This is a genomic window from Kribbella sp., assembly GCF_035655035.1.
In the GTDB taxonomy this organism is placed as follows: Bacteria; Actinomycetota; Actinomycetes; order Propionibacteriales; family Kribbellaceae; genus Kribbella.
Map to the genome: position 1 here is coordinate 1 of NZ_DASRVN010000670.1, position 42,247 is coordinate 42,247.

The 42,247-nt window shown below is 66.2% G+C and carries 37 protein-coding genes; 24 read left to right on the plus strand and 13 right to left on the minus strand.

Going from position 1 to position 42,247, the window contains the following annotated elements:
- Nucleotides 1–198, plus strand: a 198-nt coding sequence (locus tag VFF46_RS35000) for an acyl-CoA dehydrogenase family protein (RefSeq protein WP_349256367.1), incomplete at its 5' end; no start/stop codon positions are given.
- 13 nt (nt 199–211) lie between these two features.
- On the opposite strand, the gene VFF46_RS35005 is transcribed toward VFF46_RS35000, so the two are convergent.
- Nucleotides 212–1,549, minus strand: a complete 1,338-nt coding sequence (locus VFF46_RS35005) for a tyrosine-type recombinase/integrase (protein ID WP_325041541.1) — start codon at nt 1,547–1,549, stop codon at nt 212–214.
- Nucleotides 1,550–1,745: 196 nt separating this feature from the next.
- On the opposite strand from VFF46_RS35005, the gene VFF46_RS35010 reads away from it, so the two are divergent.
- Entirely contained in the window at nt 1,746–2,858 is a 1,113-nt protein-coding gene (locus VFF46_RS35010) for a DUF4062 domain-containing protein (RefSeq protein WP_325041542.1), read from the plus strand.
- A gap of 137 nt (nt 2,859–2,995) precedes the next feature.
- Here the strand turns inward: VFF46_RS35010 and VFF46_RS35015 are convergent, their stop codons facing one another.
- Both VFF46_RS35015 and VFF46_RS35020 read right to left on the minus strand, forming a co-directional pair.
- The gene (locus VFF46_RS35015; RefSeq protein ID WP_325041543.1) at nt 2,996–3,325 is read right to left on the minus strand and encodes a hypothetical protein; all 330 of its coding nucleotides are present in this window, start codon (nt 3,323–3,325) and stop codon (nt 2,996–2,998) included.
- A gap of 25 nt (nt 3,326–3,350) precedes the next feature.
- Entirely contained in the window at nt 3,351–3,695 is a 345-nt protein-coding gene (locus VFF46_RS35020; protein WP_325041544.1) for a hypothetical protein, read from the minus strand.
- Between the two features lie 282 nt (nt 3,696–3,977).
- Here VFF46_RS35020 and VFF46_RS35025 point away from each other — a divergent pair, with 282 nt between their 5' ends.
- A complete protein-coding gene (locus VFF46_RS35025; protein ID WP_325041545.1) occupies nt 3,978–5,363 on the plus strand; it encodes a helix-turn-helix transcriptional regulator in 1,386 nt (461 codons plus the stop codon).
- Nucleotides 5,360–6,250 carry an aminoglycoside phosphotransferase family protein gene (locus VFF46_RS35030; protein ID WP_325041546.1) on the plus strand — a complete coding sequence of 297 codons (891 nt, stop codon included), beginning with the start codon at nt 5,360–5,362 and terminating at the stop codon, nt 6,248–6,250. Before VFF46_RS35025 ends, VFF46_RS35030 begins: the two co-directional genes overlap by 4 nt.
- A gap of 13 nt (nt 6,251–6,263) precedes the next feature.
- On the opposite strand, the gene VFF46_RS35035 is transcribed toward VFF46_RS35030, so the two are convergent.
- Nucleotides 6,264–6,887 (minus strand): 3'-5' exonuclease, encoded by a 624-nt coding sequence (locus VFF46_RS35035; RefSeq protein ID WP_325041547.1) that lies wholly within the window; start codon nt 6,885–6,887, stop codon nt 6,264–6,266.
- A 499-nt stretch (nt 6,888–7,386) separates the two neighbouring features.
- The gene (locus VFF46_RS35040) at nt 7,387–9,486 is read right to left on the minus strand and encodes a zinc-ribbon domain-containing protein (protein WP_325041548.1); all 2,100 of its coding nucleotides are present in this window, start codon (nt 9,484–9,486) and stop codon (nt 7,387–7,389) included.
- A 571-nt stretch (nt 9,487–10,057) separates the two neighbouring features.
- Between VFF46_RS35040 and VFF46_RS35045 the strand changes: the two genes are divergently transcribed.
- The 4 genes from VFF46_RS35045 to VFF46_RS35060 all read left to right on the plus strand — a co-directional run bounded on the left by VFF46_RS35045 (nt 10,058) and on the right by VFF46_RS35060 (nt 15,230).
- Entirely contained in the window at nt 10,058–12,511 is a 2,454-nt protein-coding gene (locus VFF46_RS35045) for an AAA family ATPase (protein ID WP_325041549.1), read from the plus strand.
- Nucleotides 12,512–13,183: 672 nt separating this feature from the next.
- On the plus strand, nt 13,184–13,912 hold the full coding sequence (locus tag VFF46_RS35050; RefSeq protein ID WP_325041550.1) for a hypothetical protein: 729 nt from the start codon (nt 13,184–13,186) through the stop codon (nt 13,910–13,912).
- 669 nt (nt 13,913–14,581) lie between these two features.
- Nucleotides 14,582–14,737: an acyl-CoA dehydrogenase family protein gene (locus VFF46_RS35055; RefSeq protein WP_325041551.1), complete on the plus strand. Its 156-nt coding sequence runs from the start codon at nt 14,582–14,584 to the stop codon at nt 14,735–14,737.
- Nucleotides 14,738–15,107: 370 nt separating this feature from the next.
- The gene (locus tag VFF46_RS35060) at nt 15,108–15,230 is read left to right on the plus strand and encodes a hypothetical protein (protein ID WP_325041552.1); all 123 of its coding nucleotides are present in this window, start codon (nt 15,108–15,110) and stop codon (nt 15,228–15,230) included.
- A 317-nt stretch (nt 15,231–15,547) separates the two neighbouring features.
- On the opposite strand, the gene VFF46_RS35065 is transcribed toward VFF46_RS35060, so the two are convergent.
- Nucleotides 15,548–16,333, minus strand: a complete 786-nt coding sequence (locus VFF46_RS35065; RefSeq protein WP_325041553.1) for an IclR family transcriptional regulator — start codon at nt 16,331–16,333, stop codon at nt 15,548–15,550.
- A gap of 491 nt (nt 16,334–16,824) precedes the next feature.
- Between VFF46_RS35065 and VFF46_RS35070 the strand changes: the two genes are divergently transcribed.
- The 8 genes from VFF46_RS35070 (at nt 16,825) to VFF46_RS35105 (ending at nt 24,940) form a co-directional block, all read left to right on the plus strand.
- Nucleotides 16,825–17,676: a phytanoyl-CoA dioxygenase family protein gene (locus VFF46_RS35070; protein WP_325041554.1), complete on the plus strand. Its 852-nt coding sequence runs from the start codon at nt 16,825–16,827 to the stop codon at nt 17,674–17,676.
- Nucleotides 17,677–17,800: 124 nt separating this feature from the next.
- A complete protein-coding gene (locus VFF46_RS35075; protein WP_325041555.1) occupies nt 17,801–18,745 on the plus strand; it encodes a sugar ABC transporter permease in 945 nt (314 codons plus the stop codon).
- Between the two features lie 8 nt (nt 18,746–18,753).
- Nucleotides 18,754–19,692, plus strand: coding sequence for a carbohydrate ABC transporter permease (locus VFF46_RS35080; protein WP_325041556.1), 939 nt, complete (start codon nt 18,754–18,756; stop codon nt 19,690–19,692).
- Between the two features lie 106 nt (nt 19,693–19,798).
- A complete protein-coding gene (locus VFF46_RS35085) occupies nt 19,799–21,145 on the plus strand; it encodes a sugar ABC transporter substrate-binding protein (RefSeq protein WP_325041557.1) in 1,347 nt (448 codons plus the stop codon).
- Nucleotides 21,146–21,358: 213 nt separating this feature from the next.
- Nucleotides 21,359–22,042: an SDR family NAD(P)-dependent oxidoreductase gene (locus VFF46_RS35090; RefSeq protein ID WP_325041558.1), complete on the plus strand. Its 684-nt coding sequence runs from the start codon at nt 21,359–21,361 to the stop codon at nt 22,040–22,042.
- A gap of 81 nt (nt 22,043–22,123) precedes the next feature.
- Complete coding sequence (locus VFF46_RS35095; RefSeq protein WP_325041559.1) at nt 22,124–22,261, plus strand: hypothetical protein; 138 nt, start codon at nt 22,124–22,126, stop codon at nt 22,259–22,261.
- Between the two features lie 370 nt (nt 22,262–22,631).
- Nucleotides 22,632–23,249 (plus strand): MEDS domain-containing protein, encoded by a 618-nt coding sequence (locus tag VFF46_RS35100; RefSeq protein ID WP_325041560.1) that lies wholly within the window; start codon nt 22,632–22,634, stop codon nt 23,247–23,249.
- On the plus strand, nt 23,246–24,940 hold the full coding sequence (locus VFF46_RS35105; RefSeq protein WP_325041561.1) for a PucR family transcriptional regulator: 1,695 nt from the start codon (nt 23,246–23,248) through the stop codon (nt 24,938–24,940). The genes VFF46_RS35100 and VFF46_RS35105 overlap by 4 nt, the downstream gene beginning before the upstream one ends.
- Before the next feature lie 48 nt (nt 24,941–24,988).
- Here VFF46_RS35105 and VFF46_RS35110 read toward each other — a convergent pair whose 3' ends face one another.
- A complete protein-coding gene (locus tag VFF46_RS35110; protein ID WP_325041562.1) occupies nt 24,989–26,404 on the minus strand; it encodes an aldehyde dehydrogenase family protein in 1,416 nt (471 codons plus the stop codon).
- 201 nt (nt 26,405–26,605) lie between these two features.
- Between VFF46_RS35110 and VFF46_RS35115 the strand changes: the two genes are divergently transcribed.
- Nucleotides 26,606–28,165 carry an NAD(P)/FAD-dependent oxidoreductase gene (locus tag VFF46_RS35115; protein WP_325041563.1) on the plus strand — a complete coding sequence of 520 codons (1,560 nt, stop codon included), beginning with the start codon at nt 26,606–26,608 and terminating at the stop codon, nt 28,163–28,165.
- Nucleotides 28,166–28,175: 10 nt separating this feature from the next.
- On the opposite strand, the gene VFF46_RS35120 is transcribed toward VFF46_RS35115, so the two are convergent.
- Genes VFF46_RS35120 through VFF46_RS35140 form a run of 5 tightly spaced genes read right to left on the minus strand, consistent with a single transcriptional unit; the run spans nt 28,176 to nt 33,689 of the window.
- On the minus strand, nt 28,176–29,690 hold the full coding sequence (locus tag VFF46_RS35120) for an argininosuccinate lyase (RefSeq protein WP_325041564.1): 1,515 nt from the start codon (nt 29,688–29,690) through the stop codon (nt 28,176–28,178).
- Nucleotides 29,687–30,655 (minus strand): 1-aminocyclopropane-1-carboxylate deaminase/D-cysteine desulfhydrase, encoded by a 969-nt coding sequence (locus VFF46_RS35125; protein WP_325041565.1) that lies wholly within the window; start codon nt 30,653–30,655, stop codon nt 29,687–29,689. The genes VFF46_RS35120 and VFF46_RS35125 overlap by 4 nt, the downstream gene beginning before the upstream one ends.
- Nucleotides 30,655–32,013 (minus strand): adenylosuccinate lyase family protein, encoded by a 1,359-nt coding sequence (locus tag VFF46_RS35130; protein WP_325041566.1) that lies wholly within the window; start codon nt 32,011–32,013, stop codon nt 30,655–30,657. Before VFF46_RS35130 ends, VFF46_RS35125 begins: the two co-directional genes overlap by 1 nt.
- Nucleotides 32,014–32,913 carry a DUF7714 family protein gene (locus tag VFF46_RS35135; RefSeq protein ID WP_422653755.1) on the minus strand — a complete coding sequence of 300 codons (900 nt, stop codon included), beginning with the start codon at nt 32,911–32,913 and terminating at the stop codon, nt 32,014–32,016. It abuts the gene before it with no gap.
- Nucleotides 32,910–33,689: a phosphosulfolactate synthase gene (locus VFF46_RS35140; RefSeq protein WP_325041568.1), complete on the minus strand. Its 780-nt coding sequence runs from the start codon at nt 33,687–33,689 to the stop codon at nt 32,910–32,912. The genes VFF46_RS35135 and VFF46_RS35140 overlap by 4 nt, the downstream gene beginning before the upstream one ends.
- 174 nt (nt 33,690–33,863) lie before the next feature.
- On the opposite strand from VFF46_RS35140, the gene VFF46_RS35145 reads away from it, so the two are divergent.
- Genes VFF46_RS35145 through VFF46_RS35175 form a run of 7 tightly spaced genes read left to right on the plus strand, consistent with a single transcriptional unit; the run spans nt 33,864 to nt 41,802 of the window.
- Nucleotides 33,864–35,222: an FAD-dependent oxidoreductase gene (locus tag VFF46_RS35145; RefSeq protein WP_325041569.1), complete on the plus strand. Its 1,359-nt coding sequence runs from the start codon at nt 33,864–33,866 to the stop codon at nt 35,220–35,222.
- 3 nt (nt 35,223–35,225) lie between these two features.
- Entirely contained in the window at nt 35,226–35,966 is a 741-nt protein-coding gene (locus VFF46_RS35150; RefSeq protein WP_325041570.1) for an SDR family NAD(P)-dependent oxidoreductase, read from the plus strand.
- A gap of 24 nt (nt 35,967–35,990) precedes the next feature.
- Nucleotides 35,991–36,764 (plus strand): glucose 1-dehydrogenase, encoded by a 774-nt coding sequence (locus tag VFF46_RS35155; RefSeq protein WP_325041571.1) that lies wholly within the window; start codon nt 35,991–35,993, stop codon nt 36,762–36,764.
- A gap of 9 nt (nt 36,765–36,773) precedes the next feature.
- Entirely contained in the window at nt 36,774–37,694 is a 921-nt protein-coding gene (locus VFF46_RS35160; RefSeq protein WP_325041572.1) for a CoA transferase subunit A, read from the plus strand.
- Nucleotides 37,691–38,521 carry a CoA-transferase subunit beta gene (locus VFF46_RS35165; protein ID WP_325041573.1) on the plus strand — a complete coding sequence of 277 codons (831 nt, stop codon included), beginning with the start codon at nt 37,691–37,693 and terminating at the stop codon, nt 38,519–38,521. Before VFF46_RS35160 ends, VFF46_RS35165 begins: the two co-directional genes overlap by 4 nt.
- Nucleotides 38,509–40,632: an acetate--CoA ligase family protein gene (locus tag VFF46_RS35170; protein WP_325041574.1), complete on the plus strand. Its 2,124-nt coding sequence runs from the start codon at nt 38,509–38,511 to the stop codon at nt 40,630–40,632. Before VFF46_RS35165 ends, VFF46_RS35170 begins: the two co-directional genes overlap by 13 nt.
- 57 nt (nt 40,633–40,689) lie before the next feature.
- Nucleotides 40,690–41,802, plus strand: a complete 1,113-nt coding sequence (locus VFF46_RS35175) for a cobalamin-independent methionine synthase II family protein (RefSeq protein WP_325041575.1) — start codon at nt 40,690–40,692, stop codon at nt 41,800–41,802.
- Between the two features lie 122 nt (nt 41,803–41,924).
- On the opposite strand, the gene VFF46_RS35180 is transcribed toward VFF46_RS35175, so the two are convergent.
- On the minus strand, nt 41,925–42,110 hold the full coding sequence (locus tag VFF46_RS35180) for a UTRA domain-containing protein (protein ID WP_325041577.1): 186 nt from the start codon (nt 42,108–42,110) through the stop codon (nt 41,925–41,927).
- Between the last annotated feature and the right edge of the window lie 137 nt (nt 42,111–42,247).

Here is a 42,247-nt window from a genome sequence, read left to right on the forward strand (position 1 = left end):
GCCAAACTCAAAGCCGGCGAAGTAGCCGTCAAGGTCACCGAAGAAGCCATCCAAATCCTCGGCGGCAACGGCTACACCCGCGAATACCCAGTAGAACGCATGCACCGAGACGCCAAGATCTACACCATCTTCGAAGGCACCAGCGAAATCCAGCGCCTGGTAATAGCCCGAGCCATCTCCGGCATGCGCATCAGGTAGCTGTTTCCGCAGGTCAGAGAGTGATTCCAGGGTCATCGAGAGACTGGCCGCCGTCGGGTTCCCAGCGGGTCGTGGGGGACCGGCCGGCGGCCAGCTCCGTCACAGCTCCGTGAGACTCCATCGCGAACAACTGGGCCAGCCGCGAGTCGACCGCTTTCCGCGCCCGCTCGTGCGATGAAGGCAGCATGTGGGTGTACAGCCGCAGCGCGAACCCGGGATCGCCGTGCCCCAGGTACTCCGCCAACTCCTTGATGTTGACGCCGTCCGCCAGCGTGATGCTCGCGTAGTAATGCCGTAGCGCATGCATCCCATTCTCGCGGCTGGAGAAGTACTGCCGCCTGCCGCGAGCGTCCTTCGTCGGCTCTGGGATGACACCCGCGTGGAAGAGCGCGGGCTTCCACACGAGCTCGTCGTACGTCCGCGCTCGGATGTGCTTGCCGTCAGTCCACCGGAACAGCAGATTGGCCGTGTGCGGCCTCCCGTCGACCTTCTCCCACGGCAACGTGTAGGCCCGCGGCCTCGTGGTCTCGATGTGCTCCGTGAGCATCAGGGCTACGCCTTCTGACATCGGCACAGTCCGCTCGGTATCGTTCTTGGGCAGCGCGAACACGAACTCCCTGCCGAGCTTCTTCACCTGTCTCCGTACCCGGATCACCATCTCCTCGAAGTCGACGTCCTCCTCAGCGAGCCCGAACAATTCACCTTGCCGCAGCCCGCACGCAGCCCCGATCGAGGCGATCGGCCTGTACTGCGGCGGATGCCCCTCCACGAGCCGCAGCACAACCTCATCGCTCCAGGCAGTGGTCTTGCCACCCTTCTCAGGCGGCACCTTGACCACCCGCGCCTTCGCCGGATTCCGCTTGAGCGCCTCATCATCAACGGCAACCTCCAACGTCCCGTGCAACACGAGGTACGCCGTACGCGCCGTAGACGCCCCGAACCGGGCATCGAGTCCCGCCACCCAAGCCGCGATCTCAGAAGGCTTGATCGTCCGCAACTGCCGCCGCCCAAACACCGGTACGACGTGCAGCCGCAGGGATGACTCGTACTTCAAAGCGGTAGCCGGATCCACCACCCTCGAAGCAAGCCACCGCGCGGCAACCTCCTCAAACCGAACCTTCCCAGCCTCCGGATCGATGTACTCCCCACGCTCCCGATCCGTCTCCATCGCAGCCCCATGCCGCTCCGCCGCAGTCTTCGTCCCAAACGCCTTAGACCGCTCCCGCCCCTCCGGATCCACCCACCCCGCCAACCACCGCTTCCCCCGCCCCCACTTAGCCGTACGAACCCGCTTGATCGTCCCGTCGGCCTGCTTCACTGCCCGAGTCCACTGGTCCTTCACGTAAGCCATCGCGCCGCACCTCCGTCGTATTGATGTGCGGCAGCTCAACGGTTGGACTGCGATGAGATCGTCGATTGTGCGACGCGAATGGGCGATGTCCGGCCCGAACGGTCCGGACGGTAGCGAGGGTCTGGCCAAGTCTGTCCTCGAAGGTTCGGTGGTGTCGGAGCGCCCTTCACGTGGTCCGCTGGGAGATCATTCAGGGATGAAGGTGTTCATCAGCAGCGTTCGGCGCGGACTCGAGGACGAGCGAGATGCTCTGCCTGGCTTGATCTCGGCTATTGGGCACACACCACTTCGATTCGAAGACTTCAGCGCGCAGACTGTGCCTAGTCGCGAGGCCTGTGTCGAGGGCGTACAGGCAGCTGACGCGTATTTGCTCCTTCTCGGTCCGTATTACGGCCACAGGTTCGAGGACACAGGGCAATCGCCGACTCACGATGAGTGGATCGCGGCGACGACGGCTGGTCTTCCACGGTTGGTGTACCGGAAAGATGGGATCGAGCTCGAACCAGATCAGGACTCATTCGTGCGCAGCATCGGAGACTATCGAGACGGCGTGTTCTACGATTCCTTCGCCACCACTCACGATCTGCTGACGAAGGTCGCCGCCAAAATCAGGGAACTTGATCGTGCACCGAGTCCGCTGGAGTTCGCGCCGCTCTCTGGCCCGGTAACGGTGACCTGGCGGTCCGACTACGACGAGCGGCTCAGCAGGGGTGGTTCCTCGCCGACTGCCCTCGAGTTGCACGTCGTGCCAATAGGGCAGTCCGGCCGATCGACCCGGCAGATGATCGAGCTTGCGGAGTCTCTGCCGGATCTTGTGCGTGAGTCTAGGCTGGTTCCGGCCAGTGAAGCCTTTGACGTCAGACGTGATGGAAGTGCGGTGTATGTCCACTTCGCTGGACCGAGCGGTCGGTGGCACGAAGCGCAGGAGCCCAAAACGCTCGGAGTCCGCGTAGGCGCCGATGGCCAAGTTTCGGCATGGGCGAGCCTTCCTCACGACAGTCTTGGTTCGATCCTCGATCCCGCCCGATTGCCTGATCAGGTTGCCGGACTGCTGCGGTTGATCGGCAATCTAGGTGTCGTCGAGTCAAGTCAGATCGCGATCGCCGCAGGAGTTGAACCGTCGAACCTGCTCTCTGTCGGACGCTCAGACGGGATGCCTCGTCAACGGGCAACGATGCTGATGTCGAGTGACCCGCTGCGAGCATTGCCAGATGAACTCGTGAGCGCAGCAGCTCTGGGTTCCGGTGCCGCCGAAGTTGCTCGTTCGGTCAGTCGACGAATCATGGATGTGGCAGGGGCCGTTCGTTAGCCGAGAGCCATTCAGGCTAGCGAGGCACAGAGATTGACTTGGTCGTGCAGACGTCTCAACGCGACTCTTCGTACTCAGGTGGAGCGGCGGAACGGACGCGGGGTGCAGGGGACTTGAGGAGAACGAGGGATGTCCCCTCAGCACGTCCGCTCCGCCGGCTTGGTGGCGATCAGGACCTCGTGGGTGCAGTGGCGGAGGTGGTCTCTGATCCTTGCGGGAGGTCCGAGTACGGCGAGATGGTGCAGTGTCGGCACGACGAGCGGCTGGCCTTCGGACTCCAGGAGTGCTTCGAGTAGGTCGAACGCCGCGCCTGGCGGTCCGGGCTCCTCGACGTACACCTTCGTGAGCAGAAGTCCTTGCTCGGTTGCGAACGCCTTCAGCTGTCGACGAGTCGCGAGGAGTGCCCCGGTGTTGCGCACGAAGGACATCGAGATGAAGCCGAGAGCTGGGATCGCCGGCATGCGCACCGCTTGCACCGTACGGCCGCGGTCCCTAGTCGGCCACGACGATCGTGATGCCATTGGACTCGAGTCGTTGTCGTACCGACGATGGGTCGCCGGCCACCTCAAGGTGCTGGACGTCGGGCGTGATGATCATTCGCTGTGCTTCCTGCATCACTACGGCGAGCAGGTCGTGGAAGGCCTCGGGCGATGTCTCGATCTCCTCGACGTGAATCGCCACGAGCTCCACAGCATGAGTCTGAGCGGCTTCGACGATGAGTTTCCGAGCGTTCGCCAGCTCGGTTTCGTTCATCAGGAAGTGCTTGCGGATGTAGCCGTACGCGCGCATGGCGCCGGCCCGCTCGTAGGGATCCGTGTCTGGGAGCGTGCTGGTCATTGGTCAACCGCCGTGTTATTCGTTGCGGCCGGACAGGTCTCGCACCAGGTCCGTGATCATTGCGATCGTCAGGACCGCGGTCAGGCAGATCGCGATGAGCAGTGGCGTCGTCATGGTGAGCGTCCTTCGTAGGTTGTCACGCTGTGTATTCACACCATGGCGCTGCGACGGTATCCACCACTACAGGCTGTGCTCATCGAGTCGACCTATCGGCGATGCCGATAGACGCGCCGGATGCGCTCGGGCTAACTTCACAGAGCCGCCTAGGGACAAGGAGTGACGATGACGGCACCGCAGCCGCTCCTGGACTCCTCCTGGTGGGATCGGCCGGAGCTGCGTCCTGTCCTGGAGTCACGCGATGTCGCAGGCATCTTCCGCTGGCTGCAGCGCCATGGCTGGAGTCAGACGCAGATCGGCGCCCGCACGTATCAGTCTCAAGGCGAGGTCTCGGAGATCCTCAACGGTCGCCAGGTCAAGGCGTACGACGTCCTTGAACGCATCGCCGACGCGTTCGAGATTCCGCGTGGCCGGATGGGGCTCGCGTACGACTCATCTGCCCGAGGCGAGCGCGAGGAATCGCGCGAACTGACCACCGACGATCGACGGAACTTCGCCGGCGCCGTGGCGAGCGTGGCCTTCGGATCGGTGAATGATCTGGCTCGAAAGTGGCTGCCTGAGGTACCAAGCAGTGTGGCTTCTGTACCGTCGGCGATCTCGGAGACCGATGTGGAACAGGTCGTGTCGATGACCGCCGAGTTCCGGAAACTCGATCAGCGTTACGGCGGGGGAGCGGCGGTCGACGCTGCCCGCGGTTTCTACGGCTACGCACGGCGGATGATCCACTCCACGGCCGATCAACGCACACATCGGGACCTCAAAGTGTCCCTCGCGGACTTCAGCAGCATGCTGGGTTGGTCGTTTCACGACATCGGCGATCAAGCTGCGGCTCGACGCTTCCTCATGAACGCACTCGTGCTGGCCAAGGACGCGGAAGAGCCCTCGCTGGCCGCGTCGATCTTGTACCGGTTGGGTCGGGTGAGCATGCAAGAAGCCCAGCCTGTGGAGGCGCTGAAGATGCTGCAGCTCGGCCAACTCGCCGCGCAGGACGCAGGCGATCCGGCGGAAGTTGCCAGGCTGCATGCGAACGAAGCGCTGGCCTACGCAATGCTCGGCAAGCACGATCACGTCGTCGACGCGCTCGCTCGTGCGGAACACGAGATGGGTCGTGCCGATAAGAGTCGGGTCTCTCCTTGGACCACGTTGTACTTCACGCCGGGGGACTACACCGGCCACCAGGCGCTTGTGTACAACTCGCTGTCGATGTACGCGAAGGACGGTGCACAAGCCCGCGAGTACGCCGTACGTGCTGTCGCATTCGCACAGCAGGCAATGAGCGAATCCGGACCCGACAGATCGCGACGAAGTCGGACCTTTGATCGGATCATCCTGTCGACGAACCTGCTTCGCACGAACGAGCTGGACGCCGGTATCGACGCCGCTCGTGAAGTGATCAGCGACACGCAGCACCTCCGCAGCGGCCGTGGGATGAGCCGCCTCGCCGAGATCGGTGCCGCAGCCTCACAGCACACCGACGACTCGGATGCTGTGGAGTTGGTACACCAGATCGAATCCGTCCGTACATCCGCGCCGAAGGCACTGACCGCATGACCAGTCTGTCGCCAGAGCTCGACCAGCGGCTCAAGCATGCGCTCAAGGGCATCTGCCAAGAAGCCGGCCTGCTCTCAGACGAAGCCGAACTCATCAAGTACACGAATAACGCCGTCTACCGACTCCCGAGCCAAGGCGTCGTCGTGAGATTCGGAGCCGGTGATCTAGCCAGCCAGCGTGCGGACCATGTCGCCCGGATCGCCACCTGGCTGGAAGACCATGACGCACCCGCCGTTCGGCTTGCGTCCGGGCTGGCCCAACCAGTCCTGTTCGAGAACTACTCGGCCACGATCTGGCAGCTCCTCGAAGGCAGCAACCCCGCATGGAACGGCGCCTCGCTGGCAGCCCCACTGCTGGGCTGGCACAAACTCGAACCGATGCCCAGCCTGAAACCCTGGGACCCCTTCAGCAGCGCCCGCAGCCGCCTGGCCATGGCGGATGGCCTGACCGCCGACGACCACGCCTGGCTCACCGAGCAGTGGGCCAACATTGAAGCCGACTACCGCGCCCTTATGCCGGACCTCCAGATGGGCTTACTCCACGGCGACGCCTACATCGGGAACCTCCTGCGCGAACCCGCCGGCCGCTTCGTCCTTTGCGACTTCGACGGCACGAGCATCGGCCCGCTCGCGTACGACCTCGTAGTGGCCGCCGTCAGCGCGCTCCGCTTCGGCGCGAATCAAGACCACGAAGCCCTGGCCGCTACCTACGGTCTGGACGTTACAACGCTCTCCTCCTGGCCGACCCTGCGCCGCATCAGAGAACTGGTCCTAGTCACCAGCGTCATCACCGACCTCCGCAACCGCCCGGAGATCGCAAAGGTCCATGCGCATCGGCTAGCCACGCTCAGATCAGGCGCCAACGAACTGTGGCGCCGCTACAAGTAGCGGGTGTGGCGGGTCAGAAGAGGGTCGCCGCGGCCTCATCCGGCACATGGCCTGTTGCAGCCTTGCGTGCCGCGGCATCCAGCAGTTCAGCGAGCGTGAGCGGCTCGCGGTTGGGCAAGGCCGCCAAATGCAGCAGGAGCCGGGCGCAGACCAGGGCGTCGTAGGTCGCGCGGTGAGGGGCTAGATCGGCTTGAAGGCCTCTGGCTAGTCCGAGCGCGTCGACGAGCGCCCCGAGGCTGTACGAGTTGTGGTCCGGAAGCAGTCGCCGCGCGAGCTTGAGGGTGTCCACGACACGGGCGGGGTGGAAGCCCTGCAGTTCACGGCCCAGCACCCCGAGGTCGACGCTGGCGTTGTGGGCAACGAACACCCTGTCGCCGAGTGCCTCGTGCAGTTCTGCTTCGATGTCGGCAACGACCGGTGCGTCTGCGACCTGGTCGTCCGTAATCCTGTGGAACCGTCGCGCCATCGGAGTGATCGGCCGCGGCGGTCGAACCAACCAGCTCCGCGGCTGGCCGATCACGCCGCCCTCAATCGCGACAATCGAGATCTCGACTAGATCCGGTGGCCGCTGCCCGTTGCCTTCGACGTCGACAACTGCGTAGTCGGCTGCTGTCCACGTCGCCTTAGGTTCCTCCATGGTTCCTCCGGTGATCGTGCCGCCGGGGCGGTCGCGTGTGCGCCGTCCTGCGCCGTAGATGTGTGGCAGCGGTGGAGTCGTCGAGATCGCGTGGAGATTCACGTTCGTGTTGGCTGCGATGCTGGTGTCCGAGCGGATCGGAGGGTAGGGCGACTCGTCGTTGTACGGTGATCCATCCAGCGTCGGTCAGCTGCAGGTCCTAGAACAGGCAGGTCAAGGACGTGACCCTCGGAGTCGTCGAGCGTGGAAGGTGGGCCGGTTTGCCTCGTTGAGCGGAGGCGGAGCTGGCAGATCGCCCGACGCCAACCGAGCGGTCTCGCCGCTCCAGATTTGACGCTCGCTGTCGCACAAGTGGCCTGGCAGCAACAGATTCGGCAGGGATCCAGCACCGGGCTGCATCCAGCGCCAGTCGGACCGCCCGGCCACTAGCCGCGTGATCAACGGGACGCGGACTGTCGGACGATCGACTTCGCCAGGCCTGCCGAGGCGAGACGACAGATTAAGTGCTTGAGTGTGCAGCTTGCGAGTCCATCGCTACTGGTTGCGCGAGGCACGCACTGGCGTACTTGAGCCAGACATGCCCCGGCACGCGGCCGCGCGCACCCAGAGGGTGACCATGCCGCTTGGCCCACTTCTGGACCTCTGCCGGATCGAGGAGCCCATCCGGCCCAGTCAGGTCCAGCCGTCCTACCTGGTGCAGCCGATACGTGGCTGTCATCTGGTCGGGCACTCGCCCGTTGCTGCCAAGGTCGAAACCTTGGCCAAGAGCCCATTCGCGTGTCGCCTGCGTCTCCGCCCGAGTGATCGGGGCCCGCTTTTGTCTCCGGGTCTGGTTGAGCAGGCATCCGCAACTGCGGGTGTTGCCGGACGTCACCTGGGATTGGACCGCTGTGAACAGCTTCTGATTCCCGCACTTGCATCGGTAGTCACGGATGATGCGCGTGGGATGCTCGGGGTCGCGGTAAGGCTCGCAGTCGGGGATCAGCAGGCTTTGTGGGTGAGGCTCGGTCGCCGACAGTTTGCGGGTGCGCGATGCAGGCTTCTTCGGCCTCTGCCTTGGAGGGCGAGCCTCTCCCCAGGTTGCGGCGATGTACGCGTCCGCTTTTGCTTGCTGACGAGCTAGGCCGTCGGCCAAGTAGTCGCCGAGCTTTGGAACCGCCCCGGGGAAGCGGGAGTCGACAGCGGCCGCTACCGCACGTGCCTGCTCATGTGGGGTGGCCCGTTCGGGCAGTGGGACCATCAATGCGTTGGGCGCCTCCAGCGGTGGCAGGTCACCTAGCCTGACGTGGATAAGAAGGTCTAGGATCCCAGCCTTGGCAAGGACCTGGCTTTTCTCGATCTCGTACCGGTGGCGGTCTCGGCGTTTCGCGGAGTGGTGGTAGGCCCCGTCGTACTCGACGCCAATCCTGACGGCATAGCCCTGAAGCTCAAAGATGGCATCGATCTCCACATGTTTGTAGCGCCAGTGTTGCGGCTTCATTTGCTGTGGGACTGTGACCTGGTGGGACGCAAAGTCTGGGACACCCTTCGGCAGCCGCGGATCGGGTTTCGCCGGCGGGACGAGGTTCAGTAGGCCAGCGAGTTCGGCGACGAGTTTGACCTGCTCCTTCGAGATGCCGGATAGGGAACATTGCGGGCAGTCCCCACCCCGCACCCGATTCAATATCGTCGCCTTCCACCGATGGCCATGCCGGCATCGCCAACGGCAGGTCGCGTAAACCCCGCTGCGGTCCTCCTCGGTTAGGTCTTTCCTGGAGATGTTGTGCTGGCTGGTAGGGAGCTTTTGCGGCTGTGACTTTGGGTTGTCAAGCTGGTCGGCAAGCTCGGGGAACCAGGCGAGGAGCGAGTTCGAATCGTCGACTGTATACCCGGCGCAGATCAGGCAGCCGTCTCTCTGCAGCGCCCGTTGTTTGAGTACGGCTTTGAAGCGGTGCTCGACTCTGCGCCAGCGCCCCGTCGACGGGTCGAGTGCCCAGGTCCGGCATATCCAGTCGACTTTTGCATGGGATGCGTGCGTGATCTCGTGCGCAGGAGTAGACCCGCGGTACTGACCGGCGAGCGTAGGTATGTCGCTGAGCTTGGTCAGGTGGCGGCAGGCAGGGCAACCGGCGCCGTGCTGGATCCTGTCCTTGGGCCAGGCCGCCCACGGAGAGTGGTTCAGTCCGCGAGGACACTGCCACAGGTAAGGGCTGACAGTTCCGGGCTGTTGAGCCGTTGCTAGAACGGCATCTGGGCCGAGGGGATTACTCGGATGCCATTGCGCCGCGACCTCCGGAATGTCGGCCACTCTTGTCTGTCCGCGCGCTCCCGTGCGGTTGATCCATTGTGCCTTGACCGCGTCTTTGTGCAGGTCCCAGAAGACTGTTGCTTCGGCTTGGCGAGTCCGGGCGAGCTGTACCTCCGCCACGATCCGCTCGCTGCGCGAGCGGTTGCACGCGTTCCAGAAGCCGCGCATGCTCTGTAGCATCCGCAGACGATCCGCGCGGCTACCCTCGCCAGCATCCACGGGCTCCGGCTCGGCTGGCCATTCGGCAGGTGAAGTGTCGACCAGCTTGACGGCTTCGTCGTCACCTGGCTGCGAAACTCCGCGGACGGACACGGGTTGATTCTAGACGGATTCTTGTGTGTGCCGCGGACCCGACGGCATGTGGAAAAGCCCATCGCAGGCCGCGGTGCGGGCGCCAGAGGTCGACCGAGGAAGTTCCTGATGTCGTCGTTGTGGCAACCTCTGGCCCATTGGCGCCGTCGTGGCCGGTGGATGGTCCTGCTTCCATCTGCCTGCCCTCGGCCTCGTTGTTGTCTCGACGAACCGATCGCGTGTGACGTGACTGGTGCGCCAATGCTCGGACTCATCACCGCGCTACTACTCGCCTTAGGCTTGATCGATACTCACCGTGACGATAATTGCGCGAGGGGCTTGGCAAGTAGTCCAAGACGGAGCATAGTTGGCTACCGACAGTAGAGAGACCGCTGCGGTCGGCGGAATCTCTTTGGGGGGACGGGACTCGGGGCAGTGGCTTCCTCGGGCAGGGACGAGCTTGGCGTCGAAGCCGATCATCACGTCGGTGACTTCGACGTGCTCGCGACCAGCACAGACAGGTTGCCGCGGTGCGCGGCCATTTCACTGAGCCCTGAAGGACGCACGGCCGAGCCGTGTGATGAGGGAGAACATGACATCCAACGCAACGGTCAAGGTGCGCGTTGTCGCGCCGGTCCCAACCTTTCGTGGCATCGCTGCCGACCTGTTCACAACTGCAGCCGGCTGTTGTCTGGGCGCCAGGACCTTCGTCTACGGCCGCAACGGGACCGGCAAGACCACCTTCGCGGAGCTGCTTCGCCAGGGTGCCCGCGGCGATGTTGCGGTCACAGCGGAGTACTTCGAGAACAATGGCTGGCACAAAGGAGCCTTGTCGGCTGCCCTCGGCAGCCGGATCCATATCTTCAACAGGTTCTACATCGAGGAACACCTGAAGTTCTTTCTCGACGGTAGCGGCCCATCAGCGGGAATACTCAAACTTGGCGCAGTTAATGTCTCCGCTGAGACGTCCGGTCGCGAACTCGAGCAGGAAACCATTCGCCACGAGGCACGGGTTGAAGCGGTAATTGCTGCGGGTAAGGAGTCGGCCGCCCGAGTCGATAAGCTCAAGGCGGATGCGAAACGTCGTGTGCTCGACGTCCTCGGACCGGTGTTGCCGCTCAAGTACACGAAGCAGATCTTCACCGTCGCAAAAGCTCACAAGGCGTTGATAGAGGAAGCTGCAGCGGTGCTCACCGAGGAAGAGGTGGACGCGGCTGTCGATTTCCTTTCGGCTGAGGAGTTTCAGCCCCTGGCGGTGCCGCAAGATCCGACCGGCGCTGGGCTTACCTTGGTAGCCCAGGTTGCCGAGCTTGCCGGACGGGAGCTGACGAGCCAGATCAGCGAGGCGCTCGAAGCAGACCGTATGTTGGCCGACTGGGTGCGAGCTGGTCTCGCCTTGCACCCGGCCGGAGGTGAGCGGTGCAAGTTCTGTATGGACGGCGTCTTGTCGGCTGAGACCCGCGAAATCTACGCCGCACACTTCGATCAGTCCTTGAGAGAGCTTCAGGCGGATCTGGAGCGGACCGCGGAGGATCTCGTGCGGTTGAACCAGGCCATGGTGGTGTGGCATGAGAGCCTTCCCTCGCCGAACGATCTCCTTCCCGGCCATCGGTCTGGCTACGAGGGGGCGCTCGACGCACTCAAGGTGCTTCTCGACGAGTGGAAGGCCTACCTCGAGGCATTGGCTGGTCTGGTCGGCGAGAGGTTGAACGATCCCTATCGCCCGCTTCTCCAACCGTTGCCGACAGCACCTTCTTCTATGGATCTTTCCAAACTGGCTGGATTCGTGGATGGTCACAACACTGATGTCGGACGTCAGGCCGGGCTCCGAGAGCAGGCAGAAGCCGGCCTCGTTGCGCATCTTATCGAGCCGTTCCGCGTTGAGTATGCCGCCGCACGGCATAGGGTGCCGGCCGCTGATCGCGCGCGGGAGCGCCTTGAGAGCCGCATCAAGCGGCTGGCGGTCGAGACGGAGAAGCTACGTAGCCAGCAACACGATGTCGGCCAGATGGCAGAGCTGATCAACAGCGACCTCGCGGATACCTTCGGGCACGTGCACATTTCTCTCCGGGTGACTGAGGATGGGACGAGCTACGAAGTACTGCGGAGCAACGGCCCGGCTCTCCACTTAAGCGAAGGAGAACGGCACGCGCTGGCACTTCTGTACTTCCTGCGAAGTCTGGAGGCGGAGGGGGTTTCTCCGCAGAACGGCCTCGTCGTGATCGATGACCCGGTGACGGGTCTCGACAAAGATGCGCTCTTTGCCGCATACGCCCTGGTGGATGAACGGACGAAGAAGTTCGGTCAGATCGTGGTACTGACCCACGACCACGAGTTGTTCCGGCTGTTTCTGATGCGGTACAAGAAGGTACTCGCTTCTTCCCGCGGCGCGATCGGTAGGCGTGACCGCGACGAGATCAGGTTTCCCCGAGTGCAGTTTCTGGAGATGCGAGCCTGTGACGGTGCCTCGGGGGAGCGCCGTGTGAATCTACTCGCGATGCCCAACAACCTGCTGAACCAGCCGACTGAGTACCACTACATCTTCTATCGTATTGCCGAGGCTGCGGCCGAGAGAAACACCTCTGACCTGATCCTTCTTGGCAATGCGGCCCGCCGTTTGCTGGAAGGCTTCGTAGCGTTCAAGTCGCCGACGGGCGGTGACTTCCAGGGCAAGATCGAGAGTGCTGCGAATCAGGCCAAGGTTCCCGAGGAGTTCACGCAGCGCGTCGTTCGCTTCGCTCATGGATCGTCGCACAGGGAGGAGCCGAACCCCTCAGTCTCCTTCACAGCGAACATCCCGGACGAGCTCGCCCAGGTCTTGCGTTTCATTTGGTCATGCGACGAGAACCATTTCAACGGTATGTGCAGGGCTGTTGATGTCAACCTTGGGGGTCTGGTCGGAACTTGGAAGCGCCAGCGATACGACGAATCTCCGGCTGCTCGGCCGGTAGAAGCTGTGAGACCGAGTTCCGCGGATTCTGCACCGTCTAATTTCGGCGGCGGTGAAGCTGACGGAGGCGACTCGGGGAAGGAGTTGCTCTTCTAAGTGGTCGCTGCGCTCAGGTCGGTGGTGAACATCGATTTCGACGCCGTGGTCGGGTGGTCCAACATCATCGGCGCTGTGCTCGGCCTCGTTGCGCTTATGCTCGGCGCTCTCTTCAGTTGGTCTCGCTTTCAGGCCAGGGCCTTGTTCAGCAGGCGACGGCGTTATCTGCTAACCGCCGTTCGACAGGCGGGATGGAACGTTAATCGATGGCTTTTTGGCCTATCGACCCGAGAGCTTGTCTGGCGGCGCATAGTTCGAGGAGGGCCGCTGATCCAGGAGGAGATCGCGTGGATGTCGTCGTTGGTCGGCGCGCATGCCGATGAGCGGTTGCCGGCGCGGCCAAGGGTTCGGGTCCCCTTTCATGTTTGCGGAGGTCGAGGATGATCGTGACTACGAGAGGCGCTTAGTCGTTCTCGCCGATGCGTACGACAGGTACGCGGTTGCTGTACGCAGGAGATGGTTGCTTCGCTCGACGGCTGGCCCGCTGATTGCCGAAGAGTACGACTGTGCGCGGGCTACAGCGGCGCAGCTTCGGACCTGGGCGACCTTTCATCCCCTTCGTGCACCGGATGATGGACCGGTTCATCATGGGCTGTCAGTGACGTTGCCGGCCGTTGTTGGCGCTAGTGGCGATCTCGTCCAACGTTCGGTGCAACTGGTGACCTGGCCGTCATGAACACCGCCCGGTCGCCGATCGCCTTCGCCCTAGTCGGCGCGGCGTTCCAGCCGTATCGCGTGGCGCTTGAAGGGCAACCGAGCTCCACACCACAGGATGGTCTGGCCCGGGAAACTGTACTGGTGGCGGATCCTGCCGGGGTCGCGCGTGTTGATCCGCAGAACTTCGATGGTGTGCTCACTCGCTGGCATGGGCCTGGGTATCGCGTCGAGATGGACCGCGTCACCGGGCGACAGAAACTGAACTTGTGTATCAGCGAGACGACGTACTTTGCCTATCGGGCGACTCAGATGCCGTCGGCCGCGCTGGTTAGCCGTACGCGTGGCCTTGCGCGGCTACTGTCGCTCAGTTTGCTGGCCATGGACCGCGAGGAAAGGATCTTGCTGGTGCGTAGGTCCGATTATGTGGTGTATCCGCGCGCCTACGCCGCGACCGTGAGTGGGAACTGTGAGTTGGTTAGTCGAGAGGGCGTCAGCGCTGATGTCGACTCTCATGGCTTCCCTGATGTGATGGCCGCGATAGTGCGGGAGGCTCGAGAAGAGCTCGGCCTGGACCTTTCGTCACCCCAGTCGCACCTTGGCGCACTCGGAATCATCGAGGTCGACACCGAGCTTGAGCGGGGAACTCATGTCCTGATTGCGACGGCGCTCCTTCCGGAGCCCGCCGACGCATTCACTCTGGATCGTGCAGCCCCAGATCCTGTGGAAGGAGCATGGGAAATCTGAGATACAGCGATGGTCATCGACATGCGAGTAGCGACCCAGACGGCATCGGGGGCCCGCGAGTATGTCAACTGGCTCAGGACCGCTCCGGAGCTAGTCCGGCATGCTGCCGGGGGCTGCTACTTGCTCTCATCAGTCGTCAGCAACTGCTTGAGCGACAGGCTGAACGTGCGACGTCGGCTGGACGCACGGCGGTGGATCTGGCCTGGAAGATCAGCGATCTTTCCGAGTGGTTGAACGATCCGCCACCGGAGTCGCCACCGAATGTATCGAACGTCGTCCGTGAACTCCCACTATGGCGGACTAACTTGGCGGAGCGTTCGCCGCCTTCTGATCTTGAGCGGTCCGCGGTCGCTCGCCGAACAGAAAGGTTCGCGTCCGGTGTGGCACTCATCCAGAGCATCAGCCGGCTCAAGTTCAGCGGCTGTAAGTTTTACGCACTGTATCTCACAGAGGCGTCTCACCGGGGCTAGCCGATCGGGCGAATGAATCACCTACGACTCGCGCCTGACTGGTGGCTCCAGACGGCGAGGGATGACATGAGCGACGACTCACGGAGTGCTGGCGTGACTCCCTGCGCTTGGCTGCACAGAGCCGAAATGTTGCTATGAGCCCCTTCTTGCTCCGTCACAGCTCCGTGGGACGTTGACAAACCGTGGTCACCGCTGAACATTGACGACAGAAGAAGCCGCAGGTCAGAGACCTTATTCGCCGACTGGCGCCGAGGCGTCCGCCACGCAGGAAGAGATCTACACCATCTTCGAAGGCACCTCCGAAATCCAGCGCCTCGTCATCGCTCGCGCGATCTCCGGAATGCGCATCCGCTGATGTTTCCGCAGGTCAAAGCCCGATTCCAGGGCCTTCTAGGTACACAGGCCGCCGTCGGGCCCCCCCAAGAGGTGGTGGGGAGCGAACGGCGCCCGCTCATGCGATGACGGCAGCATGTGGGTGTACAACCTGGGCGTGAAACCTGGGTTGCTGCGGCCTAGGTACTCAGCCAACTCCTTGATGTTGACCCCATCCGCGAGGCGACGCTGATACCCGCGAAGTAGTGCCGCAGCGCGTGCATCCCGGCTAGACACATACTGCCGGCCGCCCCGCCGGTCCGTCTTCGGCTCCGCAATCACGCCCGTCCCGTCAGACATCGGCACCGTCCGCTGCGTGTCGTTCTTCGGCAACGCGATCGTCGGGTACTTCGGTGGATGCCCCTCACGAGCACATGGTTGGGGAGGCCGCGGGCGTCGAGGTCTTCCAGTACGGCGAACAGGTGGTCGCGGACGCCGGCGAGCAACGGATCGGTCGGTCTGTTGAAGATCTGTAGCGGTGTCTTGTGGGGCCTGAAGTAGCGGTGGCTGACCAGTTGCTCGACTGCCTCGGTGTCGGTCATGAGTGCCGCCGGTGTGTTGGCGTCCCACAATCCGTAGGTGCGGCGGATGCAGTAGGCGCACCCCAAGCGGACACCCCTGAACATGGTCGAGTGACAGTCCGGACAGCGTCCCGGTGTTCTCGTTGCAGATGGCTGAAACGCGATGCTGCGAGGGCCTGATGAGTGGTGGGAGTGGCCAGTAGGCCTATCCCTTGCCCGCAGCGTTGGGCGTCTGCGATGAGCCGGGCCAGGTGCTGTATGCACGCCCGGTGTCAACTGGTGACTGGGCCGAGACTGCGCTCGATGATGGCGCGTGCATCTTGCGCCACCTGATGGAGCACGGGGACGGGCTTGCGTTGTGCGAGTGCGCTGATGCTGATGGCGCCCGTTGGCTCGCGGGTTGAGTCGAGAAAGATCGGGAACGCCAGGCAGGCGATGCCGAGCTCGCTCTCCTCGTCGTCGACGGTGTAGCCGCGGGCACGGCTTTCGGCCAGTGAGTCGGCCAGTTGGGTGGCGCTGGTCAGGGTTTTCGGCGTGCGCGCGGGCAGCGGGCCGTGCTTGTGGACGAACTCTTCGACAGCGCTGAGGGTCGGCAGGGCATACATCAGCAGGGCTTTGCCGACGCCGGTGCAGTACGCGGGGTTCCGCCCGCCGACTGTCGAGGTCATCTGGATGCCGACACCGCGTGGCGTCACTTTCGCGAGATAGATGACCTCGGTCTTGTCGAGCTCGGCGTAGTGCGTGGTCTCGCCGAAGTGCTCGGCCAGCGTGCGGAGCGCCGGTTCCACGAGCCGGTAGTCCTCGCGTGCCTCCTGGTGGTGGTAGGCGAGACGGACGTACTCGAGTCCGAGATGGTAGCGGTTGTCGGAGTCCTGCCGCGCGAAGCCCGCCCGGCACAGCGCCGTCAATGCGCGGTGCACGCTTGTCTTGGGCGAGTCGAAGTCGTGGGCGAGTTGAGTGAGGGTGATCCCGCGCGGATGCTCGGCGAGGTAGCGGAGCAGGGCGAGGACACGATCGGCCCCCTTCGCGGCCGATAGTGGTCGTTCGCCAGTCTCCATGGCCCGACTGTACTCGGCAGGACCGGAATGTGGGACATCGTTCCGGTTGGGGGAACATCCAGCTTGGCGCTTCTCACGACGGGCGAGCGGGCAGCGGCTCGCGGCGTGAAGCCGGCCGCGTCGGCGCTTGCAACGATCCCGTACCCGTAGAGCTGCCCGGCCCGGCCGATCTCGGATGTCCCGAGGTGGGCGTTGACCGCTGCTGGTATCCGGACCATACTTAGCGACATCCAGAAAGTGGACCATCGTTCCGATAATCGGAACATGTAGGCGATGGGATGACCTGATGGTGAGCCGGCGGATGGCGAGAACGTCGCCAACCTGTCTGGACCCCGTTCTTCTGCTCGGCCTATTACCTACCCATGGTGAGTGAGCCGGTTCGCGATGAAACCGTCCCGCCGAGGTGGGCCGGTGTTATCGGAGCGGTGCTGGGCGTTCTGGCTTCGGGGAATCTCGCCACAACTCATATTACTTGAAAAGGGGCAATCCAAATGAAGGACCGTAGCTCAGTTGCCGGGGCGACGTCCGCTGTAGGCGCGGAGGCGCCCGAGCTGCGCATTCCGAGCGAGCTCGACGACTTCTTGTTCGACTTGCGTGGCTATCTCATTCTGAAGAACGCGGTGGATCAGAAGCTCCTGGCGGAGCTGAACCATGCCTTCGATGAATTCCCTGACGTGGAGGATGGTCAATGGTTTGGAAACGCGCAACGCAGTGGGGATAATGACAGCGAGTACACACTGCATAACTGTGTTGAAGCAGGTGAGCCATTCGAGACGCTTATCGACCACCCATCGTGGATAGAGTACGTTAAACGTTACGCAGGCGGCCTCGACGATTTCATGGGCGGCGTGTTCATCGACGAATGTTTCGCAGCCAAACGTCAGACCGGTGGGTATGCGCGCATTCACAGCGGCGGCTATCAGAGTCCGACCCGTACGGCCTACGCGTATCGGGACGGCGTCTTCCGGTGCGGCCAGGTCAATATCATCCTGGCACTTACCGATATAGGTCCCGAGGATGGACCGACAATGGTCGTTCCGGGGAGTCACAAATCACATTTCCCGTACCCAGGTGCCAGTAGCGACCACATGGCCGATATTGAAGGTGCTGTCCCGGCCTGCCTGGACAAGGGAGATGCTCTGCTGTTCGTCGACTCCATCATGCATGGCAGCGACAGTCGGCGCGCACCTGGCGAGCGCCGGGTCACCATCTATCGCTACGGTCCGGCGTGGGGCGCCACTCGGCACGGCTACGTGTACTCCGACGAACTGCTGGCTCGGCTGACGCCCGCACAACGCGAGATCCTGCAGCCGATCACTCCGCGTAGACCTCCCATGCTCTAGCTCAGTACGGATCAACTGAAAGACGGAGTTCTGGATCAGGCGGCAGGGGACGTGCGCCTGACTGACCATGCTGGGCAGTTCCTGCCGGCGGATCGGCCGGCGCCTGAGCCGCAAAGGAGTACTGATGTTGGTGACCAAGGGAGCGAGGCTGACCTCAACCTCTCGAAGACAGGCGCCACGGGAGACCTGGCGCAGCCCGCAGCACCGTAACGACTGGCGAGTAGCGCTCGTGCTCCTTCTCCCGGCAGCGGTGGGATTCGTATTTTTCGCCGTCTATCCGATGCTCCGCGGCATCTATCTCAGCTTCACCAACTTCCGAATCCTCACGCCGCCCAGCTGGACGGGGCTCGCGAACTACCGCACGTTGCTGTCCGATGCGGTGTTTTGGAGCTCGCTCCGTGTGACGGTCTACTTCGTTGTCCTATCGGTGGGCATCGGGATTCTGATCTCGCTGGTCACTGCGGTCATTTTGCACAGGCTGACCAGGTCGACAGTCATCCGGGGACTGGTGATCCTTCCGTTTCTGATCTCCGGCGTCGTGGCGGCGCTGGTGTGGCAGTGGATGCTGGATCCTGAGCTCGGTGTGGTGAACATCGCGCTCAAGGCCCTGACGGGTCACTCGGTCCTGTTCCTGGGTTCGTCGACCTGGGTGATTCCGTCGATCGCCTTAATCAGTGTCTGGAAATCGATGGGATATAACGCAATCCTCATCTTCGCGGGGCTGCAGACGATCCCCGGCGAGATCTACGAGGCGGCGCGGATCGATGGTGCGGGAGAAATCCGGATGTTCACGAAGCTCACCGTTCCGTTGCTCCGCCCGATCATGGCGATGGTCGTCATCCTGACGGTGATCGGAGCATTCCAGGTCTTCGACATTGTTGCGGTCACGACGAAAGGAGGTCCCGCGAATGCCTCGAACGTGCTGCCCTTGTACGTCTACACCACCGGATTCAGCGAGTTCAACTTCGGCTATGCGGTGACTATGTCGATGGCACTCTTCGCGATGCTGCTGGCAATCACCTTCCTGCAGATGCGCATGATGCGCGCCAACCAGAGCGATTTACAGTAGGGAGCCCCATGACGCGCACCGCCGTCCGTCACCGGCCCGGCGCCCGGCGACCGAATCCGGGAGCCCGCGAGGCCCGCCTCTCGCCCGGAAGGACGCTCGCCTGGACGTATCTGACCGTTTTCCTGCTGGTCACGGTCTTCCCGTTCTACTGGATCCTGCGCACCGCGCTCTCGAACAACTATGGGCTGGTCGCGCACCCGGCCTCGATCCTGCCTGTCGGTCTGACCGTCGGCGCGTTCGAACGAGTCCTCGGGCTCGCTACCCCGCAGCAGGCCATTGCCGAGGGCGGGTCAGGAGCCTCGATCGACCTCGCGCTGTACCTGCGGAACTCCCTCATTTACGCGACCGCGCTGACGTGCCTCGTCGTATTCTGTTCGCTGCTTGCCGCCTACGCATTCGCGCGGCTGCACTGGCCCGGCCGGAACCTGGTGTTCTCGCTCTTCCTCAGCGCCCTCATGGTGCCAGGCATCATGACGCTGCTCCCGAACTTCGTCCTGATCCATGACCTCCGGCTGATCAACACTTTTCCCGGCCTCATCCTGCCCGGCGCGCTCTTCTCCGCGTTCGGCATCTTCTTCCTGCGGCAGTTCATGCTCGGCCTGAGCGGCGAGATCGAGCAGGCGGCCCAGATCGACGGACTCGGCCCGGTCAGAATGCTCTTCCGGATGACGATCCCGATGATGGCCGGTCCGCTGACAACTCTCTCGCTGCTCACCTTCATCAACGCCTGGAGCGACTACTTCTGGCCCCTGATGATCGCCAACGACCCGAGCGTACGACCGCTGACGGTGGCCCTCGGCGTATTTCAGCAAGCTTCACCCCAAACCCAACCGGATTTCGCCGGCCTGATGGCGGCAGCACTCGTTGCGGCTATCCCCATGCTCCTGCTGTTCGTCCTGTTCGGGAAACGCATCGTCAATTCAATTGGATTTACGGGAATCAGGTAGCCGGCTGCGCTGGTCACCCCAGGTCCTGTCGTGACGGCAGGGACTGGGTGACCTATGCCATGCGGACACACCGTAATCGCCAGAAATGGCATGGAGGCGAGTTTCTATGAAAATCACGAGAACCGGACTGATTGTCGCCACGGTGGCGATGCTCGCTGCCGCGATGGGATGCTCGAGCGGCAGTGGCGGTCAATCGGGAGCGGTGACCGTCAACTGGTGGACGTGGGACCCCAACCAGGCGGTCGCCTACCAGCAGTGTATTCCCGATTTCGAGAAGGCAAATCCCGGGATCACGGTCCATGTCTCCCAGTACGGTGTCAGTGACTACTTCACGAAGTTGACCGCAGGGTTCGTCGCCGGGGATGCTCCCGACGCCTTCATGAATGCAGTGGACTACCTCCAGCCGTACGTGAGCCAGCACCAGTTGATGCCACTGGACAAGTTCATCGGTGACGACCACTTCAACCTGGGGCAGTACTCGATCGGTGCGAGCGCCTGGGAGTACACCGACGGCAAGCGGTACGCGCTCCCGATGGACTGGGCCACGACCGTTCTCTACTACAACAAGGGTCTTCTCGCCAAGGCAGGTTACACACCCGCCGACGTCGACAGGCTCAGCTGGAATCCGCAGGATGGCGGGTCCCTGTGGCACATGATCAAGCACGTCACCGTCGACAAGAACGGGACTCGCGGAGACGAGCCCGGCTTCGATCCCGGCAAGCTCGCCCGCTACGGGATCGGCAACCTGGAGACGACGGGCAACCCCATCGGGCAGAACGCGTGGGGGATGCTCTTGGCAGCCGACAACATCAACATTCCGAACAAGAGCAACTGGGCTACCGAGTTCGGCTACGCTGCCCCGCAGGTAGCGCAGTCGGTCCAGCTCATCCGGTCGCTGACCAACGACGGGTATTCGCCGCAGCTCAACCAATTCTCGACAGCCGCAGCCCAGCAGCTCGCGTCCGGCGCTGTCACTATGTACCTCGGCGGCACGTGGGAGGTCAACACGTTCCTGTCCCTGCCGGGAGTCAAGGTCGGAATCGCTCCGATGCCGGCCGGCTCGGACGGTGTCCGTCGGCTGATGGCGAACTCGAACGGGAACAATATGTGGGCCGGCACCAAGTATCCTGAGCAAACCTGGAAGTGGATGTCCTACCAGGAGAGCCTGGCGTGTCAGACCAAGGCATCGACGTACAACTCGTCCTTTCTGCCATCCATCGGCGCAGCCAGTGCCGCGCTGATAAAGAGCGAGGCGGCGAAGGGCCACGACCTGTCCGTCTTCGCAGACTACGTGAAGAACCACGAACTGTTCCCGAGCCCGGTCTACAACAACGGCTCGGCCATTACGAACTACGTCGTTCCGCAGTTCGAAGCCTATTTCACGAACAAGGCGGACAATGGCATCTTTGCCACCATGCAGGAGAAGGTGAAGACGCTACTTGCGCAGAAATAGGGCGTCCAGGCAGTGGGAGGTGATGGACGAATGTCCCGGGTCGCAATTCCGGTGTTGCGCCGGCTGGTTTCGGGGATGAGCGCGCTTCACCGGCCGCGGCCAGGATCAGTTCCACGTCGTCAATGCAGCAGGTCAGCGCCGGCCTGAACGCCCCTGACGGCGGAGGCTGCGACCGGGCGTCCCGAGCATCACGTTGAACATGGAAGGATCGTCATGAACGTTGCCCGTTCCGCCGTCGTCACCGGTGGCATGAGCGGCATCGGTGCCGCGGCTGCCGCCCGGTTGGCCGAGGATGGGGTCACAGTCGTGACCCTCGACGTGGCCGACGGCGCCGACCTCCAGGTGGACGTCACCGACCCCGACGGGGTGCGCGCCGCCGTCGCACAGGTCGGACCGGTGGACATCCTCGTCAACTGCGCCGGCATCGTCGGTCCGGCCCTGCCGCTCTGGGAGATTCCGCTCGACGACTGGGAGCGGACCTTCGCCGTCAATGTCCGCGGCACCTTCAACACCTGCCAGGCCTTCGTCCCAAGCATGCGGGGGCGTGGCTGGGGACGCATCGTCAACATCGCCAGCATGGCAGGCAAGGACGGCAACCCCAATATGTCGCCGTACTCGGCGTCGAAGGCGGCCGTCATCGCGCTGTCCAAGTCGCTCGGTAAGGAGCTGGCTACCAGCGGCGTCCTGGTGAATGTGATCGCTCCCGCAGTGATCGAAACGCCGATGAACGCTGCGACCGGGCCAGAAGCGCTCGCCCACATCACCAGCCTCATCCCGATGAAGCGCCTCGGCCACCCCGACGAGGTCGCCGAGCTCATCGCCTGGCTGGCCTCGGACAAGCTGACCTTCTCCACCGGCGCGGTGTACGACATCAGCGGCGGGCGGGCAACCTACTGACCACGGCTCACGAGCAATGCCAGTTCGGCGCCGCGGGCATCCCGCGTGTCGGCCGGCCCTTTTCGTGCGCGGTGTGGCTCGGTGATCGCAGTCGGCTGGCCGAGCGACCAGGCGTATCTCGGCACCGACGGGTCCAGTTCCTGGGGTGACCACGTCGTCAACAACGTCAACAACGTCACCGTGGATGCTGGACGCGCCGCGCTCCGGCGGCGGCCGTAGCAACGGATCAGCCTCGTAACCAACACTGAGCCGAGGCACCACAGCTCAGCCGGGCGCCTCGACGCACACCTTCAGCCGGCGTTGCCGACTGCGTCGATCAGGCGGCGTCGCCGACGTTGTCGAAGAAGGTCTTGCCTGCTTGGCGGTACGTCGCTACCTGGGTGTCCAGCTGCGCCCGGGTGAGAGCGCGGTTCTCGGCGTAGTAGACGTAGTCGACTGCGCTTGGTACTTGCTGGTGGTCGAGCCGCCGTGGCCCGCCGCATGGCCGGGGGGCGTCCTGATGGGGCGAATTGGAGCGGGCGTTTCGTCCCGTGAGGTCTAGGAACGTGTCGCGAGGCGCCCTATGCTGCTGAGAATCAGAGAGGCGGCGATGCCGATGATGCCCAGTTCCGTGGCGCTCGGCGTTCCTGGTGTCCAGATCGCTCCCGGAGACCACATCTGCGCGTTCTACCCGAGCCTGGCCGACCGGGACGAGATCTTGATGCCGTATCTCCGGGAAGGCCTGAAGGCCGGCGACAAATGCGTCTGTGTGGTGGACGCGTCCGATCCCGAGCAAATCCTTGCCGAGCTCGGAGCGGATATTGACGTCGGCCCGTGTCTCGGGCGCCACCAGCTCGAGATGCAGCGCTCGGACGAGACCTATCTGCGGGACGGGTCGTTCTCGACCGAGGGCATGCTGGAGTTCTGGAACCGGTCGGTCGGTGGGGCGAGCGCCGCCGGGTTCGGTTTCACCCGCGCGGTGGGCGAGATGACGTGGGCGTTGCGGCAGATGCCCGGCGTCGAGGAGCTGGTCGGATACGAGGCACGGCTGAACCGGTTCCTGCCGCGCTATCCGCAGGTGATCTTGTGTCTGTACGAGCTCGACCAGTTCAGCGGCGAGGTGCTGGTCGACGTGCTGAAGACGCACCCGAAGGTCCTTCTCGGCGGGATGGTGCTCGACAACCCGTATTACCTCGAGCCGGACGAGTTCCTGGCGACCCGGTCATGACCGTGCCGGTCGTGTCCGTTGCCGCCGCGGGCGTGGATGCCGGGCTTCGTGACCAGCTGTCCAACCTGCAGGGTCTGCTGATGCTCTCGATGCTCATGACCGAGAGCGGCGACGAGGACAAGATCGTCCAGCTGGCGGGCTCGTCGGTGCCGTCGTTCGGTTGTTGCCGGTTGGTCGGCGTGTACATCGCCGATCGGGGGTGGGCGGCCGCCACCAGGGCGATCGCCGGACCGACGATGCGGGCCGAGCTGGAGCGGCAGCTCGGCGCGTTGGGCCGCAACGGTGGTGCGGTCGAGGTCCCTGGAGAGAACTGGGCGTGGGCGTTGCCGATGCGAGGTGTGGCGGGCCATGTCGGCTTCTTCGTCACGGCGGCCGCGGTCGAGCCGTCGGCTCATACCCAGTTCCTCTGCCGGGTGCTCGCGCAGCAGACCGGTGTGGCGCTGGCCAACGCGCGGCTGCACACGAAGGAGCGGGCCACCGCCGAGGAGCTCCGGGGCGCGAACACGGCACTTGCCGCGACGGTCCGGGCCCTCGAACAGACCACCCAGATCCACGATCGATTCACCCGCGTCGCGATGGCCGGAGAGGGACAGGAAGGGATCGCCCGGGCGGTGCACGAGCTCACCGGTTTTCCGGTCGCGGTCGAGGACCGGTACGGGAACCTCCGTGCCTGGGCCGGACCGAACCGGCCGGAGCCGTACCCGAAAGATCCGCGCGCCCGCCGTGAACAGATGCTGCGGCGCGCGCTCCGCGAACGTGGGCCGGTGCGGGAAGGCGGCCGGCTGGTGGCGATCGCCAGTCCGGGCCCCGACGTGCTCGGCGTGCTGGCGTTGGTGGATCCTGCCGGCGCCGCGGGGGATCAGGAGCAGATCGCGATCGAGCACGGCGCGACCGTCCTGGCCATGGAGCTCGCCCGGCTCCGCAGCCTGGCCGAGGCCGAGCTGCGCGTCCGCCGGGACCTGGTCGAGGAGTTGCTGGCCGGTACGGACGAGGAGAGTGCGCTCGGCCGGGCACAGGCCTTGGGGTACGACCTGGAACGGCGGCATCGAGTGGTCGTGGTGGAAGGTCGCGGCCGCACCCAGCACGCCGACACGTTCTTCCACGCGGTACGGCGCGCGGCCCGCGAGACGCACGTCGGGTCGTTGCTGGTGGCCCGCAGCGGCGCGGTGGTCGTGCTCTCGGACGCGGACGTGCCGTGGGAGAAGTTCCGGGCGGCGATACTGACCGAGTTGGGCGGCGGCCGGTGCCGGGTCGGCGTCGGCGGTTGGTGCGAGCAGCCCCGCGACTTCCCACGCTCGTACCGCGAGGCCCAGCTCACGCTGAAGATGCAGCGCAGCGCCGGCGGGGCCGACCGGGCCACCTGCTACGAGGACCTGGGCGTTTTCCGCATCCTGTGCGAGGTGGAGGATCCGGCCACCATCGAACGCTTCGTCAACCAGTGGCTGGGCAAGCTTCTCGAGTACGACGCGCGCAAGCGGTCGGAGCTGGTGGACACGTTGTGCCGGTACCTGGAGTGCGGCGGCAACTACGACGCGACCGCGGCTGCGCTGTCGGTGCATCGCAGTACGCTCAAGTACCGGCTGCAACGGATCCGGGAGATCTCCGGACACGACCTGACCAACCCGGGCACCAGCTTCAATCTCCAGCTGGCCACCCGATCCTGGCAGACCTTGCGCAGCCTGCGGGCCTGAAGCCGGCGCCCGGAGATTCAGCAGCTGGAAAAGTCAACAGCCGGAAAGTCAGCGGCCGTAACGCTCCCAGTGGGCGGCGAAGAGCTCGTCTTCGCCGACCGGGTGCGGGGTGATCGGCCGGGAGACCCAGGTCAGGTTGACGAAATGGCGGGCGTTGACGTTCTCGGTGGTGATGTTCCCGCCCCAGGTGCCGCAGCTCAGGCTGAGGGTGAACGGCAGGCCGTTGCGGGGGCTGCCGGCGCCTTCGTTGAGGTTCTGGTTGACCAGCACCCGTGCCGTTCTGGTGCCATCGGCAAGCGCTTCGACGTGCTCGTCGCGCGCGGTGTGGATTCCACAGGTGTGCCCGAGGCCTTGGTAACCGGTGATCGCGTTGACCAGGTCCACGGCGGCCTGGATGCCGCCGCCGTACCGGTACGCCGCGAGGACCACCGACAACTTCTCGCCGGAGAACGGATGCTCAGGGCCGGTGCCGTCCTCCTCGACGATCAGGAACGTCCGGTCGGCCGGGATGGTGAAGCCGGCCAGCTCGGCGATCCGCGGGGCGGGCTTGGCGATCACATCGACCGCGGGAATGTGCCCGCGGTCCGGCCACATGCACTGCTGCAGGGCGGCCTTCTCGTCGGCGCTGCACAGATAGCCGCCGGCATCGACGAGTCGCGCGAGCAGGTCGTCGTACACGCTGTCCTCGATGACGAGCGCGTTGTCGGCGAGGCAGCTCGTGGCGTGGTCGAAGGTCTTGGCCATCGTGATGTCCGCCGCGGCGGCGGCCAGATCCGCGGTCTCGTCCACGACATGTACCGCGTTCCCGACGCCGACGCCGTACGCCGGGGTGCCCGAGCTGTAGGCGGCCTTCACCATGGCGGCACCGCCGGTCGCGACGATCAGGTCCGCGCGCCGCATCAGCTCCTGGGTCTTGGCGATCGATGGAGCGGGCAGCATCTGGACGAGGTCCGGCGGGGCACCGACCTGTTCGCACGCCTCACGCATGTACTCGACCACGGCCGCGGTCGTCTCGGTCGTGCGCGGATGCGGCGCGACGACGATCGCGTTGCGTCCCTTCAAGGCCAGTAGGGCCTTGACCGGTGGCGTCGCGTCAGGGCCAGTGGTCGGGATCAAAGAGGCGACCACGCCGACGGGCTTGGCGATCTTGACCAGGCCACGCGCGGGGTCCTGCTCGACCACGCCCACCGTCCGCAGGTCGCGCATGTCGGCGAGTACTCCAAGGACGCGCTTGTTGATCTTGGTGACCTTGTCCGCGTAGTTGCCGAAGCCGCCCTCGTCGACGGCGAGCTTGGCCAGGGACTCGGCCCGGTCCGGGCGGGCGACGGCCCAGGCGACCGCCGTGCACAACTCGTCGACCCGTTCCTGGGTGTAATCCGCGATCGCCGCCTGCGCCGCCTGGGCGCGGGCCACGACCTGCCCGACCTCGTGCTGGATCGCCTCAGATTTCGCCGTGTCTGTCATGGCCCCACCATGCCCGCGGACGAGCACGAGCGACTCGGCATGCGAGGACGAATCCGGCCGCGGACGTCGTCCGGCCGGGACGGCGGGCGGCGCTGTCCCGGGAGGGCGGGAGGTGGGCGGTAGTTCGGCTTGCGGGGACATACCGGCCGCGGGCCGGGGTCTCGCAAGCTTGCGACGAAACCAGCTTGCGAGGAGGACGTGATGGACCTGCGCGACACAGTGCTGACGATGGGCGAATGGGAACGGCTGATCCACCGGGCCGAGACCGGCGAGATCACCGAGCCGCTGGAGAATGTCGACCGCGACGACCCCACGCCGTACGACGCGATCTTCGTCGGCGGGGGTGCCGGTGGACGGTTCGGCTCCGCCTACCTGCAGGCCCGCGGCGGCCGCCAGTTGGTGATCGACAAGTGGCCGTTCCTCGGCGGGTCCTGCCCGCACCAGGCGTGCGTGCCGCACCACCTGTTCTCCGAGGCCGCCCGGGAGATGGACTACATGCGGTGGAACTCGGGAACGCTGTGGTTCGGCGAGTTCGACGAGAAGCGGGCGTCGATCCGGGAGTTGGTCGAGCTGTTCAAGGCCGGCCGCAACAACCCGCACGCATTCATGAACTGGCAGAGCAAGGAGCAGCTGGGGATGGAGTACATCCTCAACGCTCCGGCAACCGTGATCGACGCGCACACGGTGGAGGTCGCCGGCCGGCGCTTCACCGCAAGCAATCTCGTCCTGGGTACGGGCGCGAGCACCTATGTCCCGGAGGTCCCCGGCATCGACAAGCCGGGAGTCTTCGACTTCGCCACGCTGATCGAGGAGCTCGACTACGAGCCTTCGCGCTGCGTCATCATCGGCGGCTCGAAGATCGCCCTCGAGTACGGCTCGTTCTTCCAGGCGGCCGGGTGCCAGACCACGATCGTGTCGCGCAGTCCGTTGATGCGGACGGCGAGCCTGCACCACGTCGACGAGGACGTGCGGACGTATGTGCTGGACGGGATGCGCAAGCGCGGGATGGAGCTGCTCGAGGGCGCCGAGCCGCTGGAGGTGGTCGGCAACGGCAAGGTCACCGGCGTCCGGGTCCGGCTCGCCGACGGCAGCGAGCGCACGCTCGACACGGACTTCGTCTTCATCGGCACCGGTGAGCGTCCCGACACCAGGCCGTACGTCGACGCGCTCGGAGTCGACGTCGACGACCGCGGCTTCATCACGGTCGACCGCCGGATGCAGACCTCGGTGCCCGGCGTGTACGCGATCGGCGATCTGATCGGCGCGCCGATGGAGATGTTCAAGGCGCGCAAGTGCGGGATGACGGCGGCGCGCAATATCATGGGCGAGCCCTACGAGTTCGACTTCTCGGAGTACCCGGACTTCCTGCACACGACGTACGAGGTGACCTGGGTCGGGCTGACCGAGGCCGAGGCACGGGAGCAGTACGACGACGTCGTGGTGATCCAGATGCCGCCGAAGGGCCTGCGCGACGACGAGCTCGCGCTGCCGTGCGCCGAGGGTTCGATGCTGTACGCGTTCACCCGGCCGGAGCTCACCGGCATGCAGAAGTGCGTGTACGACGGCCGGTCCCGGCGGCTGCTCGGCGCGCATCACGTCGGCTTCGGCGCCAAGGACGCATTCCAGTACCTCGACCACCTGCTCCGGAAGGGGATCACGATCGACGAGATGGGTGACATGAACGAGTTGTTCCTGAACCCCGACCACTTCATCCAGCTCTCGCGGCTGCGGGCCGGCAAGAAGGACCTCGTCGATCTCTGAGCCGCGTACCTCAGCGCGGCTCGGCGACCACCACTCGTCGAGCCTCGCTGATCAGATCTTGGACGGACTGTGAGGTGCGGTGGCGCTGGATGTCGCGCCACCGCGCCGCTGCGTCGGCCCTGGTGACGAGGGTGTCGGCGTGCTCGCGCACCTGGGCCGGTCCGCTGCCACCCGGCGCGGTCCGGCCGGCAACGATGAGAGCGGGGTCGAGAGCGGCGTCGAGAGAGTCCGGCTCGAGCGACACCGGGTGACCGAGTACGCCGGTTGCCGCGTCGGCGAGATCGGTCGAGGTGACGGTCGTGCGACCGGCGTCGATCGCGGTCGCCACCGCGCGGCCGACGACTCTGTACGCCGACCGGTAGTCGAGACCCGCGCGGAGGACGAGTTCTTCGGCAAGGTCGGCGGCGAAGGTGAAGTGCGTTCCGGCCGCGGACGTCAAAGCGTCGCGGTCCACGATCAAGGTCCGGGCCACCTCGGCGCCCAGGGCGACGATCCGGCGGGACAGGTCGAGCGCGGCCGCAACTTCGCCGTACGCGTGCAGCCAGTTGTCGGTGCGCGCCGAAGGGGTGCGCTGGGTGACAAGCAGGCCCGTCGCCCGGCCGACGAGGGTGCCGGCCCCGGCGCGAATGACGGCCAGCGCGTAGGGGTTGCGTTTCTGCGGCATCAGCACCGAGGCCCGGCACAGGGAGGCGTCCAAGGTGACGTAGCCGAAGCCGGGGCTGGCGAAGATCTCCAGGTCTTCGGCCAGCCGATCGACCGTGGTCGCGGCCTGGCTGGCGGCGACCACGGCGTCCGCGAGCCCGTCGACGGCCCACATGATGTCGCGGGTGTGGGCTCCCACGGCCCCGAACCCGAGGCGTTCGGCGAGGCGGGAACGATCCATCGGCACCCGGCTGCCGCCGACCCCGCCCGCACCCGCGGGGGAGCGGTCCGCCCACTGGTAGGCCTGTTCAAGCCTGCCGAGCTGACGGACGGCCTCCTCACCGAAGCTACCGAGATAGTGGCCGAAGGTGGATGGCTGGGCGGGCTGGAGGTACGTCGTGTCCGCCCACAGCGTGTCCGCATGCTCCAAGGCCTGTTGGGCAATCGCGTCGGCAAAGAGGCTGACCGCTTGGTGGAGGTCGAGGATGCGGTCGCGGAGCCCGAGGCGGAACGCTATCCGTCCGGCTTCGCGTCGAGTCCGGCCCGTGTGCAGCCAACCGGCGACACTGCCGATCCGGCGGTCCAGTTCCCGCTCGCGACTGTTGTACGCATCGCCGTAGCGAGCGTCGTACGGGAACTCCTCGGCCGGGATCTCCAGCAGGTCGAGCACTGCGCCGAGCAGGACGCGCGCCTCAGCCGTCGGAATGACCGCGGTCTCGTGGAGTTCGAGCACGTGGGCCAGATCGGCCAGGGCGAGGCCATGGTGGAGAAGCGGCGCATCTGCGGTCTCGAGTGCATAACCGGCCTCGATCAGCTCCGGCGCCGGACCGCTGGTGATGCGCGCCTCCGCTCCCAGGTATCCCTCCGGGACAGGGCGCTTCACAGCGGCGCCTTCGCGCCGGCGAAGAGCGTCGGCGCCCCGCCGCTGACCAGAAACACCACGGGCCCTTCGATGCTGGCCGACCTGGCCGCATCCACCAAAGCAGCCATCGCCTTCGCGCCGAAGACCGGGTCGAGGAACACGCCTTCGGTGCGGGCGACCAATCTGGTCGCGGCGTCACCGGCCGGCGAAGGCAGCCCGTAGCCCGGTCCCAGGTATCCGTCGAGCACGGTCACCTGGTCGGCGTGCGGCAGCTCGAGCAGGTCCGCGACTCCGCGGGCGAGGGCGGTGATGCGGTCGGCACATTCCGCAACTGGACGGCTCACGCTCACTCCGACAACGTCGTACGACGTCTGCAACCACCGTGATCCGGCGACGAGACCGGCCTGGGTTCCGCACGAGCCCGTCGCCAGCCACAACCGGGTCGGACCGAGGTCGGCCGCCATCAGCTGGCCGGCCAGTTCCAGGCTCGCTCGGACGTAGCCGGCGCACCCGAGTGGTGTCGCACCTCCACGCGGTACGACGTAGGGCCGGTGGCCGTCCGCGATCAGGGCCGCACCGAGCTTGTCGATCGCGCCGTCAACGGAGGCGCGATCGAGTTCGCCCGTATAGCGGATCTCGGCCCCGGTCAGGGTGCTCAGCAAGAGGTTGCCGGAGGCATGGACCGGTTGGCCGTAGAAGACCAGGTACGGCGACAGCCCGCAGCGGCGGGCGGCGAGCGCCGCGAGCATCGCCCAGTTCGACTGAGGTCCGGCGCCGGTGACGAAGGAGTCACAGCCCTGGGCGATGGCGTCACCGAGCAAGTACTCGAGGCCGCGGACCTTGTTTCCTCCGAGTCCCTGTCCGGTCAGGTCGTCCCGCTTGAACCACACCTCGACGCCGAGCTCTGCCGAGAGCCGTGGTGCGGGCACGAGCGGCGTCGATCCGAGCACCAACGGCACCCGGGGCAACGACCGGAGACGGCCCATCAGAAGATCTCGCCTGCGCTGGAGGCGACCACTCGGTCCACGAAAACAGGTGCAGCCCCGAGTGCGGCATGTACGTCGAGGCATCGGTCGATCTGTTCGGGCCTGAGCTGCGCGGTGATTCTTGGCTCCGCGAGCAGCGCGGTCCGCAGATCGACGCCACGATCCAGGCCGGCCAACGTGGCTTCGTACACCAGTTTGTGTGCCCTGTGCTTGCCGATACTGTCGGCGAGTGCGTGCATGACCGGTTCGGACAGTATGTAGCCGCCTTGAGCGTGAAGGTTCGCGAGCATCCGCTCAGCGTCGACCTCCAGCCCCTCGAGCAGTCGGCACCCGAAGGCGAGAGCGGCTCCGGTGAGTAGACACGCCTCGGGCAGCACGATCCATTCGGCCTTCCACGACCGACCGTCCCGTTCGTGCTCGTGGACCATACTCTCGACCGCCACGCTCGAATCGGCGCGGACCAGACGGGCCAAGGTGACCAGGTGCTCGGACAGTTCGGGATTGCGCTTGTGCGGCATGGTGATGCTGCCGACCTGGCCGGGCGCGAACGGCTCGCCGAGCTCGCCGAGCTCCGGACGCTGAAGCTCATAGATCTCCTGGCCGATCTTGCCCAACGTCGCCGTGACCAGGGCGAGCAGGCTCGCGAACTCGGCAATTGCGTCCCGGGCAGTGATCCACGGGATGTCCGGCACGCCGAGTCCCAGCCGTGCTGCGAACCTGTCCAGGAGCGGCAGCGCCTGGACGCCCCAGAACTCCATGGTTCCCAGGGCGCCGCCAAGCTGAACGAGTTCGCGCCGCGCGCGACCCTCGGCGATCCGGTGCCGGTGGCGACGCAGCTCCGCCGCCCAGACCGCTGCCTTGAACCCGAAGGTGATCGGCAGCCCAGGTTGACCATGGGTGCGTCCGCACATGACAGTGTCGCGATGCCTCCGGGCGAGGTCGAGCGCCGCCGTCTCCGCTCGCGCCAGGTCGCGATCCAGTACGTCGGCGACCTGCCGCATCACCAGCGCGGTCCAGGTGTCCGACAGGTCCTGCACCGTCGCGCCGTAGTACACCCACTCCCGCGCATCGTCCGGGAGAATTTGCTGGAGGCAACGAATCAGCCCGAGGGTGGAATGACCCGTCGCCCGGGTCTGCTCCGCGACCTGGGCGAGGTCCAGCAGCCCCACGTCGGCGTACTTCCGGATCGACCGCGCGGCGTCGGCCGGGACCAGGCCGAGCTCCGCCTGCGCCTCTGCCAAGGCGGCCAGGATGCCCAGCCAGGCCTGCGTCCGCCCCTCGTCGTCCAGCAGCCGGTGCAGTTCCGGCGTACTCCAGAGGTGGCCGTACACGACGGAGTCGACAAGGTGCGCGCTCATCTAGGTCACCGCCACCGCGTCGAATCGGCCGACGCCGGTCAAACTGCGGAGCGCCACCCGGACCTCGTCAAGGTTGGAACCCCACGGGACGACGGCGGTCCGGCCGTCGACCTCGAGCCCGCGTTCGAGCAGACAACACTTGGCCAGCGTCAGCTCGTCCTCCGCGGCTCGCCGGCGCGGGCAGATATCCGCGCGTGGTGGCTCGTCGCCGTAGAAGTGCCGGTGGAACTGTAGCGACCGCTCGCACCCGATCATCAGCCAGTCCTGCCGCTCGGCCGGACGCGTGTCCAGGAACGTGACGTCGCCGCCCAGGTCGACGCCGGACCCACGGCAAGGCAGCAGGTACTGCGACGCCGGGTTGGCCGCGGCGAGGGCGCGGATGTCGACCGCATCGAGGACGAGCTCGATCGGCGGCAGATCCTCGTCGAACGCGATCACCTGCTCGGCCATCGCGAACAGCTTCGGCGGCTCCGGCGGCACCACCTCGGTGACCCGGATCCGCACCGGCGTTGGTTCCCAGATGAAGTTGATGTGTTCGAAGCGCCCCTGCACCACGTACGCACGAGCTCCGTCCCGCCGGTGCGCAAGCGCCGTCCGGGCCAGAGCGGTGGCGTTGCCGACATCGGTCTCCGGCGCGTGGAGGGAGACCACCTGCTCCGGCCCGGCCAGCACCCGGGCCTCGACGACCGGGGAGAAGAGGGGATCGGTCGACGCCTTGCGTACGGCGACCACCGCGGTCTCGGCCCGGTTGCGCAGGACGAGAAAGTCGGTACGGCGATAGACCTCTCGGCCGAGCAGGTACGGCACCAGTTCGAGTTCGGTGAGCGGTACGTCGACCTCCTGCACCGACAGTCCCCGGTACGGCCTCGTAATGGTGTTCGGCGCGGGCTCCGGAATCACGGCAGTGCCGCCGCACGCACCACCGCCGTGTCGGCACGCAGGCCGAGACGGAGGGTCTCCAATGGCAGCACTTCGTCGAGCGGTATGTTGCCCAGATTCACGTCGGGCCCGAGGTGATGGATCAGCCAGCTTTGCTGCGCCTTGCGTGGTGCTTCGAAGATGACCCGGTCCACCGGGAGCCGCGCGGCGATGGCGTCGACGAGCTCGACGCGCACGCTGCCGTCGTCGTGGTACATCCCGACCGTGCCACTCTCGCGGCCTTCGGAGATCACCCAGGCGGCCCCGGCCTCGAGGTCGGTCGCCATCTCGGACAGCCACTGCTCGGTGACGACAGGCGCGTGGCCGTCTTTGGCTCCGGTCTCCGCGAACACGACGAAGTCAGCGGACAGCGACCGGATCAGCTCGGCCTTGCGGGCCGGCGTGATCGCTTGCAGCCCGTCCGAGACCTCGATCGCATGGATCCCGACGCCGGCCGCCCAGCGGCGGAGCTCGTCGACCCGGCCCTGCGCCTCGCAGACCTCGAGGAACGTCCCGCCGAGCGACAGGGTCACTCCGGCCGCCGTGCACAACGCTGCCCGTTGCTTGATGGTCGGGTCGACGTACGCGATGCCCCAGCCGATCTTGAGTACGTCGACGAAGTCGGCCGCCTGATCGAGGAGGGCCTCGAGTGCGGCGGTGGTGATGCCCTTGTCGAGGACATGACTGAGCCCGCGGCTGCGCGGTTTGCGATCACGCTCGGGCAGTTCGAGGAAGTCCGGACGATCCCACACGGCCATACCTCCCATCCGTCCAGTTGTTCGCTGTGGGCTCGAAGCTATGTCGCGGCATCGGCGTCGTCTGTGTCCCGGCCGGACGAAGTCGGTCGGATCCTTCGCCCCACTGGGCCATGGGGCGGACAGCTCGCCGGTACCTAGCGTTCGAGCCAGTCAGGCCAAGCAGGGAGGTGTGCGATGAGCCAACGACTGGTAGTAGTCGGCGGCGGTGCGGCCGGGATGTCCGCCGCGTCGGCCGCCCGCCGAGTCGACCCGGACCTCGAGATCGTGGTGCTCGAGGGCGGCAGTCATTCGGCGTACGGACTCTGCGGCCTGCCCTACTTCCTGAGCGGTGTGGTGGCCCGGGCCGACTCGCTGGTGTCGTATCCGCCGTCGTTCTTCCAGGAACAGCGCCGCATCGACCTGCGTCTGCGGGCCAGGGCGACGCGCGTCGATCCAGAGCGGCATCTGATCCAGTACCGCCAGGACGGCCACGAGCACCGCCTCGGGTACCACCGCCTGATCGTTGCCGCGGGTGGCAGGCCGTCGCTGCCTCCGATTCCCGGCATCGACAACGACCACGTGTTCACCGTTCGGACCCTCGAGGACGCGATCAGTCTGCGCAGTCTGCTGGACGCGGGTCATGTCGGCCGGGCGCTCGTCATCGGCGCCGGCTACATCGGCCTGGAGCTGGCGGAGGCGCTGGTCGAGCGCGGTGTGGTCGTCACGCTGGCCGAAGCGCTGCCGCGCGTGATGCTGAACCTCGATCCGCCGATCGCCGCGCTGGTGGAGCAGGAGGTACGGCGGCATGCGGTGGATCTCAAGCTCGGTGCTCGTGTCGAAGGGATCCGCAGTACCGATGACGGGCTGGAGGCATCGGTCGACGGAGTCCCGGTCGCCGTCGACATCGTGGTGGTCGCGGCCGGAGTTCGACCGACCGGAGATCTTGCCGCTGCCGCGGGCGCCATGACCAGCACGAACGGCGCCGTGCTGGTGGACGACCGGATGTGTACGTCGCTTCCGGACGTGCTGGCAGCTGGTGACTGCATCGCGCCGTACCACCGTGTCCTCGGGCGGCCCGCGTTCGTGCCGCTGGGACCTGCGGCCAACAAGACCGGGCGGGTCGCCGGCACGGTCGCCGCGGGTGGCGAGGCGCGCTTCGCCGGCGTCGTCGGGACCGCAGTGGTCAAGGTGTTCGATCTCGCGGTCACCAGGACCGGTCTGACCCTGGCGGAGGCCGAGGCCGAGGGGCTGCCGGCGCTCGCCACCGATGCACTCGGCCGATCCCGCGCGAAGTACTACCCGGGCACCGAAGACGTGAGTGTCCGGCTGGTGCACGAGGCCGGCGGGCGGCTGCTCGGCGCGCAGATCGTCGGCCCGGGAGATGGCGTGTCCAAACGGATCGATGTCGTGGCCGTCGCACTCCAGGCCGGCTTCACGGTCCGGGATCTGCTCGCGGCGGACCTGTCCTACGCGCCGCCGTACGCGCCCGTCTACGAACCGATCCTGCTCGCCGCCCAAGCCGCCGCGGCACGGCCCGCAGCGATCCCGGCCTGAACCATGATCACCGAGCAGCCGGGCCCGGCGCGGGTCGCGATCGTCACCGGCGGCACGTCGGGAATCGGGCGTGCGACAGTCGCGCGGCTCGCGGCCGACGGGTTCCTGGTCGCCGCACTCGACCTGAACGCCGACACGACCGGCGAGGCCGAACTCACGGTGCGGGCCGACGTGACCGATCCGGACGACGTCGAGCGGGCGGTCGGCCGGGTCGTGGAGACCTACGGCCGGATCGACGTACTGGTGAACAACGCGGGCATCTCCGGCTCGGCCGCCGCGACGGTCTGCCACGAGACGCCGATCGACGAGTGGGACCGGGTCCAAGCGGTGAACGCCCGCGGGCCGTTCCTCTGCACTCGAGCGGTTCTGCCGACCATGCTTGCTCAGGGCAACGGACAGGTCATCACGGTGGCTTCGGTCGCCGGGCTGGTGGCCTTTCCCGGGCGGTGCGCGTACACGGCATCGAAGGGCGCGGCGGTGATGTTCACCAAGTCGCTGGCCGTCGACTACGCGGCCGCGGGCATCCGCGCCAACGCGGTCTGCCCGGGCATGGTCGAGACGCCGATGACCAGGTGGCGACTCGACCAGCCGGAGCTGCGGGCCCAGGTCGAGGCGAGGATCCCGCTCGGCCGGGTGGCGCAGCCCGAGGAGGTGGCGGAGGCCGTCGCGCTGCTGGCTTCCGATCGTCTGGTGTACCTGACCGGCCATGCGCTGGTCCTCGACGGCGGCTGGACCGCCCAGTGAAAGACACTGAAAGGACGTGGTGAAATGACCGGACGACTGGACGGCAAGGTGGCGATGATCACCGGCGCCGGCTCGGGGATCGGGCGGGCCGCCGCGGAGTTGTTCGCCGCCGAGGGCGCAGCGGTGGCGGTGCTCGACCTGGACGGCTCGGCGGCCGAGGAGACCGTCGGGAAGATCGAGGCCGAGGGCGGAACCGCGCTCGCCTTGGCTGCCAACGTCGCGCTGGCCGCGGACGTGGAATCGGCGGTCGCTCGGGCCGCACGGGACCTCGGCCGTCTCGATGTGCTGTACAACAACGCGGGAGTGAACAGCGCCGGCTCGGTGGCCGACGCGACCGAGAACGACTGGGACCGGTGTTTCGCGGTCAATGCCAAAGGCACCTTCCTGTGTTCGCGAGCCGCGGTTCCTTACCTGGAACAGGGGGAGGGCGGCGCGATCGTCAACCAGGGTTCGGTTGCCGGGCTGGTCGCCGTACCGAACTTCGCCGCGTACTGCGCTGCCAAAGGCGCGGTCGTCGCGCTCACGAGGTCGATGGCGATCGATCTGGCCGGCCGCCGGATCCGGGTGAACGCGATCTGCCCGGGGACGATCTTCACTCCGCTGATGGAGCCGATGCTGCGAGCCCGCGGCGACGGCGACCTCGACGCGGGGCTGGCCAAGACGGTGGTGAAGTATCCGATCGGCAGGCTCGGTACGCCGGCGGAGATCGCGCACGTGGCGCTGTTCCTCGCCTCCGACGACGCCTCGTTCCTGACCGGTTCGATCGTCACCGCCGACGGCGGCATGACGGCCCAGTAGGAGATGGCCATGAGCTTCCATATCGCAGTCGACAAGCTGGTCGAGCTCGACCGGGCCGCCGAGGTCGTGACCGACGGGGCGCTGATCGCGCTCGGTGGCGGTTTGTCGGCCCGGCTGCCGATGGCTCTGGTCCGCGAGCTGATTCGCCAGGGCCGGCGCGGCCTGCACGTCGTCGGTTCGGCGCACGGCATCGACGTGGATCTGCTGGTGGCCGCGGGATCGATCGCGATCTGCGAGGAGAGCTACGTCGGCTTCGAGCAGGACCTCGGTCTGGCTCCGGCCTACCGGCGGGCTGCGCAGGCAGGCACGATCGAGGTGCGCGAGAGTTGCTGCGGCACGATTCTCGCCCAACTGCGGGCGGCCGAGTTCGGTCTGCCGTTCATCCCGGTCCGCGGGGTCAAGGGCTCGGACATCAGACGGTTGCATCCGGAGTACGGCGAGGTCACCTGTCCGTTCACCGGCGAGACGCTGGTCGTCGTACCACCACTGCGGCCGGACGTCGCCCTGATCCACGCACCCTTCGGCGACCGGCACGGCAACCTTCACCTGGATCAGCCCTACGTGCTCGACGAACGATTCGCCGCCGCCTCCCACGAGGTCATCGCGACGGTGGAACGGGTCGTCTCGACCGAGGAGGTGTTCGCGGCAGGCATCACGATCGCCGGGCATCTGGTCAGCGCCGTTGCCGAGGTCCCGTACGGCGCTCACCCGACCTCCTGCTACCCGGACTACGCCTACGACCGGCCACACCTCGCGTCCTACGTCAGCGCGGCGACCGCAGGGGGCACCGAGCTGCTCGCGCACCTTGATCGCTACGTCACCGGTACGCCGACCGAGGACGCGTACCGCAAGCTGATCGGGGACGAACGGCTGGCCGCGATCAGCGGCTGGTCCGAGTCGACCCAGGCGTGGAAGGACCTGTTCTCATGAGCTTCTCGATCGACGAGTGGTTCGTCGTCGCGCTGGCCCGGACCATCCGCGACCGCGAGGTCGTCTTCCACGGGTTCGGAAGCCCTTGCGCGCAGGCCGCCATGCACGTGGCCCGGAAGACCTCGGCCCGGGACATGCTGCTGGTCGAGGGAGCGACGTACGCCGTCAACCCGGATCCGCCGTTCATTCCGCCGACCGGCAACGACCTCAGCCTGCAGCGGGGCGAGTCGTACCGGATGCGCTTCGAGGAGTTCTTCGACGCGGCGTTGCGGGGCGACGTGGACCGGATGTTCCTGTCCGGCGGGCAGATAGATGCCTACGGCAACACCAACGTGACTGCCATCGGTCCGCTCGACCGGCCGAAGGTCAAGCTCGGCGGTGGGGGCGGTGGCTGCAACCTGGCCGCGACGATCGGTCACCTGACGCTGTGGACGACCCGGCACAGATCCGGGCGAGCGCTGGTCGAACGCTGCGACTTCGTCACGGACATGGGGCACCGTACGCCGGCCGGCAGCCGTGCCGATCTCGGCTACACCGGCGGCGGTCCGGAGTGGCTGGTGACCGAGTTGGGTGTCTTCGACTACGACGAGGACGGACGAGCGCGGCTTCGGCAGCTGTTCCCGGACGTCACGGTCGAAGACGTGCGCGCCGCGACAGGATTCGACCTCCAGGTCGCCGCGGACCTGCGGCCTGTCCCGCAGCCGAGCGCTGCCGAGATCGCCGCGCTGCGGGGGATCGATCCGCTTGGTGTGCGGCGTTCCGAGTTCGCGGAGCCGGAGCTCCGTCGTACCTTCACGCACGGCGAGGGTGCGGGATGCCTCTGCTGAACGGCCTCACCGCGGTGTTCGAGCCGCGACGGATCGCGCTGGTCGGAGCGTCCGACCGGCCCGGTCGGCTCGGCGCGCTGTTCTGGCGGAACCTGTCGAGCTTCCCCGGCGAGGTCGTTCCGGTGACGCGCTCGGCCGAGACCGTTGCCGGGCACAAGGCCTACCCGTCGCTGGTTGCGGTCGAGGGCGACGTGGACCTGGCCGTGATCGTCGTACCTGCAGCCGCTGTCCCCGCGGTCATTCGCGATGCAGGGGTGAAGGGGGTTTCGGCGGCCATCGTCATCAGTGGCGGCTTCGCCGAGGCGGGCACGGACGGGCTGCGTCGTCACTACGAGCTGATGGCGGCCGCGGCTGCGAGCGGGGTACGGATCGTCGGGCCGAACTGCTTCGGCGTGCAGAACTGCGATCTGCCGCTGAATGCGTCGATGGCCGGCGGGGCTCCGGTGGGTGGGGGAGGGATCAGCCTGGTGACTCAATCCGGGGCGTACGGGATGGCCATCCATTCGCTCGGGATCGACGAGCGGCTCCGGTTCGCCAAGATCTATGCCGCCGGCAACAAAGCCGACCTCAGCGACGCCGAGGTGCTGACCTATCTGGGCGACGACCCGGCAAGTCGCACGTTGTGCTTCTTCTTCGAGTCGCTGCCCGACGGGCGGGCATTCTTCGAAGCGGCCCGCCGGATCACGCCGGACAAGCCGGTGATCGTGGCCAAGACGGGACGTTCGGTGGCCGGGGTCCGGGCAGCGTGGTCGCACACGGCTGGACTCGCCGGCAGTGAGCGCGTTTGGCGGGCGGCCTTCGAGCAAGCCGGTGTGCTTCTGGCCCGCTCGGGATTGGAGATGCTGGACGTCGCGCGGGCGCTGGACCTGCAGCCGCCGCCGTCGGGTCGCCGCGTCGCGATCATCACGAACTCCGGTGGTACTGGAGTCGAGTTGGCGGATCTGCTGTCCGATGAAGGGCTCGACGTACCCGAACTGTCGGCCGAGTTGCAAGACGAGCTGCGGCTGCTGCTGCCGCCGCTTGGGAGTCCGCGCAACCCCGTGGACCTGACACCCGTGTGGAGCCGGTTCGCCGAACTTTACCCGCTGCTGACAGATCGGCTCGCTCGCTCTGGCGAGGTCGACGCGGTGGTGCCGTTGTTGCTGCAGCGTTCGGCCGCGGACGAGCAGGTGGCGCTGGGCCTCCGTACGGCGGCCGCGCGGCTGCGGGCCGACGGCGTGCCGGTGCCGGTGTACGTGTGCTGGGTTGCCCCGCGCGCTTCGCGGCCGAACGCCGACCTGCTGCAGGAGGCCGGCATTCCCTGTTTCGACTGGCCGGAACGCACCGCCCGAGCCTTGGGGCATGCCGCCCGGTACGGCGAGGCTCGCCACCAGGCGCGGCCAGTTGCGGCCCCGCCGAGGTCTTCTGGGCGGCTCTCGTCCGATCGGCTCGATACTGCCGCGCTTCTGGAAGCCGTCGGGATCCGGACCGCCACCGGGAAGACCTGCAGCAGTGCAGTGGAGGCCGCCACGGCCGCCGACGGTCTCGGCTATCCGGTTGTGGTCAAGGTCGTCCATCCGGAACTCGTCCACAAGACCGAGTCCGGCGGCGTACGGCTCGGCCTCCACGACCGAGCGGCCGTTCAGGCGGCGGCCACCGACCTGCTGGCTCTCAAGCCTGGCGCGGAGGTTCTCGTCCAGCAGCAACTCGCCGGAACCGAGGTCATCGTCGGTGGTCTCCGCGACGCGCAGTTCGGACCGGTCGTGCTGGCCGGCCTGGGCGGCGTCTTCGTCGAGGTCCTGGACGACATCGCGATGGGCCTCGCTCCGCTCGGCCGCGACGAGGCGCGCGAGCTCCTGGCCCGCCTGCGGGCGTACCCCGTGCTGACCGGAGCTCGCGGCGCCGTACCGATCGATCTGGACGAGTTGGTGGACGTGCTGTGTGCAGTCGGCGACTTGCTGGTCGCCGCCCCGGAGATCGCCGAGCTGGAGCTGAACCCGGTGCTGGCCGGTCCGGACGGCTGCGTGGCCGTGGACTGGCGGATCCTGGCCGAGAATCCGCCCGGCCAGGACGAGGAACGCCCTCCGGATTCGCCCCGTCACGCCGGAGAAATGTGGTCGCGCCGGTCGTAGCGTTCGGGCTGACCACACCGACCCGACCCAGTCGGGCCTGCGGCGAAAGGGGCCACAATGCTAGTCGGAACACAGGACGTGCTGCTCCCCACCACGATGGTGGGCAACTACCCGAACCCACGCTGGTACGACGGCCAGGCGTACGCCGTGTACCCCAAGGGCGAGTTCGTGTACGACGCCATCAGTCGCGAGGCCCTCGAGGACGCGATCGGCGCCATCGTGCACGACCAGGAGGCCGCCGGGATCGACGTGATCAGCGACGGCAAGGTGTACGGCGGCGACTCGCCGTACGGACAGATCCTCTACCACTACGTCGAGCGGATGTCGGGCTACAAACTCTCCGGTCCGCCGATCGGCCTGCCGATCTACTCAACGCTGTACGCCCCGACGTGCACTGGTGAGGTTCGCCGGGAACACCCGTTCCATCTGGCCACTCTGCGCGCCGTCCGGAAGGCGACGAAGAAGCCGGTGAAGATCTCCTACACCGGCATCCAGGTGCTCGCCGCGGCGACGAACAACCAGTACTACAAGGAGACCAAGGAACTCGCCCTGGCCATCGCGAAGACCTTCAACGAGGACTTCAAGGAGCTCGCGGACAACGGTTGCGACATCATCCAGGTGGACGAGTTCGTCTGGCCGTACGGGATGGGCGACTGGGAGGTCGAGGTCCTCAACACCGCGATGGAGGGGGCGGGCTGTCAGTTCTGGGTGCACACGTGCTGGGGCAACTACTCCGGCACTCCGGGGTACTTCCCGGACGAGGAGGAGCGCGAGTTCGGCGCCTGGGTACTCGACCACCGCCCCTCCTCGGCGCCGGCCCCCGAACGCGCACAGGCCATCTTCCCCAAGGTGCTCGACGCCAACATCGACGCGCTGAACTACGAGGTCGGCCGGACCGGGCCGGATGACCTGAAGCCGCTGGCCGACAACGACTGGTCGAAGGCGTTCGTCGCCGGTGTGGTGGACGTCAAGAGCACCGTGACCGAGACCGCGGACGAGGTCGCCGACCGGATCCGCTCGGTCCTCGAGTTCGTCCCCGCCGAGCGGGTCGGCCTGTCCACCGACTGCGGCCTCATCAACCTTCCCCGGATGATTGCCGCGGGCAAGCTCCGGGCGCTGGCCGACGGCGCCGCCCTGGTCCGCGAGGAACTCAGCGGCACCGCCAAGTAGGCGTCGCCGAAAGGCTGGTTCGACAGCGTCGCCCGATCGGATGGGCCAGGCGAGCAGCCGCCGTCCGACGGGCCTCGCACAGTGCTCCCGACTCGCACTGTCCTTCCAACCGCACCGGGCCGCTAACTGGCCGTCTGGACCAGCGGAGAGCGGGTGGTGCGGGCGTTGACGTCCGTGAACAGCAGCCGGCCGAGCCGCTCGATGAAGGCGCCGCGTTCCAGCCTCGCCGGCTCGCCGTCCAGCAGGCGCAGCCGGAGCAACCCGACGACCGGCGTGCCGACCTCGAGGCCGAGTGCATCGGCGACCAGTTCGTTGACCGTCGACCTGGATCAATCCCAAGGAGAACATCGAGTGCCAGACCGGTTGGTACTGCGCCCGCGATCCACTGCTGAACGCGTCGACCGACCACGCCTACCCGTGGTACGACACGTCGATCCTGGACCAG

Coding starts and splice junctions, on each gene's coding strand:
- VFF46_RS35115 (WP_325041563.1), top strand. CDS start 26,606: ATGGACCTGCGCGACACAGTGCTGACGATGGGCGAATGGGAACGGCTG.
- VFF46_RS35090 (WP_325041558.1), top strand. CDS start 21,359: ATGAACGTTGCCCGTTCCGCCGTCGTCACCGGTGGCATGAGCGGCATC.
- VFF46_RS35175 (WP_325041575.1), top strand. CDS start 40,690: ATGCTAGTCGGAACACAGGACGTGCTGCTCCCCACCACGATGGTGGGC.
- VFF46_RS35035 (WP_325041547.1), bottom strand. CDS start 6,887: ATGGAGGAACCTAAGGCGACGTGGACAGCAGCCGACTACGCAGTTGTC.
- VFF46_RS35050 (WP_325041550.1), top strand. CDS start 13,184: ATGAACACCGCCCGGTCGCCGATCGCCTTCGCCCTAGTCGGCGCGGCG.
- VFF46_RS35025 (WP_325041545.1), top strand. CDS start 3,978: ATGACGGCACCGCAGCCGCTCCTGGACTCCTCCTGGTGGGATCGGCCG.
- VFF46_RS35010 (WP_325041542.1), top strand. CDS start 1,746: ATGAAGGTGTTCATCAGCAGCGTTCGGCGCGGACTCGAGGACGAGCGA.
- VFF46_RS35160 (WP_325041572.1), top strand. CDS start 36,774: ATGAGCTTCCATATCGCAGTCGACAAGCTGGTCGAGCTCGACCGGGCC.
- VFF46_RS35170 (WP_325041574.1), top strand. CDS start 38,509: ATGCCTCTGCTGAACGGCCTCACCGCGGTGTTCGAGCCGCGACGGATC.
- VFF46_RS35020 (WP_325041544.1), bottom strand. CDS start 3,695: ATGACCAGCACGCTCCCAGACACGGATCCCTACGAGCGGGCCGGCGCC.
- VFF46_RS35105 (WP_325041561.1), top strand. CDS start 23,246: ATGACCGTGCCGGTCGTGTCCGTTGCCGCCGCGGGCGTGGATGCCGGG.
- VFF46_RS35130 (WP_325041566.1), bottom strand. CDS start 32,013: ATGAGCGCGCACCTTGTCGACTCCGTCGTGTACGGCCACCTCTGGAGT.
- VFF46_RS35145 (WP_325041569.1), top strand. CDS start 33,864: ATGAGCCAACGACTGGTAGTAGTCGGCGGCGGTGCGGCCGGGATGTCC.
- VFF46_RS35045 (WP_325041549.1), top strand. CDS start 10,058: ATGACATCCAACGCAACGGTCAAGGTGCGCGTTGTCGCGCCGGTCCCA.
- VFF46_RS35150 (WP_325041570.1), top strand. CDS start 35,226: ATGATCACCGAGCAGCCGGGCCCGGCGCGGGTCGCGATCGTCACCGGC.
- VFF46_RS35080 (WP_325041556.1), top strand. CDS start 18,754: ATGACGCGCACCGCCGTCCGTCACCGGCCCGGCGCCCGGCGACCGAAT.
- VFF46_RS35155 (WP_325041571.1), top strand. CDS start 35,991: ATGACCGGACGACTGGACGGCAAGGTGGCGATGATCACCGGCGCCGGC.
- VFF46_RS35125 (WP_325041565.1), bottom strand. CDS start 30,655: ATGGGCCGTCTCCGGTCGTTGCCCCGGGTGCCGTTGGTGCTCGGATCG.
- VFF46_RS35140 (WP_325041568.1), bottom strand. CDS start 33,689: ATGGCCGTGTGGGATCGTCCGGACTTCCTCGAACTGCCCGAGCGTGAT.
- VFF46_RS35110 (WP_325041562.1), bottom strand. CDS start 26,404: ATGACAGACACGGCGAAATCTGAGGCGATCCAGCACGAGGTCGGGCAG.
- VFF46_RS35075 (WP_325041555.1), top strand. CDS start 17,801: ATGTTGGTGACCAAGGGAGCGAGGCTGACCTCAACCTCTCGAAGACAG.
- VFF46_RS35085 (WP_325041557.1), top strand. CDS start 19,799: ATGAAAATCACGAGAACCGGACTGATTGTCGCCACGGTGGCGATGCTC.
- VFF46_RS35030 (WP_325041546.1), top strand. CDS start 5,360: ATGACCAGTCTGTCGCCAGAGCTCGACCAGCGGCTCAAGCATGCGCTC.
- VFF46_RS35070 (WP_325041554.1), top strand. CDS start 16,825: ATGAAGGACCGTAGCTCAGTTGCCGGGGCGACGTCCGCTGTAGGCGCG.
- VFF46_RS35165 (WP_325041573.1), top strand. CDS start 37,691: ATGAGCTTCTCGATCGACGAGTGGTTCGTCGTCGCGCTGGCCCGGACC.
- VFF46_RS35065 (WP_325041553.1), bottom strand. CDS start 16,333: ATGGAGACTGGCGAACGACCACTATCGGCCGCGAAGGGGGCCGATCGT.
- VFF46_RS35005 (WP_325041541.1), bottom strand. CDS start 1,549: ATGGCTTACGTGAAGGACCAGTGGACTCGGGCAGTGAAGCAGGCCGAC.
- VFF46_RS35100 (WP_325041560.1), top strand. CDS start 22,632: ATGCCGATGATGCCCAGTTCCGTGGCGCTCGGCGTTCCTGGTGTCCAG.